Origin of the sequence: Achromobacter insuavis, from assembly GCF_902859645.1 — a bacterium.
Classification (GTDB): Bacteria; Pseudomonadota; Gammaproteobacteria; order Burkholderiales; family Burkholderiaceae_B; genus Achromobacter; species Achromobacter insuavis.
The window spans coordinates 1-56,874 of the sequence record NZ_CADIJR010000020.1 but is presented as its reverse complement, the minus strand read 5'-3'; the positions used below and the strand labels follow the sequence as shown (position 1 = coordinate 56,874).

Here is a 56,874-nt window from a genome sequence, read left to right as displayed (position 1 = left end):
CGAACAGGTTCGACAGATCGGTCAGCGCGACGGCCGGCTGGCCCAGCTTCGCGACGCGCTTGATGAGGTCGGGGATGCGCACGATGCCGTCCACCACCGAGAATTCGGAGTGGACACGCAGGTGAACAAATGGGGACGGGTTTGTTACGGCTTCGGACATAGGAAGAATTGTACCTAGTCGGAAGACCGAAAACCGCCCTTTGGCCGATTCGGCCGCCGCCCGCCGGGCGCCCCTGTGTAACAATAGGCGGTTGGACCTGACTCACCTGCCGCAGGACGAGATTTACGTATGAAATGGCTGATTCCCGGGATCTGGCTCGCCGCCATCCTGTTCGCGCACTTCCGTGGCCGCGTCAAGCTGCCGCTGGGCCGGCAACTGCTGGACCACTCGGTGCTGCTCGCGCCGGTCAACGCCTTCATGGTGCTGAGCTCGCGCGTGCCGTCGACCCCCTACCTGACCACCAGCGAGATCGCCGAGCTCAAAGTGCTGGACGACAACTGGGAGACGATCCGCGACGAGGCCCTGCAGATGGCCGAGATGCGCCGCATCAAGGCTGCCGACAGCCACAACGACATCGGCTTCAATTCGTTCTTCAAGTACGGCTGGAAGCGCTTCTACCTGAAGTGGTATGACGCCCGCCACCCGTCGGCCGAGGAACTGTGCCCCAAGACGGTGGCCATCCTGAAGACGCTGCCCAAGGTCAAGGCGGCCATGTTCGCCGAGCTGCCGCCGGGCGGCAAGCTCAACGCCCACCGCGATCCGTTCGCCGGGTCGCTGCGCTACCACCTGGGCCTGGCCACGCCCAACGACAACGGCTGCCACATCATCGTCGACGGCGAAACCTACAGCTGGCGCGACGGCGAGAGCGTGGTGTTCGACGAGACCTACGTGCACGAGGCCTACAACCACACCGACCAGAACCGCATCATCCTGTTCTGCGACGTCGAGCGGCCGCTCAAGTGGGGCTGGGCCGAGGCCTTCAACCGCTGGTTCGGCCGGGTGGTGATGTCGGCGGCCAGCTCGCCCAACGACGGCGGCGACCAGACCGGCGCCATCAACAAGCTGACCCACGCGCACTGGGTCATCGACCAGAAGCGCAAGGCCTTCAAGGCCTGGAACCGCAATGTCTACAAGGCCACCAAGTACGGCCTGATCATCCTGGTGATCGCGGGCTTCATCGCCCTGTGATCGGGCCGACCGCGCGGATCGCGCGGTCATCACGCCACCACGGCGGGCCATCCGGCCCGCCGTTCCCCACCCTACCCCGCGTCGCGTTCCGGCAAGGTCAACAGGCCGGTGTGGTAGTCATAGCCGTAGATCTCGCCATAGCGGCCCCATTCCACCGCGATCTTCAGCACGCGCTCGGCTTCGTCGGGCTTGAGGAACTCCTCCAGCGAATCCAGGAAGTTCTTTTCCGGCAACTCGCCGGCGGGTTCCTGCTCCAGGCTATGGCGGATGTGCGCGGCCAGCGGCACGTGCGCCAGCAGCTGGCGGCCGAAGATGGCCTGCTTCTGGCCCTGGTCGGCCTGCACGTAGCGCTGGCCCAGCGGCGTCAGGAAGATGTCGCCCTTGTCGATCTGGGCCAGTCCGAACAGACCCAGCGCTTCGCAGGCCGGCAGCAGGTCGTCGTCCGAGATCTCGGCTTCCTCGGCCAGCTTGGGCAGGTCGGCGCGGCCATTGAACGGCGCCTCGGCCAGCACGTCCAACACGCCTTCCATGCGCTCGACTTCGGTCTGCGGAAAGCGGTAGCCCAGGCCCTGCTGGCGCGGCGTCGGCACGTCGTGCGCCGGGCGCTGCGTCATCAGCGCGTAGACCTCGTCGATCAGCGCCCGCACCTGCGGCGAATCGGCGTTGCGCGGCCGCGGCAGGCCGATCTGCACCTGGCTGCGGATGCGGCCCGGATCGCTGGAGAACACGATGATGCGGTCGGCCATCATGACCGCTTCCTCGATGTTGTGCGAGACGATCAGGATGCCCTTGGTCGAGATGCGGCTCTCGTCCCACAGTTCCAGCATGTCGTCGCGCAGCGTTTCGCCGGTCAGCACGTCCAGCGCCGAGAAGGCTTCGTCCATCAGCAGCACGTCCGGGTTCATGACCAGCGCGCGGGCGATGCCGACGCGCTGGCGCATGCCGCCGGACAGTTCGCGCGGCAAGGCGCCGCCGAACCCGCCCAGGCCCATCAGGTCGAGCACCGCGTCGGCGCGCTTGGCGCGTTCGGCCGGCGCCACGCCCTGGGCTTCCAGCCCCAGCTCGACGTTCTGCTGCGCGGTCAGCCACGGGAACAGCGCGAACGACTGGAACACCATGGCGATGCCCGCCGCCGGGCCGTACACCGGCTGGCCGCGGTAGGTGACGGTGCCCTGGTCGGCATTGACCAGGCCCGCCATGATGCGCAACAGGGTCGACTTGCCCGAGCCGGACTTGCCCAGCAGGGCCACGATCTCGCCTTCGTGCAGGATGAAGTCCACGTGTTCCAGCACGTTGCGGGCAGTGCCGTCGGCGGCGCGGAACGACTTGCCGACATCGTGCAGTTCGATCAGGAAATTGGAATTCATGAAGACTCCTACCGGCCGCGGTCTTCGGCCAGCAAATACAGTTTGCGCCAGAAAAACCGGTTCAACAGCATGACGAAAATGCTCATGACGCCGATGCCGAGCGCGATGCGGTGGAAATCGCCCTGCTCGGTCATCTGCTTGATGTAGCTGCCCAGGCCATCGGCCATCAGCGAGGTATTGCCCCAGGACACGTACTCGGCCACGATGCTGGCGTTCCAGGAGCCGCCGCTGGCCGTGATGGCGCCGGTGATGAAGCTGGGGAAGACGGCCGGCAGGTAGACCCGGCGCCACAGCAGCCAGCCCTTCAGGCCGAGGTTGCTGGCGGCCAGGCGCAGTTCGTTCGGAATGGTCGAGGCGCCGGCCACCACGTTGAAGAGGATGTACCACTGGGTGCCGAAGATGATCAGCGGGCTGAGCCAGATGTTGGGGCTGAGCTTCAACGCCACCATCACGAACACCACCGCCGGGAACAGCAGGTTGACCGGGAATGCCGCCAGGAACTGCGCCACTGCCTGCACCCGCTGCGAATACTTGGGCCGCAGGCCGATCCAGACCGCGATCGGCACCCAGATCAGCGACGCCAGCCCGATCAGCACCATCACCCGCAACAGCGTGATGCCGCCCAGGCCGATCACGTGCAGCACTTCGCTCCAGCCCACCTCCGCGTGCACGAAGACGACCAGCTTGTAGGTGGCCAGCAGCGCGCCGGCGGCCAACAGCGCATCCCAGACCCGGGTCCAGCGCGGGTCTGGCGCCTTGGCACGGGCCCGGATCGAGGTGCCGTCGTACGACACGCTGAACCAGCCCAGCGCGCGCCGCATCTGCGCCCAGAACATATTGGACAGCGCCTGCATCCAGCGGCTGCGGCGGGTCCAGTCCAGCAGCCAGGACTGCTGCGCCACGTCGGCCTGCGATTCCTCGAAGCGGAACTTGTCGGCCCAGGCCAGCAGCGGCCGGAAGAACAATTGGTCGTAGAGCAGGATGCCGGCCATCATGGCGCCGATGGCCCAGGCGATGGCGCGGCCGTCCTCGGCGTCGATGGCCACCGCGATGTACGAGCCGATGCCGGGCAGCTTGATGTCCTGCCCGGCCACCGAGATGGCCTCGGCCGCCACCAGGAAGAACCAGCCGCCGGACATGGACATCATCATGTTCCACAGCAGGCCCGGGGTGGCGTACGGCAGTTCCAGGCGCCAGAAGCGCTGCCAGCCGGACAGCCGGAACACGCGCGCGGCCTCGTTCAGTTCGGCCGGCACGGTGCGCATCGACTGGTACAGGCTGAACGCCATGTTCCAGGCCTGCGAGGTGAAGATGGCGAAGATCGCCGCGCACTCGACCCCCAGCAGATTGCCGGGAAACAGCGCGATGAAGGGCGCGATGGCGATGGCCTGGAAACCCAGGATGGGCACCGACTGGAGGATGTCCAGCATCGGGATCATGGCTTTTTCGGCGGTGCGGAACTTGGCCGCGATGGCGGCGAAGATGAAGCTGAACAGCAGCGAGAAGGCCAGCGCCGTGAACATCCGCAGAATGGTGCGCAGCAGGTAGTACGGCAGGTAGACCGGATCCAGCGAGATCGGCAACTCTTCGCCGACGGCAAAGGGGCGGCTCATCTGCGAGGCGCCGTAGGCCATCGCGGCCAGCACCACCAGCACCAAGGGAAGAAGCGCCCAGTCCCAGCGGTTGGGCGAGGAGCGGGACGACGAGGACGGGCGCGTCCGGGTGCTGAAGAGCTCGAACATGTCGGCAATGCTCCAGGGAGCGGGGTGAAGGCCCGCGCATTGAAGCATAACCAGATGACGCGTCACTGAACAGAAAACGACTGAAATCTGGGTGTAATACGGGACGGCTCGCGCCGCCCCGCATCCCTCGGGCGAGACGGCCGCGGCCCGCCTCGCCCGGACCCGCGCGTCAGCGCTGCAGGGACTCCCAGCTTTTCATCAGCCGCTTGACCGATACCGGCATCGGCGTGCGCAATTCCTGCGCGAACAAGGCCACCCGCAGCTCCTCCAGCAGCCAGCGGAACTCGTCCAGGCGGGGGTCGGGCGCCCCCTTCAGGGCCGAGCGGGCGCGCTGGTACTGGGTCACGAGCGGCGCCATCTCGGCCACCAGCTTGGCGTCGCGGCCCGGATCGGCGCGCAGCTTGTCGATGCGCGCCACCGCCGCCTTCAGGTAGCGGGGGAAATGCGACAGCTGGGCGTACGGCGTATCGCGGATGAACCACTTGGGCATCAGCGCCCCCAGCTGCTGCTGCAGGTCGGCGTAGGCCGCGGCGTGCGGCTTGGCCTGCGGCAGCTTGCGCTGCAGGGCCGCGTACTCGGTCAGCACGGCGCCCGCCAGGCGCGCCACTTCCTGGGCCAGCAGGCCCAGCCGGCCCTTGCCCTCGGCCCGGCGCGCCTCGAACTGCTGTTCATTGACCGGCCAGGGCTCGGCCAGGCAGGCCTGGCCCAGGGCGCAGTCGATGATCTGGTCGCGCAGTTCCTCCTGCGTGCCCAGCGTCATGTAGAGCATGCTGATCTTGGTCAGGTCGGCCAGGTTCTTTTCCAGGAATTTGACCTGCTCGCGCAGGCCCAGCCGGAACAGCTTGAGCAGGCCGGCGCGGTGCGCCTTGCGGGCCTCGTCCGGGTCGTCGAACACGTCCAGGTCGCAATGCGCGCCACGGTCGACCAGCGCCGGGTAGCCGATGACCGACTGGCCGCGGCGCTTGATCTCCATGATTTCCGGCAGCGGACCGAAGGTCCAGGCGGTCAGGTTCTCGTGCGCCAGCGCCTGCGCCACCTGGGTGTCGCTGGCGGCCAGTTGCTGGAAGGTGGCCTGGGCCTGCTTGCCGAACTCGGCGCGCAGCTGCGCCAGGTTGCGGCCGGCGGCCAGCATGCGGCCGTGCTCGTCAACCACGCGGAAGTTCATGAACAGGTGCGCCGGCAGCGTTTCGAGCTTGAAGTCGGCGGCGGCCGGACGCACTTGCACCTGATCCCACATGTCGGCGATCAGGGCGTCCACCAGGCCGGTCTGGGGGTCGCCCAGGCGCTCGAACCAGCGGTCGTAGAAGCCGGCCGCGTAGTCGGGCAGCGGCACGCAGTGGCGGCGCAGCTTCTGCGGCAGCGACTTGAGCAGCAGGTGCGCCTTTTCCTTGAGCATGCCGGGCACCAGCCATTCGCAGCGCGCCGGATCGATCTGGTTCAGGGCGAACAGCGGCACCGCCAGCGTCACGCCGTCGCGCGGCGAACCGGGCTCGAAGTGGTAGTCCAGCGCCATCGACACGCCCTGCCACTCGACCTTCTTGGGAAAGACGTCGGTGGTGACGCCGGCGGCCTCGTGCCGCATCAGCTCGTCGCGCGTCAGCAGCAGCTTGGCGGCGGCGGCCTTGTCGAGCCCGTTGACCCATTTTTCGAGGGTCGCGGTCTGCGAGATGTCGGCTGGCAGCTGGCGGTCGTAGAAAGCGTAGATCAGCTCGTCGTCGACCAGGATGTCGGGGCGGCGGGTCTGGTGCTCCAGTTTCTCGATGCCGGCGATCAGCTTGCGGTTGTGGGCCACGAAGGCCAGGCGCGTGTCGATCTCGCCCGGCACCAGCGCCTGGCGGATGAAGAGCTCGCGCGCCTCGCGCGGATGGACCCGGCCGTACTGGATGCGGCGGCCGGTGTAGATGGTCAGGCCGTAGAGCGTGGCGCGTTCGTTGGCCACCACCTGGCCGGCCTTCTTCTCCCAGCGCGGGTCGGACCAGTTCTTGCGGATCAGGTGGGCGCCGACCTTTTCCAGCCAGACCGGGTCGATGCGCGCCACGCAGCGCGCGTACAGCCGGGTGGTCTCGACCAGCTCGGCGGCGACGATCCAGCGCCCGGCCTTCTTCACCAGGCGCGAGCCCGGATGGATGTGGAAGCGGATCTCGCGGGCGCCCTGGTAATGGCCGCCCTCGTCGCTCTTGAAGCCGATGTTGCCCAACAGGCCCGATAGCAGCGCCATGTGCAGCTGTTCGTAGGTGGCCTCGAGCTGGTTGACGCGCCAGCCTTGCTCGCCCACCAGGGCGGCCAGCTGGGTGTGGACGTCGTGCCATTCGCGCAGCCGGATGGGCGACAGGAAGTTCTGCCGCAGCAGGCCCACCAGCTTGCGCTGCGAGGCCTTGTGCTGCACCTGCTCGCCGTACCAGCGCCACAGTTTGAGGAAGGAAATGAATTCGGACTTGTCGTCGGCGAACTTGGCGTGCGCGGCTTCGGCCGCCTCGCGTTCCTGCATGGGCCGGTCGCGCGCGTCCTGCACCGACAGCGCCGAGGCGATGATCAGCATCTCGGCCAGGCACTGGTGCTCGCGCGCCGCCAGGATCATGCGGCCGATGCGCGGGTCCACCGGCAGCTTGGCCAGTTCGTGGCCGGTCTGGGTCAGGACGAACGAGGCGCCGGTGCGGCTGGCGTCGTCGCCCTCGTCGGCGGCGGCCAGCTCGATCGCGCCCAGCTCCTGCAGCAGGTGGTAGCCGTCGGCCACCGCGCGCCCGGGCGGGGCCTCGACGAACGGGAACTGCTCGATGTCGTCCAGCTTGAGCGACTTCATCCGCAGGATCACCGAGGCCAGCGAGGAACGCAGCACCTCGGGGTCGGTGAAAGCGGCGCGGGCGTTGAAGTCGGCTTCGTCGTAGAGGCGGATGCAAAGGCCCGGGCCGACCCGGCCGCAACGGCCGGCGCGCTGGTTGGCCGATGCGCGGCTGATCGGCTCGATGCGCAGCTGCTCGACCTTGTTGCGCCAGGAATAGCGCTTGACGCGCGCCAGGCCGCTGTCGACCACGAAGCGGATGCCGGGCACCGTCAGCGAGGTTTCCGCCACGTTGGTGGCCAGCACGATGCGGCGCGCGTTGCCGCGCGGGTGGAAGATCTGTTCCTGCTCGGCCTGCGACAGGCGCGCGTACAGCGGCAGCACCTCGGTGCCGGCCGGGTGGCGCTTGCGCAGCGCCTCGGCCGATTCGCGGATCTCGCGCTCGCCCGGCAGGAACACCAGCACGTCGCCGGGGCCGTGGCGGGCGCATTCGTCGACCGCGTCGACGATGGCGTCGATCAGGTCGCGCTCCTCGTCGCCCGACATGCGCTCGCGGTCGCGGGCCGGCTTGGCCGGCGCGGCCGCTTCCTCGGCTTCCTCGCGCACCGGGCGGTAGCGCACCTCGACCGGGTACAGCCGGCCCGAGACCTCGATCACCGGCGCCGGCTTGTCCTCGGACGCGGCGAAATGGCGGGCGAAGCGCTCGGCGTCGATGGTGGCCGAGGTGATGATGACTTTCAGGTCAGGCCGGCGCGGCAGCAGCTGCTTGAGATAGCCCAGCAGGAAGTCGATGTTGAGGCTGCGTTCGTGCGCCTCGTCGATGATGATGGTGTCGTAGCGGCGCAGCAGCGGATCGCGCTGCGACTCGGCCAGCAAGATGCCGTCGGTCATCAGCTTGATCGACGCATTGGGGCCGGTGCGGTCGTTGAAGCGCACCTGGTAGCCCACCACCTCGCCCATCGGCGTGTTCAGTTCCTCGGCGATGCGCTTGGCCACCGAGGTGGCGGCCAGCCGCCGCGGCTGGGTGTGGCCGATCATCTTCTGGCGGCCACGGCCCAGTTCCAGGCAGATCTTGGGCAGCTGGGTGGTCTTGCCCGAGCCGGTCTCGCCGCTGACGATGACCACCTGATGGCCGGCGATGGCGCGCGCGATTTCCTGGCGCCGCGCGCTGACGGGCAGGTCCTCGGGGTAGGTCACGGCGGGAATGGGCCGCTCGGGGCGGGGCGCCTGGCGGGCCGCCGGGGCCGCGGCGTCGGCGCGCGGCTTGCCGGGGGCACGGGTCGGCCCGTCGGCCGGCACGGGCGGCCGCGGGCGGGAGGATTCTGGCATGTACGATTTGTCCGGTTAGCTGCCTATTATATAAACGCCCCGCGGCCATATAATTTCGCCACGCCGTCCCGTGACGGCGCGTTGACGCGGCCCTCGCCGCGTTGTTGCCACTCTCAGGAACACCCCCACCCATCATGCCCGACCTGGAACCAGACACCGTCTCCGCCCTTGAAGCCCCCGAATTCGCCCCTGCCCAGTTCGTCCGATGGTTCCGAGACGTGGCGCCCTACGTGCACGCGTTCCGAGGCAAGACCTTCGTGGTGGCGTTTGGCGGTGAATTGGTGCAGGCCGGGGCGCTGAACACGCTGGTGCAGGACTTGTCGCTGCTGTCGTCGCTGGGCATCCGGCTGGTGCTGGTGCACGGCTCGCGCCCCCAGGTCAATGAACAGCTGCGCCTGAAGGGCTTCACCCAGCAATTCGACCGCGGCCTGGCGCCCACCGACGCCGCCGCGCTGGAATGCGCCAAGGAAGCCGCCGGCGAGATCCGCCTGGACATCGAGGCCGCCTTCAGCCAGGGCCTGCCCAACACGCCGATGTCGCACGCGCACATCCGCGTCATTTCGGGCAACTTCGTCACCGCGCGCCCCACCGGCGTGCTCGACGGGGTGGACTACAAGCACACCGGCCAGGTGCGCAAGATCGACGTCGACGCGCTCAAGTTCGCCATCGAGAAGGGTTCCTCGGTGGTGCTGCTGTCGCCGCTGGGCTTCTCGCCCACCGGCGACGCCTTCAACCTGGCCATGGAAGACCTGGCCACCAGCGTGGCCGTGGCGCTGCGCGCCGAAAAGCTGATCTTCCTGTCCAGCGGCCAGGGCGTGCTGAACGAGGACGGCTCGGTCGACACCGAGCTGGCCCGGGTCGATGCCGACGCCCTGCTCACCGCCGGTGTGCTCGACGAGGAAACCGGCGCCTACCTGCAGTACGCGTCGCTGGCGGTCAAGCGCGGCGTGGCCCGCGCCCACCTGGTGCCGTTCGCGCTGGACGGCAGCGTGCTGCTGGAGATCTTCACCCACGACGGCGTCGGCACCATGGTGGTGGAAGACACGCTGGACGACCTGCGCCCGGCCACGCTCGACGACGTCGGCGCCATCCTCAGCCTGATCGAGCCGCTGGAAGCCGACGGCACGCTGGTGCCGCGTCCGCGCAGCGTGATCGAACGCGACGTCGAGAACTTCACCGTGCTCGAGCACGACGGCGTGATCTACGGCTGCGCCACGCTGCACAACTTCCCCGAGGATCACATGGCCGAGATGGCCTGCCTGATCGTGCACCCCGAATGGCAGGGCTCGGGCGAAGGCGAGATCCTGCTGCGCCACATGGAATCGCGCGCCCGCGCCAGCGGCGCCAAGCGCCTGTTCGTGCTGACCACCCGCACCTCGCACTGGTTCATGAAACGCGGCTTCGTGCAGGGCGGCATCGCCGACCTGCCGCGCGAAAAGCAGAACAACTACAACCGCTCGCGCAACAGCCTGGTGTTCATCAAGAAGCTGTAACGCGGCGCCGCCCCGGGCTGACCCGGGGCCTACCCGCAGTGCCCGCAGGGGCTTGGCGACCTTCCGGCGCCAAGCCCGCTAAAATGGCGCATTACCCATTCTTTCCGGCAGCGAACCATGGCCCGTACCATCAACTGTGTGAAATTGAAGCGTGAAGCCGAAGGGCTCGATTTTCCGCCCTACCCCGGCGAACTCGGCACCCGCATCTGGCAGAGCATTTCCAAGGAAGCTTGGGAAGAGTGGAAGCAGGTGCAGACCCGCCTGGTCAACGAAAACCGCCTGAACCTGGCCGACGCCCGCGCCCGCAAGTACCTGCAGCAGCAGATGGAACGCTTCCTGTTCGAGGACGGCAGCGTCGAAGCCCAGGGCTACGTTCCGCCCTCGGCCTGACCCCGCCGCGCCGCCCCGCGCGGCACGCCTGCGAAGCCCCTCGTTCACGAGGGGCTTCGCGCTTCTGGCCGGAGCGCCCAGCCGCCCCCGGCGCCTGCCTTAAGATTCCGTTGTTGCTGGCCGTACTAATGCCGTCATGAAAGAAGAACCGAGTTCCGCCGCTTCCTCCGACCTGCCCCGGGCCATCCAGCGCGCGCTGGCGGTCGCCCCCGACCGCAAGACCGGCACGCTCAACGACGTGCGGCACGTCGTCATCCTGATGCAGGAGAACCGTTCCTTCGACCATTATTTCGGCGCCCTGCCGGGCGTGCGCGGCTTTGCCGATCCGCATCCGGCGCCGACGCCGGCCGGCGACGTGCTGACCCAGGCCGACGGCGCCCAGCGGCTGCGTCCCTATGCGCTGCAGGCCGAGTACGCCAGCGACACGCCGGTCGGCTACATCACCCCGCACACCTGGGATGACGCCCAGCGCGCCTGGAACGACGGCCGCATGGACCAATGGCTGGCGGCCAAGAGCCGCCTCGGCCTGGGCGCCTATCGCCCCGCCGAGGTGCCGTTCCAGACGGCGCTGGCCAACGCCTTCACGCTGTGCGACGCCTACCACTGTTCGATCCAGGCCGGCACCAATCCGAACCGCCTGTTCCTGTGGACCGGCAGCAACGATCCCCAGGGACGCGCCGGCGGCCCGGCCCTGGTCAACACCTTCGACCGTCTCGGCCCGGCCGACCAGGGCTACGGCTGGACCACCTACCCGGAACGGCTGCAGGCCGCCGGCATCGACTGGCGCATCTACCAGGACATGGCGGACAACTTCCACGACAACCCGCTGGCGGGCTTCCGGCAGTACCGCCGCCAGCACGCCGCCACGGCCGCCGAGGCGCCGCTGCGCGACCGGGCCCTGTCGACCCATACCCTGGACGACCTGGCCCGCGACGTCGAGCAAGGCACGCTGCCGCAGGTGTCGTGGATCATCGCCCCGGCCGCCGATTCCGAGCACCCCGAGGTCTCGTCGCCGCGCCAGGGCGGCGCCTACACCGAACGCGTGCTCGAGATCCTGACGCGCAATCCCGAGGTCTGGAACGGCTGTGTGTTCTTCGTCACCTATGACGAGAACGACTGCTTCTTCGACCACATGCCGCCCCCCGCCCCGCCGGCTCGCGCGCCCGACGGCCGCTCGGGCGGCCTGTCCACCATCGAGCTGGACGGCGAATACCACGACACCCGCCACGGCCCCAGCGCCGCCACCCCGGACGACCCGCCCGCCCTGCACGGCCGCGGCTTCGGCATGGGCCCGCGCGTGCCGATGCTGGTGGTGTCGCCCTGGAGCCGCGGCGGCTGGGTCAACTCGCAGGTGTTCGACCACACCTCGGTGATCCGCTTCCTCGAAGCCCGCTTCGGCGTGGCCGAACCCAACATCAGCGCCTGGCGCCGCGCCGTGGCCGGCGACCTGACCTCGGCCTTCGATTTCGCCGGCGACCGCGCCCTGCAGCACGCCGACAGCGTGCGCCACGCCTGCGCCCTGCCCTACGCGCTGGAGGCGGTCGGCCGCATGACCGCCGACGGCGAGCACTACCGCCTGACCTTCCGCAACGCCGGCAGCGTCGGCGCCGTGCTGCACGTCTACGACCGCCGGGCGCTGGCGCACGCGCCGCGCCGCTACACCGTGGGCGCGGGCGCGCGGCTGGACGACGGCTGGCGCCTGGATGCCGACGGCGCCTACGACCTGTGGCTGCTGGGCCCGGACGGCTTCCATCGCCACTTCCGCGGCGACCGCGGCGATGCCGGCCTGCTGGAAACGCAACTGGTGCCGGTGACCTCGGGACTGCGCCTGCGCCTCATCAACCACGGCGACACGCACCAGGCGGTCCACATCGAATCGCGCATGGGCGACGGCTGGCGCGCCATGGCGCACGTGCAGGCCGGCGGCGCGCTGGAACTGAAGTACGCCGGCTGCGAGGGCTGGTACGACCTGGAGGTCAGCGCGCAGGGCCTGGCGCGGTTCGGCCGCCGCCTGGCCGGGCGCATCAATCCAGGCAAGTCCGGCGTGCCGGACCCGCGCCTGTGCCAGGGCGCCGACCTGCCCTTGTAGAACACATCCTCCCCGGCCGATGCCCGCGCCGGACAAGAAAAAAACCCCAGGCCGCCGCGAGGCGCCTGGGGTTTTCGCGTTCCGCGCGCGCCGCCCGGAAGGCGGTTCGCGATCAGTCGTCCTGCTCGGGCGTGTCTTCTTCACCGCGCGCCAGGCGCTCGGTGTTCTTGACGCCGGTGTGACGCACGTCGGCGCCCTTGACCATGTAGATCACGCGTTCGGACATGTTCTTGGCATGGTCGCCGATGCGCTCGAGCGCGCGGGCGATGAAGATCATGTCGATGGCGCGCGAGATGGTGCGCGGGTCTTCGATCATGTAGGTGATCAGGTGGCGCAGCGCGCCCTTCCATTCCTTGTCCACTTCCTTGTCGCTGCGCACCACGGCGGCGGCCAGGATGGGGTCGAGGCGGGCGAAGGCGTCCAGGGCCTGGTGCAGCATGGTGCGCACGTTCGAGGCCATGTGGCGCAGTTCGATCACCGGGATGTGGCGGATTTCGGATTCGTGCACGCGGCGCGCCACGGTGGCGACCTTCTCGGCCTCGTCACCCGAGCGCTCCATGTCGGTCAGCATCTTGGACACGGCCATCAGCATGCGCAGGTCGATCGCGGTGGGCTGGTGACGGGCCAGGATGCGGCTGATGCTTTCGTCGATCTCCACTTCGTGGCGATTGACTTCCTTTTCGCGCTCGCGCACCTTCTCAACCAGCGTCAGATCGCCGCTGGCCAGCGCGTCGATGGCCTCCTGGATCATGGCTTCGACCACGCCGCCCATTTGCAAGAACTGCGAACGGACGCTTTCCAGATCAGCGTCGAACTGCTTGTTTGTATGCTCCGTCATCCGGGCTCCCTGCGTGGTTGATCTCATTGCATTGCCCCGATATGAAAGCGTTTCAAGTATGGGCCTGCACAACCCGCAAGGTTATGACCCAAGTGTGACAGGATTATGAATCGCGGCCAGACCGCCCGCAAGGGCGGCCGAGCCCGCTATCCGCACTCAGGCGCGGCGATCCAGGCGGCGGATGCCGTTCTGGGTGGCCAGCAGCGCCACGTCGGCGCCGGCGATGGCGAACAGGCCGCAGGTGACCACGCCCGCCAGGTTGTTGACGCGGGCTTCCAGGCCCGGCGCGTCGGTGATCGACAGGCCGGCGACGTCCAGGATGACGTTGCCGTTATCGGTGACGAAACCTTCGCGCAGGCGCGGCTGGCCGCCCAGCGCCACCATGGCGCGGGCCACCGATTCGCGCGCCATCGGGATGACCTCGATCGGCAGCGGGAACTTGCCCATGACCTCGACCAGCTTGGACTCATCGACGATGCAGACGAAGCGGTCGGCCACCGAGGCCACGATCTTCTCGCGCGTCTGCGCGCCGCCGCCGCCCTTGATCATGTGCAGGTTGGCGTCGATTTCGTCGGCGCCGTCCACGTAGATCGGCATCGAGGTCACGTCGTTCAGGTCCAGCACTTTCAGGCCATGGCCGGCCAGGCGCGCGGCGCTGCGCTCGGAACTGGCGACGGTGCCGCCGATACGGCCCTTGAAACGCGCCAGGCCGTCGATGAAGAGATCGGCGGTCGAGCCGGTGCCCACGCCGATGATGACGTCGGGGCCGGCGACCTGTTCAACCAGTTCCAGGGCGGCGTCTGCGGCTTGCTGCTTGAGTTCTTGCTGGGAGAGCATGGCGAAAATGCGGAAAATTGGTGAGTGAAGCGGGGAAATTTAGCATGCGGCCGCCGCCGGCCAGGCCCGCGCCAGGATCGCGGCCACGTCGATGCCGGCCGGCAGCTCGCCGAACACCCCGCCCGCCGCGCCCAGGCGGCTGCCGACGAAACCCCGCGCCACCGGCTCGGGCGCATGCCGGATCAACAGCGCCGCCTGCCACAGCCGCGCCAGCCCGCAGGCGATGCGGCGGGCCTGGAACTCGGCCTGGGCCGGATCCGCCAGCAGCGCCCGCCACTGCGCCAGCGCCGCGTCGAACTCACGATGCTGGCCCGAGGCGGGCGCGAACTCGGCTTCCAGCGCCGGCAGCGCCTCGGGCTCGCGCTGCAAGGCCCGCAGCACGTCCAGCGCCATCACGTTGCCCGAGCCTTCCCAGATGGAATTGACCGGCGTTTCACGGTACAGGCGCGGCATCGGCCCCTCTTCGACGTAGCCGTTGCCGCCCCAGGCCTCCATGCATTCGGCCACCGCCGCGATCGCGCGCTTGCAGACCCACAGCTTGGCGGCCGGCGTGCCGACCCGCGCCAGCGCGCGCGCCCCGGCGTCGGCGCGCTCGTCCACCGCGCGCGCCAGCCGCAGCGCCAGCGCCTGCGCGGCCTCGGCCTCCAGCGCCAGGTCGCCCAGCACGTTGCGCATCAGCGGTTGCGCCAGCAGTGGCTTGCCGAAGGCGTGGCGGTGACCGGCATGGTGCAGCGACTGCACCAGCGCCTGGCGCAGCAGCGCGGCGCTGCCCAGCACACAATCGAGCCGGGTGGTGGCGGCCATCTCCAGCAGCACCGCCAGGCCGCGGCCCGGCTCGCCCACCATGACGCCCCAGGCGTCCTCGAACTCGACTTCGGCGCTGGCGTTGCTGTGGTTGCCCAGCTTGTCCTTCAGGCGGCGGATGCGCACCGCGTTGCGCAGGCCGCCCGGAATCCAGCGCGGCACGAAAAAGCAGCTGAGCCCTTCGTTGGTCTGCGCCAGCACCAGGTGGGCGTCGGCCTGCGGCACCGAAAAGAACCATTTGTGGCCCACCAGCTGATAAGCGCAGCCGCGCCCGGCCGCGCCCAGCGGCGTGGCGCGGGTGGTGACCGCGCGCAGGTCGGAACCGCCCTGCTTTTCGGTCAGACCCATGCCGATCAACGCGCCGCGCTTGCCCGCCAGCGGCGCATCGGCGCCGTCGAATTCACGCGAATACAGCGCCGGCAGCCAGTCGCCGCCGTAGTCCACCACGCCCGCCGGTTCGCGCTGCAGCAGCGGCACGGCGGCAAAGGTCATGGTGGTCGGGCACAGCGTGCCGGCCTCGACCTGGCCCTGCATCAGATAGGCCGCGGCCCGCGCCACCTGCGCGCCCGGCACCGGCTGCGCCCAGGCGCGGCTGTGCAGGCCGCGCGCCACGATGCCGCTCATCAGCAGTTGCCAGGCCGGATGGAAATCCACGTGGTCGATGCGATGGCCGGCCCGGTCGTAGGCCACCAGCCGCGGCGGACAGCGGTTGGCGTCGGCGCCGGCGGCCAGCGTCTGCGCCCGTCCAAGCCAGGCGCCATGCGCGGCCAGGTCGCCGGTCCAGGCGCCGGCGCCCTCGCGCGCGGCGGCCTCGCGCAGCGCCGGGTCGGTGTCGAACAACGAATAGTCTTCCAGGGGCGGGACCTGGTTAAGGACGGTATGAGTCACGAACGACGGCATGCTGACTGCTCCTATTCGCTATTCGATGGCGCGCCGCGACGGCCGGCGCGTCCCGCCCGCGCGCCTATCTGGCGATGGGCGCCACCCGCTGCCAGGGCCGCAGGGCCTCGACCTGGGCGGCCAGTTCCAGCAGCCAGGCCTCGCTGCCCAGCGGGCCCATGACCTGGATGCCGATCGGCAGGCCGTCGGCCGACAGGCCGAACGGAATGGAAATGGCGGGCATGCCCGTCAGGTTGGCCAGCGGCGCGAACGGCGAATAGCCGATCACGCCCTTCTTGCCCAGGCGGTAGGCCAGGTAGTCGGCGTTGTCCATCGCGTAGCGGCCGATGGGCGCCGGCAATTGCGCCAGCACCGGCGACAGGAACAGGTCGTGGCCCTGCGTGCCTTCGCGATGCAGGAAGCGGCCGATGCGGCGCGTGATCTCGTGGCAGGCGTCGACGCAGGCCACGTACTGGGCGCCGGAAATGGCGCGGGCGTATTCGCGCGCGCCGAGCGTGGTGGGCTGCAATTCGTCGGCGGCGAGCCGGCGGTTGCGGGCGCCGACGTAGCTGTCGATGGCGTTGGCGGCGGCGCTGGCGATCAGCGGCAGCATCGGCGACAGCACTTCCTCGGAACCCACCGGCGGCGCGGCCGCCACCAGTTCGTGGCCCAGGCCGGCGAACAGGCGCGCGGCCTCGTCGACCGCGGCCGCGACCTCGGGATGGATGGCCTGGCCTTCGTAGGTGGTGTTGATGTAGGCGATGCGGCGGCGCGGCGCCGAGCGCGGATCGGCCGCCACTCGCGCCACGATGTCGCGGTAGGACTCGCCCGGCCTGGCTGGCGCGGCATAGGGCGCGCCAACATCGGCGCCGGCGCTGATGTCCAGCGCCGCGGCGCAGTCGCGCACCGACAGGGTCATCATGTGTTCGGTGGCCAGGCCGCCCCAGCCCTCGCCCTTGAGCGGTCCCAGCGGCATCATGCCGCGCGAGGGCTTCAGGCCGAGCACGCCGCAACACGAGGCGGGAATGCGGATCGAGCCGCCGCCGTCGCTGCCGTGCGCGATGCGCACCATGCCGCTGGCCAGCGCCGCGCCGGCGCCGCCGCTGGAACCGCCGGCGCTGTGGCCGGCCTTCCAGGGGTTCTGGGTGGGCGCGCCGTAGACGGGCGATTCGCTGGTGGGGCTCAGGCCCAGTTCGGCGCTGGTGCTGCGGCCGAACGGGATCAGGCCGGCGCGGCGGTAGCGCGTGACGATCTCGGCGTCGACGCTCCAGTCGACCTGGCCGTACAGCACCGAGCCCATGGCGCTAGGCAGGCCCAGCGCCGCGGTGCCAAGGTCCTTGAGCAGGGTCGGCACGCCCAGGAACGGACGTTCGTCCAGCAGGGCGAGCCGCTGCTCGTCTGTCAGCGCCGCCAGCTCGCCGTCCAGCGCGCGCGCCAGGTCCAGGCCCAGTTCGGCCTGCACGCCGCAGGCCGCGTTGATCGACGGATTGCGCGCCGCCACCCGCTCCAGCGCCTGCTGCATCGCGGCAAGCGCCGTCGTGGCTCCCTGGGCGATATCGGCGCCCAGCGCCATCGCGTCGAAGGAAGAGGAATCAACTCGGTCAGCCGTGCCCATGCTTACGATGCTCCAGATATCGACGGCGGAATGCCGCAAGTATGAGGATATCGACAGAGCGCCCGGGTCACAAGCCGGGCCCGGCGACGGCCGCGCGAATCAGGCGCCGGAACCCGGCGCGGCCGGCGCGTCGTCGGTGGCGGCGTCGTCCGCGCCGTCATCGGCCACGGCGCCTTCGCCGCCCAGCAGGCGCAGCGCCTCGGCTTCGGGCAGGGCCTCGACGCTCTTGAGGTTGCGCAGCATGGCGCGCGTGCGCACCTCGGTCTGGCCGATCTTGCTGCTGGCGGTGTCCAGCGTCTTCTTGACGCCGGCCAGCGCGTCGCCGAACTTGCCGAACTCGGTCTTGACCGCGCGCAGCACCTGCCAGACCTCGGACGAACGCTGCTCGATGGCCAGCGTGCGAAAGCCCATCTGCAGGCTGTTGAGCAGGGCGGCCAAGTTGCTGGGCCCGGCCACGTTGATGCGCAGGTCGTGCAGGCGGTCCAGCAGGCCGGGACGCCGCAGCACTTCGGCGTACAGGCTTTCGGTCGGCAGGAACATGATGGCGAAGTCGGTGGTGTGCGGCGGCGCCACGTACTTGCCGGCGATCAGCCGCGCCTGCACCTCGACCGCCTTGCCCAGCGCGGCGCCGGCGGCCTTCACGCCCTCGGCGTCGGCGGCTTCCTGCGCGTCCATCAGGCGCTCGTATTCTTCCTTGGGGAACTTGGCGTCGATCGGCAGCCAGACCGGGGCGGCGCCATCGCCCCGCCCCGGCAGGCGGATGGCGAATTCGACCACCGCGTCGCTGCCCGGCACCGGCTTGATGTTGGCGGCGTACTGCTCGGGGGTCATGTTGTCCTCGATCAGCCGCGCCAGCTGCACCTCGCCCCAGGTGCCGCGCGACTTGACGTTGGTCAGCACGCGCTTGAGATCGCCGACGCCGGCGGCCAGCGCCTGCATCTCGCCCAGCCCCTTGTGCACGGCCTCGAGACGGTCCGACACCTGCTTGAACGATTCGCCCAGGCGCTGCTCAAGCGTGGCGTGGAGCTTCTCGTCGACGGTGCGGCGCATGTCGTCCAGCTTCGCGCTGTTGTCATTCTGCAACGCTTGCAGGCGCTGATCGACCGTGGTCCGCACCTCCATCAGGCGCCGCTCATTGATCTGGATGAGTCCCTGCAATTGGTCGCCGAAACCCGCCGCGAAACGCGCCAGCGACTCGGCCGATTCGGCCCGCGCCGCCTGCGCGTCGCGCGTCAGGGCGGCGCGCAGGTCGCCGTGGGATTGGGCAAGTTCCTGGCGCAGGCCGCGGGTGGATTCGGCGAACTCGGCGCGCAGGCCGCGCTGACTCTCCGCCATGTCGGCGCGCAGGGCGCGCTCGGTGCGCTCCAGGCCTTCCAGCAGCGCGTCGAGCCGGTCATCGCGCGCCGGCCGCGACAGCCAGGCCAGCAAGGCAATCAGGCAAGCCAGCACCGCGCCGCCCGCGGCAATCCATAGCAGAACATCATTCGACAAAGTGGCCCCTTCTCAACGCCGCGCGCCCACGCCGGGCGCGTGAAATTATAGGACTCTGATCCGGCCCCCGTAGTCATCGGAAACGACTTCCTTGAGGCTTCAAAAAGCGAAAAGCAAGCAACGGCATTAAACTGTTAACAACTTACATATAACCTTAAAAGCAGTTGAATACAGCTGATCTCCCAACATTCTGTCCGTCCCCCGTCGCCTTCGGCTCCGTCTTCGGCCCATTGAATCTCAATGACGAAACGCCAGTCGCAGTGGGCGGGGACCGTCATATCTTCCAGCATCCCCATGCGCCTTCCCTGCTCGTCAAGGTCATGGACATGCAGGCGCGCGCGGTCTATCTCGAAACCCGCCCGTTCAAGCGCTGGTACAAACAGTACCAGCGCGAAAGCGCCTACCGCGTCTACCTGAACGAAATCACTGAATACGTCACCACCACCACGCGCCCCTCGGGCGTCTGGCGGGTGCCGATGGCGCGCATCCTGGGCCTGGCCCAGACCACGCTGGGCCTGGGCCTGCTGGTCGAGAAGATCACCGACGAGGTCGGCAACATCGCCCCCACGGTGGCCGACCTGGCGCGCCAAGGCAAGATGGACGAGGCGCTGTCAGCGCAACTGGACGAGTTCGTCGAAGACCTGGCCGACGCCCACGTGGTGCTGCACGACCTGTCGCCCAGCAACATCGCCTGCGGCCTGAATGCCGACGGCAAGTCGGGGCTGTTCCTGATTGACGGCTTCGGCGTGCTGCCGCTGGTGCCGGTATACGCCTGGAGCAAGCGCCTGAACCGCAAGCGGATCCAGCGCAAGTACGCCGAAATGCGGGCCGCGATGGCCCGGCGCGCCCGCGAGGCGGCGCTCAGGGCCGCGAACCGCGTCGACCCCGGGACCTGAGCCGCGTCCTCAGGGCGCCCGCTTGAGGGGCGCCCCCGACCCGTCCACCCAGTGATAGTCCCGCCCCGCCTGCTGCCCCCGGCGCAGCGGGTTGCGGGTACACCAGGCCGCGTAGGCCGGATCAACGTAACGGTATTCCAGGTGTTCGTCGCGTCCGGCGGGAATGCCCAGCCGCGTGGCGCTGATCAGCACCTGGGGCGACTCGCCCACGTCCTCGACGTACAGCGCCTCGGGATCGAAGCGGCGCGCGTCCCAGTCGGGCACCTTCAGGCCGAGCGCGCGGCACAGCAGCGTCTGGCCGGCGCACAGCCGGCCCGGCGGCCGCGGCCGCCCCTGGGCATCGGGGTTCAGGGCCTGCATGCGGGCCAGCGCGTCGGGGCCGGAAACGGCGTCGACCCAGGGATAGGCGGACTTGATCAAGACCGCGTTGCCGGGACCGCCCGCGCTGAAATTGAGCGAGTCGCCGCCGCGGGCGTAATACATGTAGACCACGCCGCCATCCATGAACAGGGCGCGGCGCTTGTGGGTGTAGCCGAGCGAGGCGTGGCTGCCCTTCTCTTCCAGGTAGTAGGCCTCGGTCTCGATGATGCGCGCCGACAGCCACAGGCCGTCGACGCGATGGCGCACCACCTTGCCCAGCAGTTCTCGCGCCAGCTGGCGCGCGTCGCGATCAAAAAAGGCATCGGGCAACGCCTTGCCGGCGCGGCGCGATGCCTTGTCGGCCATGGCAGCCACGGTGTCAGGCGAAGCGTTCGCCGTAGCGCTTTTCGCTGAAGCCGACGCCGACCTCGCCGTCGGCCGTCACCGCCACCGGGCGGCGCACCAGCGCCGGAAACTCGGCGATCAGCTTGGTCCACTGCGCATCGGTGCTGGCCGTCTTGCGATCGTCCGGCAGGTTGCGCCAGGTCATCGAGGCGCGGTTGACCAGTTTTTCCCAGCCGCCGAGCTGACCGGCCCATTCCTTCAGGGTGGCGGCCGGCACCGGGTGGTCGCGGTAGTCGATGAACTGGTGATCGACGCCGTTCGCGGTCAGCCACTCGCGCGCCTTGACGCAGGTGCTGCACTTGGTCAGGCCATACAGGGTGGTTTGCTTCATTTGGGTTCGGACTCCTTGCGCCATTGCATGCGGTTGGCCAGGATGACGCAGGTGCCCACCGCCAGGATGAACAGCGTCGCCAACGCATTGATCTCGGGTTTCAGGCCCAGCCGCACCCGCGAAAAGACTTCCATCGGCAGGGTGCTGGAGCTGGGGCCGGACAGGAACGACGCCAGCACCACGTCGTCCAGCGACAGCGTGAAGGATAGCAGCCAGGCCGAGGCCAGCGCCGGCGCGATCAGCGGCAGCGTGATCTTGAAGAACACGACGATGGGCGTGGCGCCCAGGTCCAGCGCGGCCTCTTCCAGCGAGCGGTCGAGGTCGCGGATGCGGGTCTGGATCACCACCGCCACGAAGGCCATGCACAGCGTCACGTGGCCGACCCAGATGGTGAAGATGCCGTTTTCGGCCGGCCAGCCGAGGTGGCCGCGCAGTTCCACGAACATCAGCAGGAGCGAGATGCCCAGCACCACTTCGGGGATCACCAGCGGCGCGCTCAGCATGCCGACGTACAGCGCGAAACCGCGGAAACGGCCCATGCGCCCCAGCACGTAACCGGCCCAGGTGCCGATGATGACGGCCGCGGTGGCGGTCATGGCGGCGATGCGGAACGACAGCCAGGCCGCGCGCAGCAGCGCGTCGTCATTGAACAGCGAGTGGTACCAGCGGAACGAGAAACCGGTCCAGGAGGTGACGGCGGGCGATTCGTTGAACGAGAACACCATCAGGCTGATGATGGGCACGTACAGGAAGAAGTAGCCCAGCCCCAGCACCACGGCGCGCAAGGTCTTGTTGGGACCGTTCATTTGCGGCCTCCGCTGGCCAGTTCCTGCTGCTTGACCTGGTTGTACTGGAACAGCGCCAGCGGCACCAGCAACAGCAGCACCATCACGCAGGTCACCGCCGAGGCCATCGGCCAATCGGTATTGTTGAAGAACTCGTTCCACATGACCCGGCCCATCATCAGCGTGTTGGCGCCGCCCAGCATTTCGGGAATGACGTATTCGCCGACCGCCGGGATGAACACCAGCATGGCGCCGGCGATCACGCCCTGGCGCGACAGCGGCACGGTGATCTGCCAGAACGCCTGCCAGGGCTTGGCGCCCAGGTCGTAGGCGGCTTCCAGCAGGCGCAGGTCCATCTTCACCAGCGTGGCGTACAGCGGCAGGATGAAGAACGGCAGGTACGCATAGACCATGCCGATGTACACGGCCAGGTCGGTGCGGTAGATCTCCAGCGGGCTGGAGATGATGCCGAGCCATTGCAGGAAGTTGTTCAAGAGGCCGTCGTTGCGCAGGATGCCGACCCAGGCGTACACGCGCAGCAGCAGCGAGGTCCAGAACGGCAGGATCACGCCCAGCAGCAGCAGGTTGCGCACGCGCGGCGACGAGCGCGCGATGTAGTACGCCATGGGATAGCCGATCAGCACACAGGCCAGCGTGGTGATGGCGGCGATCTTGACCGAGCTGAGGTAGGTGGCGAAATACAGGCTGTCGGTGAACAGCAGGATGTAGCCGCGCAGGTGCAGGCTGAACTGCACCGCCTCGTCCTTGAATTCCGCCAGCGCGGTGTACGGCGGAATGCCGAACTTGAGCTCGGCGAAGCTGATCTTGAACACCAGCAGGAACGGCACCAGCAGGAACAGCACCAGCCAGGCGAACGGCGGCACCACCGCCAGCGTCCGGCCCGAGGGCAGCCAGTCGCGGGGCGAGAAGCGGCTCATGACGCCAGCACCGTCGCGCTGTCGGCGTCCCAGCTGACGAAGATCTCTTCGTCGATGCCCGGGGCGTCCAGTTGGGCCAGCTGCAGGCTGGGCACGCTGGCCTCGACCATGGCGCCGGAATCCAGCCGGATCTGGTAGAGCGCGTAGCTGCCCATCCAGGCCATGTGGCTGACCATGCCGTGGGCCCAGTTGTAGTCGCCGGCGGGCTGCTCGCGCGACACCACCATGCGCTCGGGGCGGATGGAGACGTGCACGTCCATGCCCAGCGGCTCGCTGACGCCGTGGCTGACGTACAGCGGGCGGCTCAGTTCGGGGCTTTCGATGGCGACGTGGTCGGGTTCATCGACCACGATGGTGCCGGTGAACATGTTGGTCGAACCGATGAAGCTGGCGACGAAGCGCGAGTTCGGGAAGGCGTAGACGTCCTGCGGCGTGCCGCACTGGACGATCTGGCCTTCGGTCATGACCGCCAGGCGATGCGCCATGGTCATGGCCTCTTCCTGGTCGTGGGTGACCATGATGCAGGTCACGCCGACCTGCTCCAGGATCTTGACCAGCTCGATCTGGGTCTTCTGGCGGATCTGCTTGTCCAGCGCCGACATCGGCTCGTCCAGCAGCAGCAGCTTGGGCCGCTTGACCAGGCTGCGCGCCAGCGCCACGCGCTGCTGCTGGCCGCCGGACAGCTGGTTGGGCTTGCGGCGCGAATAGCCGGCCATCTGCACCAGGTCGAGCGCCTCGAACACGCGGTCGTGGATCTCGGCGCGGTCCACGCCTTCCTGCTTCAGGCCGAAGGCCACGTTGGCCTCGACCGTCATGTGCGGGAACAGCGCGTACGACTGGAACATCATGTTCACCGGCCGCCGGTACGGCGGCACGTTGGTGATGTCCTCGCCATCGAGCAGAATCTGGCCCGAGGTGGCTTCCTCGAAGCCGGCCAGCATGCGCAGCAGGGTCGATTTGCCGCTGCCCGAGCTGCCCAGCAGCGCGAAGATCTCGTTGCGCTTGACCGAGAGATTGACGGAACGGACGGCGACCACGTCGCCGAAGATCTTCACCACGTCGGTCACCCGGACGAACTCGTCCGGATCGGCCGCAAGCTGCGCCGAGTAACGGCTATCGGTCATGATGCTCAGCGCCCCGATTTCAGCTCGGCCCACATGCGCGTCTGCAGGCGTTGGATGTTCAAGGGCTGCGCCTTGATGACATACAAGGTCTTGGAGACCTCGGGCGACGGGTAGATCATGGGGTTGTCGGCCACGTCCTTGACCACGTACTGCCGCGCCTCTTTGTTGGCGTTCGGGTAGAACATGGTGTTGGTGATGGCGGCGTGGACCTTGGGCGTCTCGATGTAGTTGATGAACGCCAGGGCTTCTTCCGGATGCGGCGCGTCCTTCGGGATGACCATCAGGTCGAACCAGGCCGGGGCGCCGCCCTTGGGAATGAAGTAGTTCACTTCATAGGCCTTCTTGGCTTCCTGGGCGCGCTTGCGGGCGATCATGACGTCGCCCGAGAAGCCGTAGACCATGCACAGGTCGCCCACGGCCAGCTCGTCGATGTAGCCCGACGAGCTGAACTGGCGGATGTACGGACGGATCTGCTTGAGCACGTCCAGCGCGGCCTTGTAGTCGTCCGGGTTGGCGCTGTTCGGATCCTTGCCCAGGTACTTGAGCACCGCCGGGAACACCTGCGCGGCCTCGTCCAGCATCGAGATGCCGCACTCCTTGAGCTTGGCGGCGTTCTCGGGCTTGAAGATCATGTCCCAGTTGCCCAGGTCGACGTTGTCGCCCATGATCTGCTTGACCTTGGTGACGTTGTAGCCCAGGCCGTTGGTGCCGTAGCCCCAGGGAATGGCGTATTCGTTGCCGGGATCGACCGCGGCGACCAGCGCCATGACGTCGGGATCCAGGTACTTCCAGTTGGGGATCTTGGACTTGTCCAGTTTCTGGAACAGGCCGGCCTCGATCTGGCGCGAGGCGTAATGCGTGGACGGGACAACGACGTCGTAACCCGATTTGCCGGCCAGGAGCTTGGCCTGCAGGGTGTCGTTGCTGTCGTAGACGTCGTAGCGGACCTTGATGCCGGTTTCCTTCTCGAAACCCGAGATCGTGTCCGGAGCCGTGTATTCGGCCCAGTTGTAGACGTTGACGACCTTGTTCTGCGCCACCGCCGCCGACGTGGCTGCCGCGATCAGCATCGTCCCCAGCGCCCAGCGCATTCCCGCCCGTAGTTTCATTACCAGCCCCCCAGCTATATGCCGTAAGTTACAGGAGTACCAAAAGGCGGAATCATAAAGCCTTTTAGCGATGACCTGCCCAACTTTACCGGGAGATTTAGCGCAATTTGCCGCAATTGGGCCCGGATCGGGCCGGTGGCGCCGCCTGCCTCAAGGCTGTACGCCAACCCCCCAGGCGGTCCAGTAGCTGTCGCGCAATTTGAGCCAGAAGCGCTCGCCGTCCTCCCCCGCCACTTTGACCAGGGAGCGGCGCAGGCGTTCCAGGTTGCCCTGGCGCTGGCGGTCGGACAGGCCGCCCTGCGTGCCGCGGTCGAAATCGATCAGCCAGACCTGCCCGTCCGAGCCGATCAGGATGTTGAAGGCGTTCAGGTCGGCGTGCCAGACGCCGGCCCGGTGCATGCGCGCGATGGCCTCGGCCACCGGCTGCCACAGGGGCTCGGCCAGCGCCTGGGCCAGCGGCCGCACGCCGGGGATGCGCTCGACCACGATGGCGGCGCGGTAGGTCGGCCCCTGGCGCCAGTAGGCCGCGGCCAGCGGCGCCGGCACCGGCAGCCCCTGGGCGCGCATCGCGGCCAGCAAGCGGAACTCGCGGAAGCTGCGGGTGCGGGCCTCGCCCGCCCACAGATAGGTGTCGCGGCTGAGCTTGGCGATCAACCCGCCGCGCCGGTAGCGCCGCAGCACGCCCTGCCAGCCCTGCCCCTGCACGAACCAGGCGGCCTGGCGGCCGCCGGCGTCGACCGGCCGGGCGCGGTCGCCATAGTGGGCCGGGTTGAACAGTTCGGGGCCGGATTCGCCCAGGCGCGGATCGGCCAGCATGGCGCCGGCCAGCGGCGCCGGCCAGCGGTGGCGCCGGGCGCCGGAGGGGTCCCGCTCAGCCTTCACGGTTGCGCATCCAGTCGGCCACGCCGAAGAAGGCCTGCAGCAGGCGCTCGACCAGGGCGGGGTCGATGCCCTCGTCCTCCATGGCGCGGCCCATGCAGGCCACCCATTGGTCGCGCTCGATCTCGCCGATCGAGAACGGCAGGTGCCGCGCCCGCAGGCGCGGATGGCCGAAGCGCTCTATATAGAGGTCCGGGCCGCCGAAATAGCCGCACAGGAACCAGAACAGCTTGTCGCGGGCCTCGTCCAGGCTGGGGCCGTGCGCGGCGCGCAGCTCCTTCAGGTCCGGCTCCATGTCCATCAGGTCATAGAAGCGGTCGACCAGGGCGCGCACGCCGGGCTCGCCGCCCAGGAGATCGAAAATGCTGCGGGAGGTTTCCACGGGTTCGGCAGGGGTTTGGACGGAGGTCGTCATCAGGTTTCTCTCAGGGTGACCAGCGGCGGGGTGCGCAGCACGCCGCGCAGCGCCAGCGCGCCACCGGCCCAGGCGCCGAGCATACCCGCGCCGACCCCCACCAGCCAGGGCCAAAGGCTGAGGGTAATCGTGAAATCGAACACCTGGGTTGATAAAACCCAAGCGATCGCGCTGGCGCCGGCCGCCGCCAGCAGGCCGGCCAGGCCGCCCACGGCCCACAGCTCGATGCGCTGCGAGCGCGCCAGCTGGCTGCGGGTGGCGCCCAGCGCGCGCAGCACCGCGGCTTCGCGCATGCGTTCGTCGCGGGTGGCGGTCAGCGCGGCCGACAGCACCAGCACGCCGGCCGCCAGCGTGAACAGGAACAGCAGCTGCACCGCGCGGCCGACCTCGTTGAGCACCGACTGCAGCTGTTGCAGGATGGCGCCCACGTCGAACACCGTCAGGTTCGGAAACTGCCGCACCAGCGCGGGCAGCACCTGGGCCTTTTCCGGCGGCAGGTAGAAGGATGTGATCCAGCTTTGCGGCATGTCGGCCAGGGTCTCGGGCGTCAGGATGGCGAAAAAATTGACGCGCATCGTATCCCAATCCACCCGTCGGGTGCTGGACACGGCCACCTCGAACTGCTGGCCGGCCACGTCGAAGGTCATCTTGTCGCCCAGCTTGATGCCCAGGGTCTTGGCCAGGCCCGACTCCAGCGACACCTCGGCCGAACCCGGCTTGAGCCAGCGGCCCTCCTCGATGCGGTTGGACGACGGCATCTGCTCGCCGTAGGACAGGTTGAATTCACGGTCCACCAGGCGCTTGGCGCGCGGCTCCTCGTAGTCGTCCGGCCCCACCGGCTTGCCGTTGACGGCGATCAGGCGGCCGCGCACCATCGGCGACAGCACGATCTGGCCCAGCCCTTCGCGGGTCAGCGCGTCGGTCACGGCCTGGCGCTGGTCGGGCTGCACATTGATGAGGAAGCGGTTGGGCGCGTCCGGCGGCAGCGTGCGCTGCCAGCCCTGGATCAGGTCGGTGCGGGTCATGGCCAGCAGCAGCAGGGCCATCAGGCCCACCGCCAGCGCGCACACCTGGGTGATGGTGGCGGCGCGTCGGCGCACCACGCCGGCCAGCGCGAACCGCAGCGCCGGCAGGCCGGCGGCCAGGCCGCGCAGGCGCGCCAGGCCCAGGATGCAGAGCCAGGCCACCAGCGCGAACAGCGCGAACGCCCCCAGGAACCCGCCCGCCACCACGCCGCCCAGCTTGGCGTCGCCGGCGAACCACCAGATCAGCAGCGCGAAGCCGACCGCGCCGACGCCGTAGCCGAGCGCGCTGCGGGCGCTGATGACGTCGGCGTCGCGCCGCAGCACCCGCGCCGGCGGCACGTGGCGCAACTGCGCCAGGGCCGGCAGGGCGAAGCCCAGCAACAGCAGGAGGCCGGTCAGCAGCCCCTGCAGGGCCGGGATGGCCGACGGCGCGGGCAGGGTCGTGTCGATCAGCGTGCCCAGCAGCATCACCAGCACCTGGTGCACCGCATAGCCCAGCAGGCAGCCCGCCGCCGAAGCGAACAGGCCGACCAGCGCGAATTCCAGGGTCAGCATGCGCGAGACCTGCGACTGCACCGCCCCCAGGCAGCGCATCACGGCGATGCCGTCGCGATGCCGGGTCATGTAGCGGCCGGCCGCCAGGGCGACGGCCACCGCCGAGATCAGCACCGCCAGGAGCGCCACCAGCGACAGGAAGCGCTGCGCCCGGTCCAGGGTGCGGCGCACCTCGGGCCGGCCCGATTCCAGCGTGGCGACCTTCTGGCCGCGCTTGAGGTTCTGGCCGAGCCAGGCCGAGTAGTTGGCCACCGCATCCGGCTGGCCCGCCACCAGCAGGGCGTAGCCGATGCGGCTGCCGGGCGCGATCAGCCCGGTGGCCGGCAGGTCGCTGGCCCGCAGCATCACCCGCGGCGCGACGTTGACGAACTGCATGCCGCGGTCGGGCTCATAGGTGATGACCCGGTCGATGCGCAGGTGGGCATCGCCCACATTGAGGGTGTCGCCGACCTTCAGGCCCAGCAGCGACAGCAACTGGCCGTCCACCCAGACCGCGCCTTCGGGCGGGATGTCGCGGGTGGGACCGTCGGGATTGAACGGCGCGTCCGTCACCCGCAGGGCGCCGCGCAGCGGGTAGCCCGGCTCGACCGCCTTGAGGGCGGCGAGCTGGGCGCCGTCGCCGGCGCTGACCATGGACGGGAACTGCCAGGTATTGGAGACGGACAGGCCGCGTTCGCGGGCCTGGTCGAGGAAGGCGGCCGGCACCGGCTCGTCGGCGTCCAGCACCAGGTCGGCGCCCAGCATCTGCCCGGCGTCGCGCTCCAGCGCCCGGCTGACGCGGTCGGCCAGGAAGCCGACGCTGGTGACGGCGGCCACCGCCACCACCAGGGCCAGCACCAGCAGGCGCAGCTCGCCGGCGCGGGCGTCGCGCATCATCATGCGGGCGCCCAGCGCCAGGGTGGTCCAAAAGCCGGGGCGCCTGGCCCGTGAGACATCAGGGAAATCCATCATCTGCCAATGTTAACCAACGGCCGGAATGGGGGCCGAATCCCGCTATCATGCGCGAAGCGCCTTGCGGCGCCGCACACCCACTGCAAAAAAATACCGAATCCCTGGAGAAGACAATGCGTAAATCCTGGCTCGCGGCCACGATCCTTGCCGCCTGCGCGGTCGCCGCGCCCCTGGCCGCCTCGGCCCAGACTCCCCTGAAGATGGCCTATGCCCTGTCCACGTCGTCGCACTATGGCGCCGGCGCCGACGCCCTGGCCAAGTCGATCGAGGCATCCAGCAACGGCAAGTACAAGGTACAGCAATTCGCCAACAGCGCGCTGGGCGGCGAGCGCGAAGTGATCGAGGGCCTGCAGATCGGCACCATCGACCTGGCCATCGTCTCGACCGGCGCCACCCTGAACTTCGTGCCCGAGACCGGCGTCTTCGACATCCCCTTCCTGCTGCGCGACCTGCAACACGCCCGCAACGTGCTCGACAGCAAGATCGGACAGGATATGCTGGCAAAGTTCCCCAGCCGCGGCATCATCGCGCTGGCCTGGGGCGAACAGGGCTTCCGCCACCTGACCAACAACGTGCGCCCGGTCAAGACGCCGGCCGACGCCAAGGGCCTGAAGATCCGCACCACGGAAAACCCGATCCACATCACCGCCTTCCGCCAGATCGGCATCCTGCCGACCCCGATGGCCTGGCCGGAAGTGGCCACCGCCTTGCAGCAGGGCACCATCGACGGCCAGGAAAACCCGCTGTCGGTCATCACCTCGGCCAAGCTGTCGCAGATGCAGAAGTACCTGGCGCTGACCGGCCACGTCTACGGCCCGGCGCTGGTGCTGATGTCGTCCAACGTCTATGACGGCCTGTCGGCCGAGGACAAGGCCAAGTTCGACAAGGCCGGCAAGGAATCGGCCCAGGCCATGCGCGCCTACGTCGACAACATCGAGAAGACCGGCGTCGAGCAGCTCAAGAAGGAAGGCATGCAGGTCACGGAAGTCGACCGCGCCGCCTTCGCCGCCGCCGTCGAGCCGGCCTACCCCGAGTACTACAAGAAGTTCGACAAGAAGCTGATCGAGTCGATCCGCGACACCAAGTAAGCGCAAGGCCGGCACCGCCACGGGTGGCGGACGGAAACGGTTTCCGCCCGCCCCCTGGCGCCGCGCGCCCTGTCATCCGCCCCTGGAAATCCTCATGCGTCTGCTCTGCGCCTTCGACCGCGTCCTGTTCAAACTGGTGTCGGTCATCGCCCAACTCCTGCTGGTGGCCGCCGCGGCCGCCGCCTTCTACCAGGTCATCGCCCGCTTCGTGCTGCATTCGCCCGCCGACTGGAGCGAGGTGCTGACCCGCGCCCTGCTGATCTGGACGGTGTTGCTGGGCGTGGCCCTGGCCTTCCGCCACGGCGCCATGATCAGCGTCGAACTGCTGCGCAACCTGCTGGGCGGCATGCGCCGCCGCATCCTGGAAGCCGTCATCGGCCTGGTCTGCGCCGGCTTTCTCGGCTTCATCGCCTGGATCGGCGGCCAGATGACCTACCGCGTGCGTTTCCAGAACGTGCCCAGCCTGGACATCTCGATTTCCTGGATCTACCTGGCGATCCCGGTGGGCGCGACGCTCGCCGCCATCGCCGTGCTGGCGCGCTGGTGCGCCGGCGAGGAAGACAACACGCCCGTGCGCAACGACGCGCAGGGTTGAGCCCCCGTCCCGAATCCAAGCAGCCGATATCGCCATGTCCCAATTAATGATTGTCTCGATGCTGATTTTCTTCGGGCTGTCCGTGCCGGTCGCCGTGTCGATCGGGCTGGCCAGCCTGGCGGGGGTCGGCGCCGCCAACCTGCCCTGGCTGGTGGTGGCCCAGCAGTTGTTCGCCGCGCTGGACAAGTACCCGCTGGTCGCCATTCCGTTCTTCATCCTGGCCGGCAACCTGATGGAAGCCGGCGGCATCTCCGAACGCATGGTGGAGTTCGCCAAGAGCGTGGTCGGCGGCATCCAGGGCGGCCTGGCCTGCACCTGCGTGCTGACCTGCATGATCTTCGCCGCGGTCGCCGGCTCCAGCGTCGCCACCACCTTCGCGGTGGGCGCCATCCTGATCCCGGCCATGATCCGCCACGGCTATCCCGCGCCCTTCGCCGCGTCATTGCAGGCCAGCGCGGCCGAGCTGGGCGTGATCATCCCGCCGTCGATCCCGATGATCCTGTTCGCGGTGTCCACAGACACCTCCACCGGCGAGCTATTCATCGCCGGCGTCATGCCCGGCATCCTGATCGGCGTGGCGCTGATGTTCTACGTCTGGTTCTACGCCAAGCGCAACAACCTGGGCAAACGCGACGGCGAAGGCCGCCTGCCGCTGTGGCCGGCCTTCAAGCGCGCCTGGCTGGCGCTGATGATGCCGGTGATCATCCTGGGCGGCATCTACGGCGGCGTCTTCACCCCGACCGAGGCCTCGGTGGTGGCGGTGATGTACGCGGTGGTGGTGGGCAAGTTCGTCTACCGCCGCCTGAGCTTCAAGCAACTGTCGGACACGCTGCACAAGTCGGTGGTGTCGACGGCCGTGATCATGTTCGTGATCGCCAACGCCGGCGTCTTCAGCTTCCTGCTGAACCGCGCCGGCATCCCCGATGCGCTGGGCGTGTGGCTGGCGCAGCTGTTCGACACCCAGTTCTCGTTCCTGATGGGCGTGAACCTGGCGCTGTTCGTGATCGGCATGTTCATCGAGACCTCGGCCTCGATCGTGGTGCTGGCCCCGCTGCTGCTGCCGGTGGCGCTGAAGTTCGGGGTGGACCCGGTGCACTTCGGCATCATCATGGTGGTCAACCTGGCCCTGGGCATGATCACGCCGCCGTTCGGGGTGAATCTGTTCGCGGCCTGCGCGGTGGCGAAGCTGCCGTTGGAGAGGTTGATCAAGCCGTTGATTCCGTTTGTGGGGGTGGTGATTGTTTGCCTGATGGTGATTACCTATTGGCCGGGGTTGTCGTTGGGACTACGGGATTTGGTTTATTCGAAGTAGTTTTTTTGATTGCGGTGGTGGCTTCGTAGGCCGCCTGTTGCGGCGGGGTGGGCCGGGTGGGGCGCCAACGATTGCGGTCCGGAGCGTTCGCTCCGGACTGCCCCATCCTCATCCTCGTTGTCCCCTGCGGCGACTGCCTTCGGATTCCGTCGGGCGCATCGACGGCGCCCCACCCGGCCCACCCCGCCGCAACAGGCTACCGGCTTCGAGGTATGGAGCGCAGCTACATCGAGGTGTGGGGAGAGAGATTTGCGGGGCCCGCCCCAGGCCGGCCGCGCGGGCGGCCTTTTGGGGCTTACGCGGGGTCTTGCGTCTGAGGAATGACGCTCTCGCGTGTGGGTGGGGGTGCTGATGTTTTTATGCGGCTTGGTTTTGGGGGTGGAAGATCTTGCGTTGGTCGCCCTCCTCGGCCGCGCGGGCGGCCATCGGAGGGCATCCGTAGCGTCTTGCGATTGAGGATGCCGCTGCGCGCTTGCGATGAATGGTGGGGCGGGGCCCGCCTCAAAGCGGCCGCGCGGGCGGCCTTTTGAGGCTTACGCGGGATCTTGCGGTTGGTGATGACGCTATCGCGTGTGGCGGCGGCGAAATCGAGTGCTATTGAGAGATCGTTGGCACCAAGACTGTTTGTGGTCGGCGCGCGAAGCTCGCCACGCGCAACACGGCACACATCGCGCCGACCACCACCGCCCCTCCCCCCTGACGTGCGGAACCACCAGAAAGCCACTCGTCACCCGCGCGCAGCGCACCCGCCACACTTTCAAATGCACAGACGCCCAGCGTGGCCGCCCGCGCGGCCGCGATGGGCAGCCCTGCAGGTTTCATGCCCTGCACACAGCTCTAGCAGCGCAACGAGCCAACACGCACGTAGCCCCTCGGTCGGGCGGACCCGATGGCGGGCAACCTCGATGCGCCCGACGGAATCCGAAGGCAGCCGCCGAAAGGCGGCAACGAGGATGAGGAAGGGGCAGTCCGGAGCGAACGCTCCGGACCGCAATCGTGGGCGCCCGCCATCGGGTCCGCCCGACCGAGGGGCGACCTACAAAGCCCGCCCCCGCATCCAACCCCCACCAGGAAATCAATCAAGCCGCCGACAAAACCGCCCACTCCACGGCATGACACCGCACCTCACGCCCCCCCACCACCGCCACCTCCGGCGCCCTCTCCCGACACGCAGCCCTCGCCCCCGGACATCTCGGATGAAACGTGCATCCGCTTGGCGGCTGAATCGGGTTTGGCACCTCGCCGCCCATCGGCTCGCGGTCGCGTCTTGGATCGTCCAGATCTGGAATCGTGTCCAGCAGCATTCTTGTGTACGGATGTTCCGGCGCATCGAACAGCTCGTCCGCCGGCGCCTGCTCCACGATCCGGCCCAGGTACATCACTGCCACCCGGTCCGACACATGGCGCACCACCGACAGATTGTGGCTGATGAACACATACGTCAGGCCGAACTCCTTCTGCAGATCGCCCATCAGGTTCAGGATCTGCGCCTGCACCGACACATCCAGCGCCGAGGTCGGCTCGTCGCACACCAGGAATTCGGCCTCCGTCGCCAGCGCCCGCGCGATCGAAATGCGTTGGCGCTGGCCGCCCGAGAACTCGTGCGGATAGCGCGACGCGTCGTTCGGCGACAGGCCCACCAACGTCAGCAGCTCCTCCACCCGGCGCCGCGTCTCGGCCGGCGTGGCGCGCAGGCCCAGCGTGATGATGGGCTCGGCCACGATCGCGCCCACCCGCCAGCGCGGATTCAGGCTGGCGTACGGGTCCTGGAAGATCATTTGCGGATGCAGCGCGCCGCCCGTGCGGCTGCGGCCATAGCGCAGCGTGCCGCGGGTCGGCGCCACCAGGCCCACCAGTAGCTTGGCCAGCGTCGACTTGCCGCAGCCGGACTCGCCGACGATGCTCAGCGTGGTGCCGCGCGGCACCGCCAGCGACACGCCGTCGACCGCCTTGAGCGTCTGCGCCGGCTGGCGCGACAGGGTGCGTTCCAGCCAGGGCGGCGAAACGTCGAACCAGCAGGCCAGGTCATCGGCCCGCAACAGGATGTCATCGTCATGCGGCATGGGCAACGCCTCCTTGGTGCAGCCAGCAGGCGCTGAGGGTCGCGCCCGACGGGGTGGACGCCAGCGCCGGGCGGTCCATGCCGCAGCGCGGACCGGCCATGGCGCAGCGCGGATGGAAGGCGCAGCCGTCCGGCATCGCGTGCAGGCGCGGCATGGCGCCGTCGATCTGGTTCAGGCGCGCGGCGCGCTGGCGCAGGCCGGGAATCGCGTTCATCAGGCCCTGCGTATACGGATGGCCGGGGCGCCGCAGCACCTCCAGCACCGGACCGATCTCGACGATGCGGCCGGCGTACATCACCGCCACGCGGTCGGCGGTCTCGGCGATCACGCCCATGTCGTGCGTCACCAGCAGCACCGAGGTGCCCTGCTCGCGGCACAGCCGGCGCAGCAGCGCGGTGATCTGCGCCTGCACCGACACGTCCAGCGCGGTGGTCGGCTCGTCGGCGATGATCAGCCGCGGCCGCGCCGCCAGCGCCAGCGCGATCACCACCCGCTGGCGCATGCCGCCGGAGAACTGGTGCGGATAGTGGTCGATGCGGCGGTCCGCCGCCGGAATGCCGACCGCCAGCAGCAATTCGAGCGCGCGCTGGCGGGCCGCGGCGGACGACACCCTGTCGTGGTGGCGGATGGTCTCGACCAGTTGGTCGCCCACGGTGAACAGCGGGTGCAGGCTGGTCAGCGGATCCTGGAAGATCGCGCCGATCTCCTTGCCGCGCAGTTGCTGGCGCGCGCGGGCCGACAGGTTGTCGATGCGGCGGCCGGCCAGGTGGATCTCGCCGCCGCCCAGGCGGCCCGGCGGTTCCAGCAGGCCGATCACGGCCATGCCGGTCAACGACTTGCCGGCGCCGGACTCGCCCACCATGCCCAGGATCTCGCCCGGCTGGATGTCGAAACTGATGTCGCGCGTGGCCACCAGGATGCCGTGGCGGGTGGGAAATTCCACCGACAGGCCGCGCACCGACAGGGTGGGCGCGGCGGGATTCGGAACGGTCGTCATGACGGGCTCCCCGGGAATCGCGGATAACTGGAGGAAAAGATCTCGTCGACCGGCGGATGGCCCCAGGTGCGGTCGGGATAGCGCGCCACCAGCCGGTCGAACTGCGCTTGCGCCTGGTCCTGCGCCAGCCGGGCGTCGAAGCCGGCAATGCGGCCGTCGACCATGACGAAGCGGCCGTCGATCACCACCTGCGACACGTCGCGGCCGCTGCCGCCGACCATCAGCGTCTGGATCGGATCGATCAGCTGGCCGTTGCGGTCGTGCGAGAAATCGAACACCACGATGTCGGCCTTGGCGCCCGGCGCCAGCCGTCCCAGGTCGGCGCGGCCCAGCGCGTCGGCCCCGCCCAGCGTGGCGGCGTCGTAGTAGTCCTCCGAGCGCACCGCCTCGGTGGACTGGTCCATCACCCGGCACAGCATCAGGCCGACCTGCATGTTCAGCACCATGTCCGGCGGCCAGGTATCGGTGCCCATGCCGATCTTCACGCCCAGCTTGCGGTAGCGGGCGAACGATTCCAGCGTGGCGCCGTGGCGCGCCGACACCAGCGGACAGTGCACCACGGTGGCGCCGCCGTCGCGGATGATCTCCAGGTCCTGCCCCGGCCGCTCGATCTGGCGCGAGCCGGACACATAGGTGCCGTGCGGCAGCAGCGCGCGCTCGGACAGGAAGCCCAGGCTGCGCAGCCATTCGGGCGGACTCATGCCGTGCTGTTCCCGCACCAGGTCGTATTCCAGGCGCGACTGGCAGCAATGCAGGCGGATCGGGATGGCGCGTTCGCGCGCCGCGGCGGCCGAGGCGCGCAGCAGCTCGGGCGTGCAGGTCTCGATGCGGTCCGGCGACAGCATGGCGCGCACCCGGCCGTCGTACAGGCCCTCGACCTCGTCGGCGAACGCCACCGCCTGCTCCAGCCCGGCCATGCCGCGCGCCGCGTCGTAGTGGCAGCGGATGCGCCCCGCCCCGTCCACATAGGTGTGGCCGCTGCGATAGGCCGGCCCCAGGTAGACGCGCAGCCCCAGTTCGCCGGCGGTGCGCGCCGCCGACAGGAATTCATCGCGGGTCTCGCCCCACACGCGATAGAACAGCGAGGCGATCGGCAGCGCGGTGGTGATGCCGTTGCGGATCAGCTGGGCGAAGGCGTAGCGCTTCTGGAACGCCAGTTCGTCCGGCGTATACATCTCGTACGGGCCGCGCTGCATGTACGTGTCGGGCCAGATGCGGCCCTTGCGCCAGGCCGGCGAGTTGTCGAAACCCAGGATGGTCGTGTCCAGGTCCGACAGCGCGTCCAGGTCGACGAAGCCCGGGCCGATCAGGGCGCGGCCGTAGTCGTGGCGCCGCGCCACCGCGCCGGGATAGCGAGGGCCGACGTAGACGATGCGGTCGCCCTGGAACACCACCTCGCCGTTCTCGTAGAGGCAGTGCCGGCCGTTTTCGTGGCCGACCACCCAGCGCGCGGTCAGCAGCGTGGCGTCGTCGCGGGCGGCCATCACGGCGCCTCCGCCAGCGCGCGGCCATCGCGCGCCACCACCTGGCCGCGCTTGACGACCAGCTTGCGCACCGGCCGCGAGACGATGGCTTCGGCCACCGTTTCCGCGTCGACCAGCACGAAGTCGGCGTGGCAGCCCGGCGCCAGGCCGTAGTCCGCCAGGTCCATGACGCGCGCATTGCCATAGGTGGCCACATGCAGCGCCAGCGCCAGTTCGTCGTCGCGGCGGAAGTTGTTGCGCAGGCCCACCAGCATGGTGCGTTCCAGCATGTCGGGCTTGCCATAGGGGCCCCAGGTGTCGCGCATGCCGTCATTGCCGGTACAGACGATGACCCCGGCCGCGTGCAGCCGCGCCACGTTGGGCACCGGGCGCGAGGCCGAGCCCGTGGTCATGATGTGCACGCCCGCCTCCAGCAGCCCGTCCACCAGTCCCTGCACCGCCTGCGCATCGGGCATGCCCAGGCAGAACGAATGCGACAGCGTCACCTTGCCCTGCATGCCCAGCGCCAGCACCCGGTCGATGGTCATCTGCATCGAGAACGCGCCCAGCTCGCCCGCCTCGTGCAGGTGGATGTCGATCGGCTTGCCGTGCTTGTCGGCCAGCGCGAAGATCGCGTCCAGGTGGCCCTTGGGGTCGCGGTCCATGCCGGCCGGATCCAGCCCGCCGACCACGTCGGCGCCCAGGCGCAGGGCCTGCTCCATCAGCTCCAGCGTGCCCGGGCGGATCAGCAGCCCGCTCTGCGGAAACGCCACGATCTGCACGTCGATCTGGTCGCGGTATTGGTCGCGGGCGCGCATCACGCCCTCGATCGCGGCGACCCCGATGTCGGTATCGACATCGACGTGGCTGCGGATATGGCTGGTGCCGTCGGCCACCGACATCACGATCTGGCGCGCCGACTGGCGGTACGGGTCGATGCCCAGGCGGCGCTTCTCGACGCGTTCGTTCTCGATCTTGTCGATCAGGCGCGGGCCCACCTCGTTGCGGTACCAGGGCATGCCATACATGGTCTTGTCCAGGTGGGCATGGGCGTCGATCAGACCGGGCAGCAGCAGCGCGCCGCCGCCATCGACGCGCGGCACGCTGTCCGGCACCGCGCCATCGACGGCCTCGAAGCGGCCGTTGCGCACCAGCACCGAGGTAGATGCGCCGCCCGCCGGGCGGACATGGGTATACAGGGTTGCGTTGTCCATGGTTCTCTTGTGTCCGTTCTTGCCGCGCTCAGCGCAGGCGGGGGTTGAGGGCGTCGCGCAGCCAGTCGCCCAGCAGGTTCACCACCAGCACGACCAGGCTCAGGTACACGGCGGGAAACACCACCACCCACCATTGCCCGGAAAACAGGAACTGGTTGCCCAGCCGGATCAGGGTGCCCAGCGACGGTTCGGTCGGCGGCATGCCCACGCCCAGGAAGCTCAGGGTGGCCTCGATCAGGATCGCCAGGCCCAGGTTCAGGGTGGCGGTCACCATCACGGGCGTCAGCGTGTTCGGCAGGATATGCGTCAGCATGATGCGCAGCGGGCTGACCCGGATCAGCCGGGCCGACTGCACGTATTCCTTGCCGCGCTCGACCAGCGCCGAGGCGCGCACGGTGCGGGCGTACTGCACCCAGTTGGTCATCGAGATCGCCAGGATCAGGATCACCGACGACAGCGTCTCGCGCAGGCCCGGCGGCAGCAGCTGCCGGAACACCGCCGTCACCAGGATCGCCACCAGGATGGTGGGAATGCTCAGCAGCGTGTCGCCCAGGCGCATCAGCGCGTTGTCGATCCAGCCGCCGAAATAGCCGGCCGCCAGCCCCACCATCAGTCCGATCGCCAGCGACAGCACCACGGTGGCCAGCCCGATCACCAGCGACATGCGCGAGCCGTACAGGATCGCCGACCAGACATCACGCCCCTGGGTGTCGGTGCCCAGCAGGAACTGGGCCTCGCCGCCCGCGATCCAGCGCGGCGGCAGCTCGGCGTTGAGCAGGTCCAGCTGCGCCAGGTCGTAGGGGTTCTGCGGCGCGATCCACGGCGCGAACAGCGCCAGCAGCACCACGGCAATCAGCACCACGCCCGCCCCCATCGCCACCGGATCCTGCCGCAGGCTCCACCACAGGTCGCCCTGGAAGAAGCGCGCCAGCCGGCCGCGGCCCGCGTTCGACATCGGTTTAGTGAGCATTGGCGCCTCCCTTGACATGCTGGCTGCGCAGGCGCGGATCGACCACGCCGTACATCATGTCCACCAGCGTGTTCAGCGCCACGAAGATGAAGGACACGATCACCAGATAGGCGGCCATGACGGGAATGTCCACGAACATGACCGATTGGATGAACAGCAGGCCCATGCCGGGCCACTGGAACACGGTTTCCGTGATGAGCGCGAAGGCGATCAGGTTGCCGATCTGCATGCCGGTCACGGTGATGACCGGCATCAGGCAATTGCGCAGCGCCAGCCGGAAATGCACCACCCGGTCCGGCAGGCCGCGGGCCCTCGCGAACTTGATGAACTCGGTGCGCAGCGTCTCCAGCATCTCGGCCCGCACCAGCCGCATGATCAGCGTGATCTGGAACAGCGCCAGCGTGATCGACGGCAGCACCAGCGCGGCCCGGCCCGACGGCGTCAGCAGGCCGGTGGTCCAGCCGCCGATGCGCACCGTGTCGCCGCGGCCGAAGCCCGGCAGCCAGCCCAGCTGCACCGAAAACACCAGGATCAGCATGATGCCGACCACGAAGCTGGGCAGCGAAATCCCCAGGATCGAGACGAACTGCAGCGCCTGCGCCAGGCGCGACTTGCGGTAGATGGCGGTCAGCACGCCCAGCGGCACCCCGATCACCAAGGACAGCAGCGTCGCCATCATCACCAGCTCGAACGTCGCCGGGAAGCGCTCGGCCACCAGCGCGAACACATCCTGCTGGTTGCGGTACGAAATGCCGAACTCGCCGCGCGCCGCGTTGGCGACGAAGTGCACGAACTGCATGCCGACCGAGGCATTCAGGCCCAGCCGCTCGCGCAGCTCGTCGCGCTGCGTCTGCGAGGCCTGCTCGTTGAGCATCATGTCGACCGGATCGCCGACGAAACGGAAAATCACGAAAGCCAGCAACGCCACCGCCAGCATCACGCCGACCGCATTGCAGACCCGCCTAACTATGAACGCCAGCATGTGCGCCTCCTGTCAGCCTCAAGCATCCCGCGTCCGGCCGCGTGGGCGGCCGGCGGGGCCTCACTTCATGCGCACCGTCCACAGCCGCGCCTTGTTGTCCGGCATCTGCAGCACGTCGCCGACGTTGGCGCCCACCGCCCAGGCCATGGGCTGCTGGTGCAGCGGCAGGAAGCGCACGTCGTCGTGCAGGGTCTGCAGGATGTCGGTCATCATCTGCACGCGCTTGGGCCGGTCCATCTCGGCGGCGGCGGCGTCGATGCGCGCATCCAGCGCCGGATCGCCCCACTGCCCCCAGTTGAAGACCCCGGCCGGGCCGGTGCGGCTGTGCATCACCTGCAGCAGGATCGACAGCGCGTCGATCTGCGGCTCATTGGCCCAGCCGTGGATGGTGATGTCGAACTCGCCGCGCGAACGCTTGGGGTTCTGCAGCGAACGCGGGCCGCTGGCCAGCGAGGCCTTCACGCCGATGCGCGCCCACATCGAGGCGGCGGCCTGGCACAGTTCCTCTTCGTTGACGAACATGTCGTTCGAGCACAGCAGCGACAACGTGAACCCGTCCGGATAGCCGGCCTCGGCCAGCAGCGTCTTGGCGCGGGCGGCGTCGAACGGCAGGCGTTCCTCCTGCCTGGCGTCATAGCCCGGGATCGACGGCGCCACCAGCGCGCCGGTGGTGCGCGACAGACCGCGCATCACGCGCTTTTGCAGCAGCTCGGGCGACAGCGCCATGTACAGCGCCTGGCGCACGCGCAGGTCCTTGAGCGGGTTCTTGTCGGTGATGTTGGAGCCGACCAGCTTGTCGCCCAGGTTGAAGCCGAAGTACAGCGTGCGCAGCTCGGTCGCGGCCAGCACCTTGACGTTGGGCGCGGCGCGCAGGCGGTCCAGGTCCTGCAGCGGCGCGTTCTCGGTGAAGTTGATGTCGCCCGACAGCAGCGCCGCCACCCGCGTCGGCGCCGAGGCGATCGGCGTGAACTCGATGCGGTCCAGGTTGTGGCGCGGCTTGTCCCACCAGTCCGGGTTCACCACCAGCACGGTGCGCGTGTCGGGCCGGTACGACTCGACCTTGAACGGGCCGGTGCCGTTGGCGTGGTGGGTGGCGTAGCCTTCGATCTTCTTGGCCGCGTCGGTTGGCTTCAGGCTGTTGTTGTCCACCAGCCACTGGCGGTTGAAGATGAAGATGTTGGTCAGGTCGTTGAGCATCAACGGGTACGGATGCGTCATCTCGATGTCGACCGTATAGTCATCGACCTTGCGCACCGCCTTGAAGGCCGGCAGGTTGCCCTTGAGCGGCGAGGCGTCGTCGGACACGCGCGTCATCGACGCCACCACGTCGTCGGCCGAGAATGGCGCGCCGTTGTGGAACTTGACGCCGCGGCGCAGGTGGAAGCGCAGCACCGTCGGCGACGGCGACTCCCACGACTCGGCCAGCGCCGGCGTGATGTTGAACTTGTCGTCGTAGCGGATCAGCGCTTCGTACACGTGGTTCAGGAACGCCAGGTTGAAGGTGCTGCCGTAGGAATACGGATCGAGCGAATCGAGGTCGCGGGCGGCGCCCCACTTCAGGGTGTTGGCGGCGGATGCCCCGGTGATGGCCGATAGCGCGATCACGGCCCCGGCGGTCCACTTCAGCAACGTCTTCATGATGAGCATTCTCCCTAGCGGTTGGGTATGGGATACATCGGGAATACGGCGGCGCCCGCCGGCGTGGCGGCGGACGGCAATGCGGGTCAGCGGCCCGCCGCCTGGCGCTGCGCGCGCTCGAGCGTGGCCAGCGCCTGCACTTGCGACAGCGCGGCGCGGTAGGAATCGATCACGGGTACGGCGGGCAGGCGCGGCAGGCTGGGCAGGAAACCCGCCAGCGCGGCGCCGGCCACGATCACGACGTCGGCACCCAAGGCCACCGCGTCGTCCAGCGCCTGGCCGACGGCGGCAATGGTCGCGGGCGAGCGCGTGACGTAGTCGAGCGCGTTGCCCGGCAGCGCCAGCAGGCCGGCGCAGCGCGACTCCAGCCCGAGCTGGCGGATCTGCTCGCGCAGCATGCCCGGCCACAGCCGGCCCACCGTCACGATGGCGTAGCGGTCGCCGCGCTGCAGGGCGGTGAAGATGGCGGCCTCGGCCATGCCGGCCACCGGCATGCGCAGGCGCTCGCGCACCGCGCCGATGCCGGGCTCGCCGAAACAGGCCAGCAGACAGGCGTCAAACGGCTCGCCGGCGGCCTCGGCCAGGGCGGCCTCGCGCTCGGCGGTTTCGCAGACGGCGTGGGCCGACACCGCGGCCTGCGCCCGGCTGGCGATATAGGCGGGCCCGAACGGCACCGTCACGGCATGCACCCGGGCCGCGTCGCCGAAAAAGGCGCGCGCCTGTTCGGCCAGGCTGGCGGTAAGGTCGGCGGTGGTGTTGCCATTGATCACCAGCAGGCGGCTGGGCGTGACGGCCAGGCAGTCGGGAAGGAAGGCGGGTGCTGCGGACATGAATCAAACCCCTGATGGTTTGTATACAAAGTCATTCGTACAAAACCCACAACTTCCTGAATTTTGTATAAATGTTTGTATACTATTTATGCAGACAATGTACGCCGTTGGTCCGACGCTTCAAGCTATCGCTAACCCTTAGCGGCCGATGGTGTATGCTGTTTCACACCTAGAAAAGTGCGCACCGGCGCGGTTTGCCGGCAGATTCCCGCCACCGGAACGCGCAGGCATCGGAGATCAGACCCAGATGACGGCCCCCATTCCCGCGGTGCCAGAGCCCGCACGGAAAGACGTAAACCGCACGGAAATCGTATACAAAAACTTGCGGCAAGCGATCATCGAGCAGGCCTTGCTGCCGGGCGACAAATTGCCCGAAGACGTCATCGGCGAGCGCTTCGGCGTCAGCCGCACGATCGTGCGCGGCGTGCTGACGCGCCTGTTCAGCGAAGGCCTGGTGGATCTGCGCCCCAATCGCGGCGCGGCGGTGGCGCGTCCCAGCCTGGAAGAAGCGCACGACATCTTCGAGGCGCGCCGCTGCCTCGAACGCGACGTCGCGCGCCGGCTGGTGCAGCACGTCACCGAGGCCGGGCTGACGCGGCTGGAACAGCACGTGGCGCAGGAAGAAGCCGCGCGCTCGCGCAACAGCGTCAACGAATCGATCCGCCTGTCGGGCGAATTCCATATCCTGATGGCGGAACTGTCGGGCAACGCGGTCTACGCCCGCTACGTCAATGAGATCGTGTCGCGCTGCTCATTGATCCTGGCGCTTTACGGCCGGCCGCATTCGAGCGAATGCGCGGTCAGCGAGCACCGCGAGATCGTCGCCGGCCTGCGCGCGCGCGACGAAAAGCACGTGCTGCATCTGCTGGGGCATCACCTGGAGTCGGTCACGGCGCGCGCGCTGCTCAGTCCGGACGGCGCGGGCGTGCGCGACATCCGCAAGATCCTCGACCGCTACGGCACGTAGCGGGCGATCCCCGCGGCGGCGCGCGGGCTGGCGCGGCGCGCGGGTAGGAGACGCCCCGCCCCCGGCGAATGGGGCGTGGCCTGGAGTGGCAAGCCTGAAATGGAAAAGCGCCCGGTTCGGGCGCTTTGTGGTTTCGGCTGGCCTAGATTTCGCGTTCTTCCGTCTTGAGGTGGTTGTCGCGGGCGAAATCCACCACGAACTTGTACGCCAGCGGTTCGAGATCGCGCAAGCGCAGGTCGACCACGATGCCGCGCACGCCGTCGATCACGACGGGGAGCACGTAGGGCGAATAGGTGAGGTGGTTACCCGCACAGCCGGCGGGCCGGAACTGTGCCATTACGCCGGCGAGCCGCTCCGCCCAGTCGCTGGGGCGAAATCGGCTACCGCTTTCGGTAACGCCATGAATTACGAATTGTCTGACGCGAGTTGCCATGGATTCTTCACTACGGGACGCCCTTCACTGAGCCGGATCTTCGGCGTGATCAAACATGCGCCCCGCGCCGCGAATTGTATATGATTGATCCTTTGCCCTGTCCCGAAAGGCGCTTCGCCCAGGGAAAAATGCCCAGGAGGACCCGTGATGACCTCGCCTCTGGCCAATATCTACGCCCGGTTGCCGGTCGCGTTCACGCACGGCCAGGGCGTCTGGCTGTGGGACGCGCAGGGCCGCAAGTACCTGGACGCGCTGGCGGGCATCGGCGTCTCCTGTCTGGGCCACGCCCATCCCCGGCTGGTCGCGGCCATCAGCGAGCAGGCCGCGCGCGTCATCCACACCTCCAACATCTACGAAGTCCCGCAGCAGACTGAGCTGGCCGCGCGCCTGGCGCGGCTGTCCGGCATGCGCGACGTGGTCTTCAACAACAGCGGCTCCGAGGCCAACGAGGCCGCCATCAAGCTGGCGCGCTACTACGCCTACCAGCGCGGCAACACCCACGCCCACATCATCACCATGGATTCGTCCTGGCACGGGCGCACCCTGGCGACGCTGGCGGCCACCGGCAGCGACAAGGCGCGCAAGGGCTTCGAGCCCCTGCCCTCGGGCTTCATCCAGGTGCCGTACAACGACGCCGCCGCGATCCGCGCGGCCGGCGACGCCGAGCCGCGCGTCGCCGCCGTGCTGCTGGAAGCGCTGCAGGGCGAAGGCGGCATCCGTCCCTCTGACGCCGCTTTCCTGCGCGACGTGCGGCAGCTATGCACCGAGCGCGGCTGGCTGCTGATGATCGACGAAGTCCAGTCGGGCATCGGCCGCACCGGCAAATGGTTCGCCCACCAGTGGGCCGACATCGTGCCGGACGTCATGACCCTGGCCAAGGGCCTGGCCGGCGGCGTGCCGATCGGCGCGATGCTGGCCGCCGGCCCCGCGGCGGGCGTCTTCACCCCCGGCAGCCATGGCACCACCTTCGGCGGCGGCCCGCTGGTCTGCGCGGCCGGCCTGGCGGTGCTGGACGCGCTGGAATCGGAACACCTGCTGGACAACGCCCATGCCGTCGGCGGCCACCTGAAGGCGCGGCTGGCGCAGGAACTGGCCGGCCTGCCCGGCGTGGCCGAGGTGCGCGGGCGCGGCCTGATGCTGGGCATCGAGCTGACCCGTCCCTGTGGCGTGCTGGCGCTGCGCGCCCTGGAAGCGGGCCTCCTGATCAACGTCACCCGCGACCGCGTCGTCCGCCTGCTGCCGCCGCTGGTCCTGTCGCGCGCCGAAGCCGACCAGGTCGTCGACATCCTGGCGCCGCTGATTCGACAGTTCCTGGCCGAACATCCATAATCAACCTCCCGCCCGGGCCACGAGCCCGTCCGGGCCCAATGACCTGCGACATCACCATGACTCCTCCCACGACTCAAAACGGCCCCTTGCGGCACTTTCTGCAGTTCAAGGACTTCTCGTCCGCCGAGATCGCCTACGTGCTGGACCGCGCGCGGCTGATCAAGGAAAAATTCAAGCGTTACGAACCCCACATGCCGCTGCACGACCGCACGCTGGCGATGGTGTTCGAAAAGGCCAGCACCCGTACCCGCGTCTCGTTCGAGGCCGGCATGTACCAGATGGGCGGCTCGGTCATCAACCTGACCTCCAATGATTCCCAGCTGGGCCGCTCCGAGCCCATCGAGGACACCGCGCGCGTCATCTCGCGCATGGTTGACATCGTCATGATCCGCACGTTCGAGCAGACCCGCATCGAGCGCTTCGCCTCGCACTCGCGCGTGCCCGTGATCAACGGCCTGACCAACGAATTCCACCCCTGCCAGATCCTGGCGGACATCTTCACCTACATCGAGCACCGCGGCCCCATCGCCGGCAAGACGGTCGCCTGGGTCGGTGACGCCAACAACATGGCCTACACCTGGCTGCAGGCCGCCGAGATGCTGGGCTTCACGCTGCATGTGTCGACCCCGGCCGGCTACGAGCTCGAAGCCGCCCGCATCGGTTCGCCGTCCGACAAGGTGCTGCGCCAGTTCAAGGACCCGATGCAGGCCTGCCAGGGCGCGCACCTGGTCACCACCGACGTCTGGACCAGCATGGGCTACGAGGCCGAGAACGAAGAGCGCCGCGCCGCCTTCGCCGACTGGTGCGTGGACGCCGAGATGATGGCCGCCGCCGATCCCCAGGCCGTGTTCATGCACTGCCTGCCCGCCCACCGCGGCGAGGAAGTCACCGGCGAAGTCATCGACGGCCCGCAGAGCGTGGTCTGGGATGAGGCCGAGAACCGCCTGCACGTGCAGAAGGCGCTGATGGAATTCCTGCTGCTGGGCCAGCTCAAGTAAGCGGCGCGCCCATGAAAAAAGCAGCCCCGCGGGGCTGCTTTTTTTTGCCCATGCCAGACGCGGCCGTCAGGGCTTGAGCGACTTTTCCCAGCGCACGATGGCGTCGGCCACCGCCTGCGGCTCCTCCGGCACCAGCGCATGGCCGGCGCCCGGGATCACCACCACGGAGACACGCTCGCCGAATTCGTCGCGGATCTCGTTGCGGGTCGATTCCGGCTTGAACAGGTCGGCGCCCGCCTGCAGGTCGAGCAGCGGCTTGCTGCCGCCCGACCACCAGTCCGACTGGCGCGTGGCCTTGCCGGCCAGGCGCTGGCTCTCGCTGACCTCGGGGTACCAGCCGTTGAGCCAGACGCTGGCGTCATGGCCCGGCGCGAAGAAGGCGTACTGGATCGACTTGAGGCGCTCGGCGTCGGGCAGCGACAGGTCGGCGCTGCGATCGACGTGCTCGCTCAGGCCGGCGGGGTACTTCTTGGCCGCGGCCGCCACGATCACCACGCCGCGCACCAGGTCGGGGTGGTCCACGCCCGTAGTGCGCGCCACCCAGTTGCCGAACGCGTGCCCGATCATCACCACCGGTTGTTTGGCGACATCGCGGATCACCGCCGCCATGTCGTTGCCCAGGTCGTGCAGCGTGATGTCCTTCATCGGCCCGCTGCTGCCGCCGATGCCGCGCGGCTCGGGTCGCAGCACGCGGTAGCCGGCCTGCGCCAGGCGCGCCGCCAGGTCATCGAAATCCTCCTGGCCGCGGCCGCGCGACGGCAGCAGCACCAGGGCCGGGCCCTGGCCCTGCACCAGCACCTCGATGCGGGCGCCGTTGCCCGGCAGCACCGTGACCCGCTCGACCTTGTCGGCAGCCGCTGCCGCGGCAGGCGTCGGCGCGGCCTGCGCGGCCAGCGACACCCCGGCCGCGCTCAGCGCGCCCCACAGCACCACCTTCGCCCATCGCTTGCTCATCGTTGTCTCCTCGTTCTTCTATGTCAAAGAATCTTCTGGAACATGGTGCGGCGCGTGTTGCGGAACGACGGCCGCACCCGGCTGCTCCAGTCGGTGGCGCGCACCGCCAGCCACGGCGGGCTGCCGAAGGTCTCGCGCGTCTCCAGGTCATAGCAGGCCAGATAGCGCGGCCCCTGGTCGCGGCACTCGTAGCGCTGCGCGCGCACGGTGCCGGGCACCGAGGCCAGCCCCGGCAGGTGTTCCTGGTCGTACCAGGCATTCAGGTCCGCCTCGGCCTCGGGCAGCACGTCGGTCTCGACGATGTAGTGCCAGGGCGCGTGGGCGCCGGCCGAGGCGCCGGCCAGGTCCAGGGTCAGGTGCAGCACGCGCGCCTGCGCCCCCGGGAACAGCTCGGCCAGCCGGGCCTGCACCTCCGGCTGGCCGGCGGCGTCGCCGTCGACGTACACGTAGGTGTCATCCTCTTCGACCGCGGCGAAAGCGCGCAGCCGCACGCCGTCCAGGCCCTCGGTCAGGCGTTGCGCCATGTCGGCCGCGCGCGCCGCGTCGAAACGCTCGCCCAGCGACACCAGCAATACCGTCTTGTCCATGCAAAGCTCCTTTCAGTGCCCGACGCGCAACGCCACCAGGAAGCGCGACACCATGTTGTAGGCCGCCACCGTCGCGGTCAACTCGACCAGTTCCTGGTCGTTGTAGCGCGCCCGCAGCGGCGCGAACAGCGCGTCCGGCACCTCGATGTCGCGGGTCATGGCGTCGGTCAGGGCCAGCACGTCGGCCTCGCCCGCCTCCAGCCCCTGCACCGCGTCCGCGCGCGGCCCGCCGCGCAACTGGTCCACCACCGCCTGCGGCATGCCCGCCGCCAGGGCGTGCGGCACGTGCGCGTCGAACTCGTAGGGCGCGTTGTTCAGCGTCGCCACGCGCAGGATGATCAGCTCGCGCACCCGCGGCGACAGCGACGTGTTCAGGCGGATCGCGGTCAGCATCGCTTCCCAGCCCTGCACCACGGCGGGGCTGTTCAGCAGCACCTGATACAGCGGCGAGATGCGGCCGCGCGCGGCCGCGATGCGCGCTTCCATTTCGGCCAGGGCCGGGCGGGTGCCCGGCGCGACCGGCGAGACTCGGCAGTCGCTCATGCTCACTCCGGACGGATATTCTTGCGCTGGATCAGCGAACCCCACTTCTCGCGGTCGGCGGCGATCAGCGCCGCCAGTTCCTGCGGCGAGCTGGGCGCGGCCTGGGCGCCGAACTTCTCGAGCTTGGCGCGCACCGCCTCGTTGCCCAGCGCGGCGCGCAGGGCCTGGTTCAGTTTCTCGACCGTGGCCGGCGGCGTGGCGGCGGGCGCGACGATGCCATACCAGTTGTTCGATTCGACGCCGGCAATGCCCTGCTCGGCCAGCGTCTTGACGTCCGGCAGCAGCGGATGACGGGTCGGCGCGGCGATGCCCAGCGCCTTGAGCTTGCCGCTCTGGATGTGGCCGATCAGGCCCGGCACGTCGCCGAAGAAGCCGTTCACCTGGTTGCCCAGCACGTCGTTGATCACCGGCGCGGCGCCCTTGTACGGCACGTGCAGCACCTTGGCCTTGCTGGCGTCGGCGAACATTTCCAGCGTCAGGTGCGGGATGCTGCCGATGCCCGACGAGCCGATCGCAGCGGACTGCGACGCCGCCTGCGAGCGCTTGACGAAGTCGGCCGCGTCGGTGGCCGGGTTGGCCGGATTCACCACGAACACGGTGGCGTTGTTGACCACGCGCGACACCGGCGCGAAATCGCGCACCGGGTCGTACGGCAGGTCCTTGTACAGGGCCGGGCTGATGGACACCGCGCCGACGCTGGTCAGGAACAGCACCGAGCCGTCGGCCGGGGCCTTGGCCACGTAGGCCGCGGCGATGTTGCCGTTGGCGCCGGCCTTGTTCTCGACGATGACCGATTGCTTGAGCTCCTTGCCCAGCTGTTCGGCCAGCACCCGGCCGACCAGGTCCACCGGGCCGCCCGGCGGGAAGGCGATGATCAGGCGCACCGGACCATCGGCGTGCGCCGTGGGGCCGAGGCTGGCCAGGCCCAGCAGGCCGGCGAATACGATTTTCTTGAACATGGATTGTCTCCTCGGGATGTCGTGTTTTCTTGTTGCCCGAAATCGGGCGATGGCGCGGCTACAGGAAGCCGTAGAGACGCGCCGGGTTGTCCACCAGGACCTGCCGGCGCGTTTCCGCGTCCGGGCAGGCCAGGAAAAAAGCGTCGGCCAGTTCGCCGTCGTCGGGCATGTCGCCCGCCACGTTCGGATGCGGCCAGTCGGTGCCCCACAGCGTGCGCTCGGGCAGCGCGTCCACCAGGGCGCGCACGAACGGGATGCCTTCGGCAAAGGGGCGCTTGCCCGAGGCGATGCGGTCGATGCCGGAGACCTTGACCCAGGCCTGCGGCACCCGCTCCAGCGCCAGCAAGGCGCGGAACGCCGGCGCGTCCAGTCCATCAGCCGCCTTGATGCGGCCCATGTGGTCGACCACGAACGGCACCGGCAGCGCGCGCAGGCGCGGCAGCAGCTCGGGCAGCATGGCGCCGTCCAGGTGCACGCAGACATGCCAGCCCAGCGGCGCGATCAGGCCGATGACATGGTCGAACACCGCCGGATCGGGCGCGCCGCCCAGGTGCGGCACGAAGTTGAAGCGCGCCCCGCGCACGCCGCCGTCATGCAGCTGCCGCACGCTGGCGGCGGTGGCGTCCGCCCCCAGCAGCGCCACGCCGCGGTAGCGGCCCTGGCTCTGCGCCAGCGCGTCGAGCAGCGCGGCATGGTCGTTGCCGTGGCAGTTGGCCTGCACCACCACCGCGCGCTGCACGCCCAGGTGCGCATGCAGCGCCGCCATCCTGGCGTAGGGCGCGTCGGGCGGCGTGTAGGAACGGCCCTCGGCATAGGGGAACACATCGGCCGGACCGAACACGTGGCAGTGCGTGTCGCAGGCCCCGGCCGGCAGCGCGTGGCGGGGACGGGAGGGCGTGGCAAGCGGAGGACGGCAATCGGGCACGGCGGGATCCAACGGGGAAAACGCCATGCTCGCGGATTGCGCCTCGCTTAACAATGCTATATCTTTGATTTCAGATATAGAAAATTTAGATATCCGTATGGATATTGCGCCGCCCGCCTTCCCATGGACCTCAAGCAGATCGAATACTTCGTGCGCGTCGCCGAGCGGCGCAGCTTCTCGCGCGCCGCCGAAATGCTCGACGTGGCCCAGCCCACGTTGAGCCGCCAGGTGCGCCTGCTGGAACTGGAGCTGGGCCAGCACCTGCTCTATCGCAACGGCCGCGGCGCCGAGCCGACCGAGGCCGGCCTGCGCTTCCTGGAGCACGCGCGCGCCCTGCTGGCGCTGGCCGACCGCGCCAAGCAGGACCTGCAGACCCTGCGCGAAACGCCGACCGGCAAGGTGGTGGTCGGCCTGCCGCCGCGCATCGCCCGGGTGCTGACCCCGCCGCTGGTGCAGGCCTTCCGGCGCCGCTTTCCCGATGCGTCGATCGCGGTGGCCGAAGGCCTGAGCGCGCAGATGCGCGAATGGCTGCTGGCCGGCCGGGTCGACCTGGCGCTGCTGTACGACCCCGCGCCGTCGCCGCAACTGGGCTACGAATCGCTGTTCCGCGAAGACCTGGTGCTGGTGGCCGCCGCCGACCACCAGCCGCCCCTGCCCGCCCGCGTGGCCGTGGCCGGCCTGGGCGCCTATCCGCTGGTGCTGCCCAGCCTGCCCAACGCCATCCGCACCCTGGTCGAGAGCATCTGCCGCGCCCAGGGCGTGCGGCTGCAGGTCGCGGCCGAGGTGGACGCGGTGCAGACCATCGTGGAACTGGCGGCCCAGGGCGACGCCTACGCCATCCTGCCGCGCTCGGCCGCGCGCGGGCCGGCGGCCGAACACGCGCTGTCGCTCAGCGACATCGTGTCGCCGCGGATCACCAACAACCTGGTGCTGGCCAGCGCCCGCCATCGCCCCGCCACCCGGCTGGCCATGGCCACCGGCGACCTGATCCGCCAGTTGAACCTGGCCGCGCTGTTCGCGCCGGCCGCCGCCGCGCGCTGAACGCCGCATGCCGGCGGGCTACGCGGCCGTGGTGCCGACGCTGAACGCCACCCGCGTCACGCCGCCGCCGCTGGCGGCCGACACCGCGCCGCCATGCATGGCCGCCACCGCCTTGACGATGGCCAGGCCCAGGCCATGGCTATGTTCGACGCCGTCGCCGCCACGCGCGGCATCGACCCGGTAGAAGCGCTGGAACAGATGCGGCAGGTGCTCCGGCGCGATCGGCGGGCCGGGATTGCTCACCGCCACTTCCAGCAGCCCGTCGCGCCGTTCGATGTCCACCGTGATCTCGGCGCCGGCCGATGAATACTGGATGGCGTTCTGCAGCAGGTTGGTCACCGCCCGCCGGAACAGCGCCGTGTCGATCAGCGCCACGGCGTCGCGTTCGCCCTGGATGCGCACGCGCATGCCGGCCTCGTCCAGCAGGAACTCGAAGAACTCCACCGTCTTGCCGACCTCGTCGGCCAGCACCGCGTGGATGCGGCCGGTGGCGGCCTCGCCCTGGTCGGCCCGGGCCAGGAACAGCATGTCGTTGACCATGGCGCGCAGCCGGTCCAGCTCTTCGAGGTTCGATTGCAGCACCTCGCGCAGCTCGCCCGAGCCGCGCGGCCGCGACAGCGCCACCTGGGTCTGGCCGATCAGGTTGGTGAGCGGCGTGCGCAGCTCGTGGGCGACGTCGGCGTTGAAGTCCTCGAGCTGGTTGTAGGCGCCCTCCAGCCGCGCCAGCGCGCCATTGAAGGAGGTGGCCAGGTCTTCCAGCTCGACCGGCAGCGCCGGCATGCTCAGGCGCTGCGACAAGGCGCTGGGACGCAGCGCCCGGGCCTCGGCCGACAGCCGGTTGAGCGGCCGCAGGCCCAGCCGCGCCACCCAGAAACCCAAGAGGCCCACCAGCAGGATGGCGGTCAGCGACAGCCCGGCCATGGCCCACAGGAAGTAGCGCAGCGTATGGGCATAGGGCGCCGAGTCCATGCCGACGATCAGGCGCACCCGCGGCCGCTGCTGGAAAGCCTCGACGGTCACGGTGATGGTCAGCAGTTCATTTTCGCGGTCCGGCAGCGTGATCGTGCCGAAGCCATCGGCATGGCGTTCGAGCCGGTCGACGTCGACCAGGCCCTTGCCGTATTCATAGGCAGGATCATCCGACAGCACCCAGAACCGCAGGCTGCCGTCGGCCGGCGTCAAGGTATCGAGCTTGGCCTTGAAGCGGCCCCAGCGCTCGGGATCGCCGCTGCGCGTGAGCGAATAGCTGACCTCGTGCGCCGTGGTGCGCAAGGCGTCCTGCTGGATGCGGTCGAGCTGGCGGTCCAGCACCCCGTACAGCGCCACCCCGGTCAGCGCGAAGGTGGCCGCCGCCGCCACCGCGAACATCAGCACCAGCCGGGATTTGAGCGAGGATTTCATTCCGCCGGCTCGTCGTCGCGCAGTTCCAGCACGTAGCCCATGCCGCGGATGGTGTGCAGCAGCTTGCGGTCGAACGGCGCGTCGACCTTGCCGCGCAGCCGCTTGATCGCCACCTCGACCACGTTGACGTTGCTGTCGAAGTTCATGTCCCAGACCAGTTCGGCGATCGCCGTCTTGGACAGGATCTCGCCCTGGCGCCGCGCCAGCACCGCCAGCAGCGCGAATTCCTTGGCGGTCAGGTCCAGCCGGACGCCGGCGCGCCAGGCCTTGCGGCTGATCAGGTCGATCTGCAGGTCGCCGATGCGCAGCTGCACCGGCTCCTGGGCGCGGCCACGCCGGGTCAGCGCCTGCAGCCGGGCCAGCAGTTCCAGAAACGAGAACGGCTTGACCAGGTAGTCGTCGGCGCCGTCGTGCAGGCCGCGGATGCGGTCCTCGACGCCGTCGCGCGCGGTCAGCATGATGACCGGCGTCTGGCGCACGCTGCGCAGCGACCGCAGCACCGCGAAGCCATCCATGCCCGGCAGCATCGCGTCCAGCACGATCACGTCGTAATCGTGCTCCAGCGCCAGGTGTTGGCCGTCGATGCCGTTATGCGCGACATCCACCGCGCAGCCCTGCTCACCCAGGCCCTTGCGCAGGTAATCCGCCGTCTTCAGTTCATCTTCGACTATCAGGATTTTCATGGCAGCCCCGCCAGGGCACGTCGACGATCAAGGAAGCCTATTTTGACTCAACTCCGGGCTGGACAGGCGCTCCCGCCTCGCCTGGCTCGACGCCAGCCGGCACGGACGCCCCCGCCTTGCGCGCGGCGCGTTCCTGCTTCTTGCGCATGTACCAGAAATGCGCCCGGTCCAGGTACAGGTACACCACCGGCGTCGTGAACAGCGTCAGCGCCTGCGACACGATCAGGCCGCCCACCATCGCATAGCCCAGCGGCCGGCGCAACTCCGAGCCCTGGCCGTGGCTCAGCATCAGCGGCAGGCCGCTGAGCAGCGCGCACATGGTGGTCATCATGATCGGCCGGAAGCGCAACACGCAGGCCTGGTAGATCGCCTCGGCCGGCGACATGCCGTGCTCGCGCTCGGCCGTCAGGGCGAAGTCGATCATCATGATGCCGTTCTTCTTGACGATGCCGATCAGCAGGATGATGCCGATCAGCGCGATCACGCTCAGGTCATAGCCGCCCACCATCAGGATCAGCAGCGCCCCCACCCCGGCCGACGGCAGCGTCGACAGGATCGTCAGCGGATGGATGTAGCTTTCGTACAGCAGCCCCAGCACGATATACACCGCGATCAGCGCCGCCGCGATCAGGTACGGCTGGGTCGCCAGCGAGTCGCCGAAGGCCTTGGCCGTGCCCTGGAACGCCCCGGTCAGGCTGGCCGGCGCGCCCATCTGCGACTGGGCCTGCTGGATCGCCTGCACCGCCTGCCCGAGCGAGGCGCCCGGCGCCAGGTTGAACGAGATCGTCACCGCCGGGAACTGGCCCTGGTGGCTGATCGACAGATAGGCGGTCTTGTCGGTGTCGAGCTTGATGAAGGTCGACAGCGGCACCTGCTGGCCGGTCAGCGGCGAGGTCAGGTAGAGCTTGGAGAACAGGTCCGGATCCTGCTGCAGCTTGGGCGTCACCTCCAACACCACGTGGTAGCTGTTGATCTGGGTGAAGTACTGCGCCACCTGGCGCTGGCCGATGGCGTCGTAGATGGTGGCGTCGATCAGCGCCGGCGAGATGCCGAACGACGAGGCCCGCGCGCGGTCGATGGTGATGGAGGCGGTCGCCGCCGCGTTCTGCTGGTCGGACGCCAGGTCGGTCAGCATCGGCAGCTCGCGGAACTTGGCCAGCAGCCGCGGCGCCCACACGTTCAGTTCGTCCAGGTTCGAGTCCGTCAGCGTGTACTGGTACTGGGTGCGCGATAGCCGCCCGCCGACGTTGATGTCCTGGCCCGCCTGCATGAACAGCGTCACGCCCTCCAGCTTGGCCAGCTGCGGCCGCAGCCGCGCGATGACCTCGTCGGCCGACGCCGTGCGGCCCTCGTCCTTCGGCTTCAGGCCGATGTAGAAGTTGCCGGTGTTGTAGGTGCTCTGGCTGCCGTTGAAGCCAAAGCTGGCGATGTCCGGATCCTGCCGGATCACGTCGGCCATCTGGATCATGCGCTGGTTCATCAGCGAGAACGACGAATCCTGAGCCGATTCGGCGAAGCCGAAGATGAAGCCGGTGTCCTGCTGCGGGAAGAACCCCTTCGGGATCATCACGAACAGCGCCACCGTGCACGCCACCGTCGCCAGGAACGAGCACAGCGTGGCGAACGGGTGCCGCAACACCAGCTTCAGGCCGCGCTCATAGCCATGCAGCATGGCGTCGAAGCCGCGCTCGAACAGCAGGTACAGGCGTCCATGGCGGTCGCCGTGGTGGTTCTTCAGGTAGCGCGAGCACAGCATCGGCGTCAGCGTCAGCGACACCAGCACCGATACCACGATGGTCAGCGTCACCGTCACCGCGAACTCGCGGAACAGCCGGCCGACGATGCCGCCCATCAGCAGCAGCGGGATGAACACGGCCACCAGCGACACCGAGATCGAGACGATGGTGAAGCCGATCTCGCCCGCGCCCTTGTAGGCCGCCTCCATCGGCGACATGCCGGCCTCGACGTGGCGGTAGATGTTCTCCAGCATCACGATCGCGTCGTCCACCACGAAGCCCACCGCGATCGTCAGCGCCATCAGCGACAGGTTGTCCAGGCTGAACCCGACCACGTACATGATGGCGGCCGTGCCCATCAGCGCCAGCGGCACCGTCACGCACGGAATCAGCGTCGCCGCCACGTTGCGCAGGAACAGGAAGATCACCAGCACCACCAGGATGATGGTCAGCGTCAGCGTGAACTCCACGTCCTGCACCGAGGCGCGGATGGTCTGGGTGCGGTCGATGATGGTGTTGACGTGCACCGACGGCGGGATCGAGGCCTCCAGCCGCGGCAGCGCCGCGCGGATCCGGTCCACCGTGTCGATCACGTTGGCGCCCGGCTGCTTGCTGATCTGCAGCACGATCGAACGGCCGTTGGTGATGGTGTTGTCCGGCGGCGAGGCCGGCCCGGCGTAGGCCCAGCCGGCCAGCTTGGTGTTTTCCGGCCCGTCCACCGCCACGCCGACGTCGCGCACCCGGATCGGCGCGCCGTTGCGGTAGGCCAGCACCATGTCGTTCCATTGCGACGCCGACAGCAACTGGTCGTTGGTGTAGGTGGTGAAGCTCTGGCGCGGCCCGTCGATCGTGCCCTTGGGCTGGTTGACGGTGGTGGTGGCGATGACGCCGCGGATATCCTCCAGGCTCAGCCCCAGCGCCGCCAGCTTGCCCGGGTCCACCTGGATGCGCACGGCCGGCTTCTGCTGGCCGCCGATGTTGACCAGCCCCACGCCCGAGATCTGCGAGATCTGCTGCGCCAGGATGTTGTCGGCGTAGTCATTGACCTGGATCAGCGGCAGCGTGTCCGACTGCACCGCCATCACCATGATCGGCGCGTCGGCCGGATTGACCTTGCGGAAGGTCGGCGGATTCGGCAGGTTGTTCGGCAACTGGCCGGTGGCGGCGTTGATCGCGGCCTGCACGTCCACCGCCGCCGAGTCGATGCTGCGGTTCAGGTCGAACTGCAGCGTGATCTGGGTCAGGCCGATGGCGCTGACCGAGGTCATCTGCGACAGGCCGGCGATCAGCGAGAACTGCCGCTCCAGCGGCTGCGCCACGTTGGACGCCATGGTCTCGGGACTGCCGCCGGGCAGGCTGGCCTGCACCTGGATGGTGGGAAAGTCGACCTGCGGCAGCGGCGCCACCGGCAACAGCGGCCAGGCCGCGATGCCGACCAGCAGGATCGCCAGCGCCAGCAGCGAGGTGCCGATCGGCCGCTTGATGAAATTCGCTGAGATGCTCACTGGCCGCCTCCCGCCGCCGCGGCCAGCTCACGCACCTTGCTGCCGGGCTTGAGTTTGTATTGGCCGTCCACCACCACGCGCTGGCCGGCGTCCAGCCCCTGCTGGATCACGGCCAGGCCGTCCTGCATGCGCTCCACCTTGACCGGCCGCGGCTGCGCCACGCCGGCGCCATCCACCACGTACACGAAGGTATCGGACTGGCCGCGCTGCACCGCGGCCGCCGGCACCGTCACGGCGCTTTCGTGCGGGTCCAGCACCAGCCGCGCGTTGACGTACTGCCCGGGCCACAGGCGATGGCGCGGATTGTCGAAGCGGCCCTTGAGCTGCACCGTGCCGGTGGTGGTGTCGATCTGGTTGTTCAGCAGCACCAGCTGGCCCTGCTCCAGCGGCTCGTTGCCGCCGCGCGCATAAGCCACCACGGTCAACGCCTGGCCCTTGTCCATGGCCGCGTTGATCGCCGGCACCGATTCTTCCGGCAGCGAGAACAGCACCGTGATCGGATCGATCTGGTTGATCACCACCAGGCCGTTGACGTCGGCCGCGTGCACGATGTTGCCCGGGTCCACCAGCCGCGCCCCAACCCGGCCGGAGATCGGCGCGACGATGCGGGTGTAGTCCAGCTGCACCTTGGCGTAGCTGATCTGGGCGTCGTCGGTCTGCGTCGCCGCCTCCAGCTGCGCCACCAGCGCGCGCTGCGTGTCCAGCGTCTGCTGGGTGGCGGCGTCCTCGCGCTGCAGGCGGGTGTAGCGCTGCAGGTCCAGCCGCGCGTTCACCAGCGTGGCCTGGTCCTTGGCGCGCTGCGCCTGGGCCTGGGCCAGTTGCGCCTGCAGGGCGCGCGGGTCGATATTGGCCAGCACCTGGCCGGCCTTCACGTCCTGGCCCTCGACGAAGCCGACGCTGTCGAGCTGGCCGTCGATGCGCGCCTTGACCGTGACCGTCGCCGCCGACGTCACCGTGCCGACGCCGGTCAGGTAGCGCGGCACGTCCTGGCGCTGCGCCAGCGCGGTGGCCACCGGCACCGCCGGCGCCGGCGGCGGCGCCGCCTC

The 56,874-nt window shown here is 68.9% G+C and carries 48 protein-coding genes (1 of these 48 only partly in view); 12 read left to right on the top strand and 36 right to left on the bottom strand.

Going from position 1 to position 56,874, the window contains the following annotated elements:
• On the bottom strand, positions 1 to 160 hold the 5' end (the start) of the coding sequence (dnaE, locus tag H0523_RS13005) for a DNA polymerase III subunit alpha (protein ID WP_054434398.1). It extends 3,332 nt beyond the left edge of the window; only the first 160 of its 3,492 coding nucleotides appear in the window; the start codon lies at positions 158 to 160; its stop codon lies beyond the left edge, outside the window.
• A gap of 129 nt (positions 161 to 289) precedes the next feature.
• Between dnaE and lpxO the strand changes: the two genes are divergently transcribed.
• Positions 290 to 1,189: a lipid A hydroxylase LpxO gene (gene lpxO, locus H0523_RS13000; protein WP_054434396.1), complete on the top strand. Its 900-nt coding sequence runs from the start codon at positions 290 to 292 to the stop codon at positions 1,187 to 1,189.
• A 71-nt stretch (positions 1,190 to 1,260) separates the two neighbouring features.
• Here lpxO and H0523_RS12995 read toward each other — a convergent pair whose 3' ends face one another.
• The 3 genes from H0523_RS12995 to hrpA form a co-directional block, all read right to left on the bottom strand.
• Complete coding sequence (locus H0523_RS12995; protein WP_054434394.1) at positions 1,261 to 2,556, bottom strand: ABC transporter ATP-binding protein; 1,296 nt, start codon at positions 2,554 to 2,556, stop codon at positions 1,261 to 1,263.
• Between the two features lie 8 nt (positions 2,557 to 2,564).
• On the bottom strand, positions 2,565 to 4,298 hold the full coding sequence (locus H0523_RS12990) for an ABC transporter permease (protein WP_054434392.1): 1,734 nt from the start codon (positions 4,296 to 4,298) through the stop codon (positions 2,565 to 2,567).
• Positions 4,299 to 4,467: 169 nt separating this feature from the next.
• Positions 4,468 to 8,406 carry an ATP-dependent RNA helicase HrpA gene (gene hrpA / locus H0523_RS12985; RefSeq protein ID WP_231691927.1) on the bottom strand — a complete coding sequence of 1,313 codons (3,939 nt, stop codon included), beginning with the start codon at positions 8,404 to 8,406 and terminating at the stop codon, positions 4,468 to 4,470.
• A gap of 134 nt (positions 8,407 to 8,540) precedes the next feature.
• On the opposite strand from hrpA, the gene argA reads away from it, so the two are divergent.
• From argA to H0523_RS12970, 3 genes are all read left to right on the top strand, one after another.
• A complete protein-coding gene (gene argA, locus H0523_RS12980) occupies positions 8,541 to 9,899 on the top strand; it encodes an amino-acid N-acetyltransferase (protein WP_054434388.1) in 1,359 nt (452 codons plus the stop codon).
• A 117-nt stretch (positions 9,900 to 10,016) separates the two neighbouring features.
• A complete protein-coding gene (locus tag H0523_RS12975) occupies positions 10,017 to 10,289 on the top strand; it encodes an oxidative damage protection protein (protein ID WP_006393887.1) in 273 nt (90 codons plus the stop codon).
• Between the two features lie 136 nt (positions 10,290 to 10,425).
• Positions 10,426 to 12,378, top strand: coding sequence for a phosphocholine-specific phospholipase C (locus H0523_RS12970; RefSeq protein WP_054434386.1), 1,953 nt, complete (start codon positions 10,426 to 10,428; stop codon positions 12,376 to 12,378).
• Positions 12,379 to 12,490: 112 nt separating this feature from the next.
• On the opposite strand, the gene phoU is transcribed toward H0523_RS12970, so the two are convergent.
• The 5 genes from phoU to H0523_RS12945 all read right to left on the bottom strand — a co-directional run bounded on the left by phoU (position 12,491) and on the right by H0523_RS12945 (position 18,842).
• The gene (gene phoU, locus H0523_RS12965; protein ID WP_006393885.1) at positions 12,491 to 13,216 is read right to left on the bottom strand and encodes a phosphate signaling complex protein PhoU; all 726 of its coding nucleotides are present in this window, start codon (positions 13,214 to 13,216) and stop codon (positions 12,491 to 12,493) included.
• 156 nt (positions 13,217 to 13,372) lie between these two features.
• Positions 13,373 to 14,053 carry a ribose-5-phosphate isomerase RpiA gene (gene rpiA, locus H0523_RS12960; RefSeq protein WP_054461217.1) on the bottom strand — a complete coding sequence of 227 codons (681 nt, stop codon included), beginning with the start codon at positions 14,051 to 14,053 and terminating at the stop codon, positions 13,373 to 13,375.
• A gap of 39 nt (positions 14,054 to 14,092) precedes the next feature.
• The gene (locus tag H0523_RS12955; protein ID WP_054461221.1) at positions 14,093 to 15,757 is read right to left on the bottom strand and encodes an isovaleryl-CoA dehydrogenase; all 1,665 of its coding nucleotides are present in this window, start codon (positions 15,755 to 15,757) and stop codon (positions 14,093 to 14,095) included.
• A gap of 64 nt (positions 15,758 to 15,821) precedes the next feature.
• Entirely contained in the window at positions 15,822 to 17,351 is a 1,530-nt protein-coding gene (locus H0523_RS12950; protein WP_054434382.1) for an amidase, read from the bottom strand.
• A gap of 99 nt (positions 17,352 to 17,450) precedes the next feature.
• A complete protein-coding gene (locus H0523_RS12945; RefSeq protein WP_054434380.1) occupies positions 17,451 to 18,842 on the bottom strand; it encodes a DNA recombination protein RmuC in 1,392 nt (463 codons plus the stop codon).
• A 164-nt stretch (positions 18,843 to 19,006) separates the two neighbouring features.
• On the opposite strand from H0523_RS12945, the gene H0523_RS12940 reads away from it, so the two are divergent.
• Positions 19,007 to 19,738, top strand: a complete 732-nt coding sequence (locus tag H0523_RS12940) for a PhoP regulatory network YrbL family protein (protein ID WP_054434378.1) — start codon at positions 19,007 to 19,009, stop codon at positions 19,736 to 19,738.
• Between the two features lie 9 nt (positions 19,739 to 19,747).
• Here H0523_RS12940 and H0523_RS12935 read toward each other — a convergent pair whose 3' ends face one another.
• From H0523_RS12935 to H0523_RS12895, 9 genes are all read right to left on the bottom strand, one after another.
• A complete protein-coding gene (locus H0523_RS12935; protein ID WP_156350559.1) occupies positions 19,748 to 20,464 on the bottom strand; it encodes a DNA-3-methyladenine glycosylase in 717 nt (238 codons plus the stop codon).
• 13 nt (positions 20,465 to 20,477) lie between these two features.
• Complete coding sequence (locus tag H0523_RS12930) at positions 20,478 to 20,834, bottom strand: Spx/MgsR family RNA polymerase-binding regulatory protein (RefSeq protein ID WP_054434374.1); 357 nt, start codon at positions 20,832 to 20,834, stop codon at positions 20,478 to 20,480.
• The gene (locus H0523_RS12925) at positions 20,831 to 21,640 is read right to left on the bottom strand and encodes an ABC transporter permease subunit (RefSeq protein WP_054434372.1); all 810 of its coding nucleotides are present in this window, start codon (positions 21,638 to 21,640) and stop codon (positions 20,831 to 20,833) included. The genes H0523_RS12930 and H0523_RS12925 overlap by 4 nt, the downstream gene beginning before the upstream one ends.
• Positions 21,637 to 22,557 carry an ABC transporter permease subunit gene (locus H0523_RS12920; RefSeq protein WP_006393877.1) on the bottom strand — a complete coding sequence of 307 codons (921 nt, stop codon included), beginning with the start codon at positions 22,555 to 22,557 and terminating at the stop codon, positions 21,637 to 21,639. The genes H0523_RS12925 and H0523_RS12920 overlap by 4 nt, the downstream gene beginning before the upstream one ends.
• Positions 22,554 to 23,681 carry an ABC transporter ATP-binding protein gene (locus tag H0523_RS12915; RefSeq protein ID WP_054434369.1) on the bottom strand — a complete coding sequence of 376 codons (1,128 nt, stop codon included), beginning with the start codon at positions 23,679 to 23,681 and terminating at the stop codon, positions 22,554 to 22,556. The genes H0523_RS12920 and H0523_RS12915 overlap by 4 nt, the downstream gene beginning before the upstream one ends.
• Positions 23,682 to 23,686: 5 nt before the next feature.
• On the bottom strand, positions 23,687 to 24,790 hold the full coding sequence (locus H0523_RS12910) for a polyamine ABC transporter substrate-binding protein (protein ID WP_054434367.1): 1,104 nt from the start codon (positions 24,788 to 24,790) through the stop codon (positions 23,687 to 23,689).
• 150 nt (positions 24,791 to 24,940) lie between these two features.
• A complete protein-coding gene (locus H0523_RS12905) occupies positions 24,941 to 25,606 on the bottom strand; it encodes a 3-deoxy-D-manno-octulosonic acid kinase (protein WP_275261181.1) in 666 nt (221 codons plus the stop codon).
• A gap of 55 nt (positions 25,607 to 25,661) precedes the next feature.
• Positions 25,662 to 26,084 (bottom strand): group II truncated hemoglobin, encoded by a 423-nt coding sequence (locus tag H0523_RS12900; RefSeq protein WP_082404775.1) that lies wholly within the window; start codon positions 26,082 to 26,084, stop codon positions 25,662 to 25,664.
• Positions 26,084 to 28,615 carry an ABC transporter permease gene (locus H0523_RS12895; protein WP_054434363.1) on the bottom strand — a complete coding sequence of 844 codons (2,532 nt, stop codon included), beginning with the start codon at positions 28,613 to 28,615 and terminating at the stop codon, positions 26,084 to 26,086. The genes H0523_RS12900 and H0523_RS12895 overlap by 1 nt, the downstream gene beginning before the upstream one ends.
• Before the next feature lie 113 nt (positions 28,616 to 28,728).
• Between H0523_RS12895 and H0523_RS12890 the strand changes: the two genes are divergently transcribed.
• From H0523_RS12890 to H0523_RS12880, 3 genes are all read left to right on the top strand, one after another.
• Positions 28,729 to 29,703 carry a TRAP transporter substrate-binding protein gene (locus H0523_RS12890; RefSeq protein ID WP_054434361.1) on the top strand — a complete coding sequence of 325 codons (975 nt, stop codon included), beginning with the start codon at positions 28,729 to 28,731 and terminating at the stop codon, positions 29,701 to 29,703.
• A 94-nt stretch (positions 29,704 to 29,797) separates the two neighbouring features.
• A complete protein-coding gene (locus tag H0523_RS12885) occupies positions 29,798 to 30,298 on the top strand; it encodes a TRAP transporter small permease (RefSeq protein ID WP_054434359.1) in 501 nt (166 codons plus the stop codon).
• A gap of 34 nt (positions 30,299 to 30,332) precedes the next feature.
• Positions 30,333 to 31,610: a TRAP transporter large permease gene (locus H0523_RS12880; RefSeq protein ID WP_054434357.1), complete on the top strand. Its 1,278-nt coding sequence runs from the start codon at positions 30,333 to 30,335 to the stop codon at positions 31,608 to 31,610.
• A gap of 1,079 nt (positions 31,611 to 32,689) precedes the next feature.
• On the opposite strand, the gene H0523_RS12875 is transcribed toward H0523_RS12880, so the two are convergent.
• From H0523_RS12875 to H0523_RS12840, 8 genes are all read right to left on the bottom strand, one after another.
• Complete coding sequence (locus H0523_RS12875; protein WP_054434355.1) at positions 32,690 to 33,673, bottom strand: ABC transporter ATP-binding protein; 984 nt, start codon at positions 33,671 to 33,673, stop codon at positions 32,690 to 32,692.
• Positions 33,663 to 34,670 (bottom strand): ABC transporter ATP-binding protein, encoded by a 1,008-nt coding sequence (locus H0523_RS12870; RefSeq protein WP_054434353.1) that lies wholly within the window; start codon positions 34,668 to 34,670, stop codon positions 33,663 to 33,665. Before H0523_RS12870 ends, H0523_RS12875 begins: the two co-directional genes overlap by 11 nt.
• Positions 34,667 to 36,154 (bottom strand): amidohydrolase family protein, encoded by a 1,488-nt coding sequence (locus H0523_RS12865; RefSeq protein WP_054434352.1) that lies wholly within the window; start codon positions 36,152 to 36,154, stop codon positions 34,667 to 34,669. The genes H0523_RS12870 and H0523_RS12865 overlap by 4 nt, the downstream gene beginning before the upstream one ends.
• Complete coding sequence (locus H0523_RS12860; RefSeq protein WP_054434350.1) at positions 36,154 to 37,347, bottom strand: amidohydrolase family protein; 1,194 nt, start codon at positions 37,345 to 37,347, stop codon at positions 36,154 to 36,156. The genes H0523_RS12865 and H0523_RS12860 overlap by 1 nt, the downstream gene beginning before the upstream one ends.
• A 28-nt stretch (positions 37,348 to 37,375) precedes the next feature.
• Entirely contained in the window at positions 37,376 to 38,317 is a 942-nt protein-coding gene (locus H0523_RS12855) for an ABC transporter permease (protein ID WP_082404773.1), read from the bottom strand.
• Complete coding sequence (locus tag H0523_RS12850; RefSeq protein WP_054434346.1) at positions 38,307 to 39,299, bottom strand: ABC transporter permease; 993 nt, start codon at positions 39,297 to 39,299, stop codon at positions 38,307 to 38,309. The genes H0523_RS12855 and H0523_RS12850 overlap by 11 nt, the downstream gene beginning before the upstream one ends.
• A gap of 60 nt (positions 39,300 to 39,359) precedes the next feature.
• On the bottom strand, positions 39,360 to 40,937 hold the full coding sequence (locus H0523_RS12845) for an ABC transporter substrate-binding protein (RefSeq protein WP_054434427.1): 1,578 nt from the start codon (positions 40,935 to 40,937) through the stop codon (positions 39,360 to 39,362).
• 86 nt (positions 40,938 to 41,023) lie between these two features.
• Positions 41,024 to 41,767: an aspartate/glutamate racemase family protein gene (locus H0523_RS12840; protein WP_054434344.1), complete on the bottom strand. Its 744-nt coding sequence runs from the start codon at positions 41,765 to 41,767 to the stop codon at positions 41,024 to 41,026.
• A gap of 247 nt (positions 41,768 to 42,014) precedes the next feature.
• Here H0523_RS12840 and H0523_RS12835 point away from each other — a divergent pair, with 247 nt between their 5' ends.
• Positions 42,015 to 42,734: a GntR family transcriptional regulator gene (locus H0523_RS12835; protein ID WP_054434343.1), complete on the top strand. Its 720-nt coding sequence runs from the start codon at positions 42,015 to 42,017 to the stop codon at positions 42,732 to 42,734.
• 142 nt (positions 42,735 to 42,876) lie between these two features.
• On the opposite strand, the gene H0523_RS12830 is transcribed toward H0523_RS12835, so the two are convergent.
• On the bottom strand, positions 42,877 to 43,167 hold the full coding sequence (locus H0523_RS12830) for a DUF3579 domain-containing protein (RefSeq protein ID WP_035360135.1): 291 nt from the start codon (positions 43,165 to 43,167) through the stop codon (positions 42,877 to 42,879).
• A gap of 147 nt (positions 43,168 to 43,314) precedes the next feature.
• On the opposite strand from H0523_RS12830, the gene H0523_RS12825 reads away from it, so the two are divergent.
• Positions 43,315 to 44,496: an aspartate aminotransferase family protein gene (locus H0523_RS12825; RefSeq protein WP_054434342.1), complete on the top strand. Its 1,182-nt coding sequence runs from the start codon at positions 43,315 to 43,317 to the stop codon at positions 44,494 to 44,496.
• Between the two features lie 56 nt (positions 44,497 to 44,552).
• The gene (argF, locus tag H0523_RS12820) at positions 44,553 to 45,494 is read left to right on the top strand and encodes an ornithine carbamoyltransferase (protein WP_026382721.1); all 942 of its coding nucleotides are present in this window, start codon (positions 44,553 to 44,555) and stop codon (positions 45,492 to 45,494) included.
• Between the two features lie 66 nt (positions 45,495 to 45,560).
• Here the strand turns inward: argF and H0523_RS12815 are convergent, their stop codons facing one another.
• From H0523_RS12815 to H0523_RS12795, 5 genes are read right to left on the bottom strand one after another with little or no spacing between them, the layout of a single operon-like run.
• Complete coding sequence (locus tag H0523_RS12815; protein WP_082380268.1) at positions 45,561 to 46,448, bottom strand: alpha/beta fold hydrolase; 888 nt, start codon at positions 46,446 to 46,448, stop codon at positions 45,561 to 45,563.
• Between the two features lie 23 nt (positions 46,449 to 46,471).
• Complete coding sequence (locus tag H0523_RS12810; protein ID WP_054434340.1) at positions 46,472 to 47,035, bottom strand: DUF4286 family protein; 564 nt, start codon at positions 47,033 to 47,035, stop codon at positions 46,472 to 46,474.
• Positions 47,036 to 47,047: 12 nt separating this feature from the next.
• A complete protein-coding gene (locus H0523_RS12805; protein ID WP_054434338.1) occupies positions 47,048 to 47,578 on the bottom strand; it encodes a carboxymuconolactone decarboxylase family protein in 531 nt (176 codons plus the stop codon).
• A gap of 2 nt (positions 47,579 to 47,580) precedes the next feature.
• The gene (locus H0523_RS12800) at positions 47,581 to 48,537 is read right to left on the bottom strand and encodes a Bug family tripartite tricarboxylate transporter substrate binding protein (protein ID WP_054434336.1); all 957 of its coding nucleotides are present in this window, start codon (positions 48,535 to 48,537) and stop codon (positions 47,581 to 47,583) included.
• A gap of 58 nt (positions 48,538 to 48,595) precedes the next feature.
• Positions 48,596 to 49,462: an amidohydrolase family protein gene (locus H0523_RS12795; protein ID WP_180180072.1), complete on the bottom strand. Its 867-nt coding sequence runs from the start codon at positions 49,460 to 49,462 to the stop codon at positions 48,596 to 48,598.
• 123 nt (positions 49,463 to 49,585) lie between these two features.
• On the opposite strand from H0523_RS12795, the gene H0523_RS12790 reads away from it, so the two are divergent.
• A complete protein-coding gene (locus H0523_RS12790) occupies positions 49,586 to 50,503 on the top strand; it encodes a LysR substrate-binding domain-containing protein (RefSeq protein WP_054434332.1) in 918 nt (305 codons plus the stop codon).
• Between the two features lie 18 nt (positions 50,504 to 50,521).
• Here H0523_RS12790 and H0523_RS12785 read toward each other — a convergent pair whose 3' ends face one another.
• The 4 genes from H0523_RS12785 to H0523_RS12770 form a co-directional block, all read right to left on the bottom strand.
• A complete protein-coding gene (locus H0523_RS12785) occupies positions 50,522 to 51,904 on the bottom strand; it encodes a heavy metal sensor histidine kinase (protein ID WP_054434330.1) in 1,383 nt (460 codons plus the stop codon).
• Complete coding sequence (locus tag H0523_RS12780) at positions 51,901 to 52,587, bottom strand: heavy metal response regulator transcription factor (RefSeq protein ID WP_054419799.1); 687 nt, start codon at positions 52,585 to 52,587, stop codon at positions 51,901 to 51,903. Before H0523_RS12780 ends, H0523_RS12785 begins: the two co-directional genes overlap by 4 nt.
• Positions 52,588 to 52,624: 37 nt before the next feature.
• A complete protein-coding gene (locus tag H0523_RS12775) occupies positions 52,625 to 55,828 on the bottom strand; it encodes an efflux RND transporter permease subunit (protein WP_054434328.1) in 3,204 nt (1,067 codons plus the stop codon).
• On the bottom strand, positions 55,825 to 56,874 hold a 1,050-nt coding region (locus tag H0523_RS12770), incomplete at its 5' end, for an efflux RND transporter periplasmic adaptor subunit (protein ID WP_180180071.1). The genes H0523_RS12770 and H0523_RS12775, both read right to left, overlap by 4 nt.

Bases quoted from the DNA above. Each gene is read 5' to 3' on its own strand.
- phoU (WP_006393885.1), bottom strand. From the start codon at position 13,216: ATGACGGAGCATACAAACAAGCAGTTCGACGCTGATCTGGAAAGCGTC.
- H0523_RS12975 (WP_006393887.1), top strand. From the start codon at position 10,017: ATGGCCCGTACCATCAACTGTGTGAAATTGAAGCGTGAAGCCGAAGGG.
- H0523_RS12845 (WP_054434427.1), bottom strand. From the start codon at position 40,937: ATGAAGACGTTGCTGAAGTGGACCGCCGGGGCCGTGATCGCGCTATCG.
- H0523_RS12875 (WP_054434355.1), bottom strand. From the start codon at position 33,673: ATGCCGCATGACGATGACATCCTGTTGCGGGCCGATGACCTGGCCTGC.
- H0523_RS12880 (WP_054434357.1), top strand. From the start codon at position 30,333: ATGTCCCAATTAATGATTGTCTCGATGCTGATTTTCTTCGGGCTGTCC.
- H0523_RS12790 (WP_054434332.1), top strand. From the start codon at position 49,586: ATGGACCTCAAGCAGATCGAATACTTCGTGCGCGTCGCCGAGCGGCGC.
- H0523_RS12890 (WP_054434361.1), top strand. From the start codon at position 28,729: ATGCGTAAATCCTGGCTCGCGGCCACGATCCTTGCCGCCTGCGCGGTC.
- H0523_RS12870 (WP_054434353.1), bottom strand. From the start codon at position 34,670: ATGACGACCGTTCCGAATCCCGCCGCGCCCACCCTGTCGGTGCGCGGC.
- H0523_RS12950 (WP_054434382.1), bottom strand. From the start codon at position 17,351: ATGGGCACGGCTGACCGAGTTGATTCCTCTTCCTTCGACGCGATGGCG.
- H0523_RS12835 (WP_054434343.1), top strand. From the start codon at position 42,015: ATGACGGCCCCCATTCCCGCGGTGCCAGAGCCCGCACGGAAAGACGTA.
- H0523_RS12970 (WP_054434386.1), top strand. From the start codon at position 10,426: ATGAAAGAAGAACCGAGTTCCGCCGCTTCCTCCGACCTGCCCCGGGCC.
- H0523_RS12955 (WP_054461221.1), bottom strand. From the start codon at position 15,757: ATGCCGTCGTTCGTGACTCATACCGTCCTTAACCAGGTCCCGCCCCTG.
- H0523_RS12785 (WP_054434330.1), bottom strand. From the start codon at position 51,904: ATGAAATCCTCGCTCAAATCCCGGCTGGTGCTGATGTTCGCGGTGGCG.
- H0523_RS12855 (WP_082404773.1), bottom strand. From the start codon at position 38,317: ATGCTCACTAAACCGATGTCGAACGCGGGCCGCGGCCGGCTGGCGCGC.
- H0523_RS12935 (WP_156350559.1), bottom strand. From the start codon at position 20,464: ATGGCCGACAAGGCATCGCGCCGCGCCGGCAAGGCGTTGCCCGATGCC.
- H0523_RS12990 (WP_054434392.1), bottom strand. From the start codon at position 4,298: ATGTTCGAGCTCTTCAGCACCCGGACGCGCCCGTCCTCGTCGTCCCGC.
- lpxO (WP_054434396.1), top strand. From the start codon at position 290: ATGAAATGGCTGATTCCCGGGATCTGGCTCGCCGCCATCCTGTTCGCG.
- H0523_RS12825 (WP_054434342.1), top strand. From the start codon at position 43,315: ATGACCTCGCCTCTGGCCAATATCTACGCCCGGTTGCCGGTCGCGTTC.
- H0523_RS12810 (WP_054434340.1), bottom strand. From the start codon at position 47,035: ATGGACAAGACGGTATTGCTGGTGTCGCTGGGCGAGCGTTTCGACGCG.
- H0523_RS12900 (WP_082404775.1), bottom strand. From the start codon at position 26,084: ATGACGACCTCCGTCCAAACCCCTGCCGAACCCGTGGAAACCTCCCGC.
- H0523_RS12850 (WP_054434346.1), bottom strand. From the start codon at position 39,299: ATGCTGGCGTTCATAGTTAGGCGGGTCTGCAATGCGGTCGGCGTGATG.
- H0523_RS12805 (WP_054434338.1), bottom strand. From the start codon at position 47,578: ATGAGCGACTGCCGAGTCTCGCCGGTCGCGCCGGGCACCCGCCCGGCC.
- H0523_RS12905 (WP_275261181.1), bottom strand. From the start codon at position 25,606: ATGCTGGCCGATCCGCGCCTGGGCGAATCCGGCCCCGAACTGTTCAAC.
- H0523_RS12865 (WP_054434352.1), bottom strand. From the start codon at position 36,154: ATGGCCGCCCGCGACGACGCCACGCTGCTGACCGCGCGCTGGGTGGTC.
- H0523_RS12920 (WP_006393877.1), bottom strand. From the start codon at position 22,557: ATGAGCCGCTTCTCGCCCCGCGACTGGCTGCCCTCGGGCCGGACGCTG.
- H0523_RS12780 (WP_054419799.1), bottom strand. From the start codon at position 52,587: ATGAAAATCCTGATAGTCGAAGATGAACTGAAGACGGCGGATTACCTG.
- H0523_RS12995 (WP_054434394.1), bottom strand. From the start codon at position 2,556: ATGAATTCCAATTTCCTGATCGAACTGCACGATGTCGGCAAGTCGTTC.
- H0523_RS12840 (WP_054434344.1), bottom strand. From the start codon at position 41,767: ATGTCCGCAGCACCCGCCTTCCTTCCCGACTGCCTGGCCGTCACGCCC.
- H0523_RS12800 (WP_054434336.1), bottom strand. From the start codon at position 48,537: ATGTTCAAGAAAATCGTATTCGCCGGCCTGCTGGGCCTGGCCAGCCTC.
- argA (WP_054434388.1), top strand. From the start codon at position 8,541: ATGCCCGACCTGGAACCAGACACCGTCTCCGCCCTTGAAGCCCCCGAA.
- H0523_RS12915 (WP_054434369.1), bottom strand. From the start codon at position 23,681: ATGACCGATAGCCGTTACTCGGCGCAGCTTGCGGCCGATCCGGACGAG.
- rpiA (WP_054461217.1), bottom strand. From the start codon at position 14,053: ATGCTCTCCCAGCAAGAACTCAAGCAGCAAGCCGCAGACGCCGCCCTG.
- H0523_RS12895 (WP_054434363.1), bottom strand. From the start codon at position 28,615: ATGATGGATTTCCCTGATGTCTCACGGGCCAGGCGCCCCGGCTTTTGG.
- argF (WP_026382721.1), top strand. From the start codon at position 44,553: ATGACTCCTCCCACGACTCAAAACGGCCCCTTGCGGCACTTTCTGCAG.
- H0523_RS12925 (WP_054434372.1), bottom strand. From the start codon at position 21,640: ATGAACGGTCCCAACAAGACCTTGCGCGCCGTGGTGCTGGGGCTGGGC.
- H0523_RS12830 (WP_035360135.1), bottom strand. From the start codon at position 43,167: ATGGCAACTCGCGTCAGACAATTCGTAATTCATGGCGTTACCGAAAGC.
- H0523_RS12860 (WP_054434350.1), bottom strand. From the start codon at position 37,347: ATGGACAACGCAACCCTGTATACCCATGTCCGCCCGGCGGGCGGCGCA.
- H0523_RS12930 (WP_054434374.1), bottom strand. From the start codon at position 20,834: ATGAAGCAAACCACCCTGTATGGCCTGACCAAGTGCAGCACCTGCGTC.
- H0523_RS12910 (WP_054434367.1), bottom strand. From the start codon at position 24,790: ATGAAACTACGGGCGGGAATGCGCTGGGCGCTGGGGACGATGCTGATC.
- H0523_RS12885 (WP_054434359.1), top strand. From the start codon at position 29,798: ATGCGTCTGCTCTGCGCCTTCGACCGCGTCCTGTTCAAACTGGTGTCG.
- H0523_RS12815 (WP_082380268.1), bottom strand. From the start codon at position 46,448: ATGAGCAAGCGATGGGCGAAGGTGGTGCTGTGGGGCGCGCTGAGCGCG.
- hrpA (WP_231691927.1), bottom strand. From the start codon at position 8,406: ATGCCAGAATCCTCCCGCCCGCGGCCGCCCGTGCCGGCCGACGGGCCG.